A 54572-nucleotide genomic window follows, 5' to 3' on the forward strand; every position below is an offset into this window, starting at 1 on the left:
CCTATCTGCCGACCGCCTTTTCCTCGCTCACCCTGCTGCTTCAGCCGGTTGTTGCGGCAATCCTGGGCGTGGTTCTTCTTCATGAACCGCTCGGCTGGAATGGCGTGCTCGGCGGAGCGGGGGTGCTGGCCGGCATCCTGATCGCCCGCAAGGCCGCCTGATCGCTGTCAGGGCTTCAGCCGCCGTTCACCAGGTCGAGAACCAGTTTCTCGATGGTGCCGCCCGGCGCCATCTCCTCGCGGTCGAAGGCGTTGCTCGCTGCCTGCTGCTCGCGGGAGATCTCGCCCAGACGCTTTTCCATCACGGAATAGATCTTCCGGCATCCGGGATCGTTTTCGAGGGTGAAGCCCACCGTCTCGGCCTCGATCTTCCGGGTCATTGCCTCGATCAGGTCGCCATGGACCCGCTCGTGGGCGGCAATGCCCTCCCGGAAGATCTTCCAGCGCTGGGCAAGCGGCTCGGGCAGCCGGGACGCGGGCTCGGGCAGCGTGTAGGTGATGACGAGGCGCGGCACTGCCGAGACGAGGACGCAGGCGGTGCCGCGCGTCCGGTAATCCCGCTTCCAGGTCAGCCGGAAATTCGTATGGGCAATGGCCCTGACGTCCTTTCCGACGATCGGGCCCCGGTGCCCGATGGAGCGGTAAAGCTCGATCCCGCTTTTGCCCTCGACCCGGTAGGTGGCAATCTTCTCGATGGGTTTCCAGTCGGCCGCAAGAGCCGGGACGCCACCGGCAACGGCGGCAAGAAAAATGGCTGCGGCGGTCGCAAAACGCATGCTGTCCTCAAAGCGTGATGATCCGGACCTCGGGGACGACCGTCCGGGCGATCTCGCAAAGGTGCCGGTGATGGGTGAGATAGATGACCTGTCCGATCCTCGCCATCTCGCCGAACAGACGGAACACCTCTTCGGAACGAGGCTCGTCGAAGGTTTCCATGATGTCGTCGGCAATGAAGGGCACGGGCGGGCGGACGGCGGCGAATTCTTCGTAGCCGGCCACACGGAGGGCGAGATAGAGCTGGTAGCGCGTGCCGGTCGACATCGCGTCCGTCAGGCGCGATCCGCCCTCGCGGGTCAGGCCGATCAGGGTTTCGCGGTCGCGGTCGGCCCGGGCGGTAAGTCCGGTATAATCGCCGCGGGTGATCTGGCGGAAGGCTTCCGAGGCGCGGCGCATCATCGAGCTGCGGTGCTTCTCGCGGTAGAGATCGAGCGCGCTTCCGGCGGCGAGCGCACCGGTCTTGAGCTTCAGGTAGCGCCAGGCAAGATCCTCGATGGTGAGCAGGAGCGTCGCGCGCTCGGCTTCCAATGCTGCCACCGCGCCATCGCCGCCGACGGCATCCAGCCGGTTGCGGGCCAGCATCCATTCGCCATAGAGATCGCGGCTGTGCGCCGACAGCAGGTCGATCCGATCGGCAAGCTGGCGCTGTTCTCGGCGGGTGGCCTCCTCGTCGATCCCGGCAAGCGCCTCGAGGGCGGCATCGGCGGTGTTCGTGCCGAGAGCCTGAAGGAGCTGTTCTTCCAGCGATTGCAGGCGGCTTTCGAGATTGTCGCGGCCAAGCATCAGCTCGCGGCGCTGGCCGGCCTCTTCCAGATCGTCGCATCCGAAGGCTTGAAGGAGTTTCTCGCGGCTTGCGGCATGGAGCGCCTGCTCGTCGCGCAGGCGGGCGCGCTCCTCCTCGAGCTCCGCGAGGTCGCGGGCAATCCGGGCTGCCGCTTCTGCCTGACGGCGGGCCTCCGCGTGGTGGGAGAGGAGCGCCTGATCCGCCGTGGCCGTGCCTCCTTCCGGCAAGGCCATGCCTGCCAGATCGTGCAGCGCGCTGAGTTCGGACGCGAAATTCTGCTGGTCCTCCTCCATCGTCTGGATCCGCTGGCGCAGCGTGTCGCGTTCTCTCAGGCGACCCGGCAGATCGGCAAGGGCATCGATCAGCGCCCGCACCTCCTCCGGTCCGAGGCCGGGTTCGAACCAGGTGCGCTCGAGCGCTGTCGCCCAGGCCTCCGTCCAGGCGCTTGCGGCCCGCTCCGCCTCCTGATGGTCGCGCTGCCGTTCGGCAATCTCGGCGCGCAGTTCGCTCTCGCGCCGGGCCGCCTGCGTCCGTTCGGCCTCCCGCCGGCGGCTTCGTTCGATCGCGGCGCCGGCAAGGCTTCGCAGCATGGAGGGAGATGCGTCCTGCGGAACGCGTTCGCCACAGGCGGACAGCGCTTCGGCAAGTTCGCGGCAGGCGGTGGCGCGCAGGTTTCCGGTTCTTTCCAGCCTCTCGCGGGCCTCGCCGAGGGCGGCCGCGGTCATGCGGGCTTCGCTTGCCCGCTCGGCAAGGCTGGCTGCAAGTGCAAGACCCTCCGCAAGCGGCAGGTCGGTTCTGAGAAGACCCTTCGGCGACAGGGCGGCGATCCGCTCCGAAAGCGCGGTTTCCTCGGCGTCGATGGCCGCAAGAGCCTGCTCCTCCCGAGCGAGGGCAGCCCGGTCCAGCGTCGCCGTCCTGCTGATCTCGCGCAGGCGGGCGAGATCGCCTGCCTTCTCCAGCCGCGTCTCCGAGGCGCGGTCGAAGTCCTGAAGGGCGCGCTCGAAGAGGAGGGCGCTTTCCCGGTCGAGCCTGTCCAGATGGGCCTGCCAGAGCCGGTCGCGCGCTACCCGGAGCGCCGCAGCCGTCTCGTCGTCGGCGACATGTCCCGTCGTGACGATGCTTCTCGCCTGTTCGTCCCCATCGGCGATGCGGGCCTTGAGCGAGCGGACCGCTTCCAGGTGCTGATTGCGGCGGGAAAGGAGCGCCGATGCCGCCTCGCGCCAGCTGTCGAGCTGGCGGCGGTCGGGAAAGACGGTGCCGTTGAGCGTCGTCGCATCGAGACCGAGCGGCTTCAGCGCCGCAAGGATCTCCGAAAGCTCTCGCGCCAGGCGCTCGGCATGTCTTTCCTCGGCTTCCAGGCCTTGCTGTGTCTCCACCCGGGCGAGCGCTTCCAGCAGGCCGGAAAGATGGGGAACCAGCTCCGCACCCGGCACGGCGTCCGGCTGGCCCGCCTCGGCCTCCAGCGCTGCAAGGCTCGCGGTTGCCCGTTCCAGTTCGCGCGCGGTGCTGCGAAGGGCGGTATCGATGCCGGACTTGCGGGCGATCAGATCGCGGATGCGCCCGACGAGCGGTGCTTCGAGAATAAGGCTTGCCGGGTCCGGATGGTGCTCGTGGCCAAGGGCCCGCAAAGCCATGGAGAGGGCAGCCTCCTCCGCGACAAGCGCCTGACGGCGGCGCGGCAGATCGGTCTCTGCCGTCCGGAAGCGGGCGCGCGCCTCGTCCAGAAGCCCGATGCGCGCATCGAGCGCCAGCACCTTCTCGTCTGGTGCCAGCTGATCTCGTTCCTTCCGGAGCGCGGCGATCCGGCTTTCGATGGACGACAACGCCGTTTCCAGCCGGGTTTCGTCCTTGAGGAGAGACGGAAGACGATCGGCCACCGCCTGCGGCGGGCGCGGCAGCCCGGCGAGGGGCAGGAGCGCCTGGCGGGTCCTCGTCACGTCGCGGGCGAGCGGCAGCGCGTTGAGAAGCCGGGTGAGGGCGCTCTCGCGGCCGCGTACCTCCGTCAGTTCGTCCTCGGCCGCGCGGCAGGTGGTTTCTGCCTGTGCCGCTGCCGAGACGAGGCGGGAGAAGGCGGCGGCCTGAACATCGATTTCCGCCCGCTTCTCCCTGAGGCCATCGAGCTCCCGTTTCAGCCGGGCGAGCTCGGTCTTCTGGCCGCGATGCCGGTGGATCTGCTCCGCTTCCTGCTCCATCGCCCCGAGTGCGCGGCCGAGATCGGCAAGGCCGGCGCTGGCGGAGAAGAGCAGGGCACCCAGATCGCCCTCGCTCTGCAGGATCGATTTGCCGCCTTCCCGGAGAGACTGGTCGTCGAGGGAGAACATGGTGCGATAGGCATCGCGCCCGATGCCGCCCAGCGCGGGTTGCAGGAGCGCCTCGTTGACCGGCGCCGCCTGGGCGTCGATCAGCGACTGGGTGCGCTTCTTGATGCGCGCAAGCTCGTGGGCGGCACCGTCGAATTCCAGCACGCCCCCCACCTGCAGGGCACTGTAGGCATGCAGGAAATCGTAGCCGCTGCGTTCGGGAATGCCGAAGAGGAAATCGAGATAGGCGGAGAAGGCCGTGGATTTCCCGGCCTCGTTGAGGCCGTAGACGATGGTCAGATCCGGCGAGCCCGGTTTCGCCTCGCCGAAATCCAGCGAGACATCGGTGAACTTGCCGTAGCGCGTGAGATCGAGACGCCGGAGCCTCATGCCGCCTCTCCGGCCGAAGATTTCAGCCGCGCCAGCACGTCCTCGCCGCTCTCCTCCAGCAGACGGTCGAGAAAGGCCTCGAAGGCTTCCTCCGTCTCGCCGGCAAAGCGGCGGCTTTCGGCCGGCAGATCGTCGAGCAGGTCCCGGACCATCTCGCGGATGTCATCCCGGAAGGCGGGCCGGGCGACGACCTCGTCCCGCATCAGGGCGCCGAGCTCCACCACCGGGTCCGCCCGATCGGCGGTCGCCGCATCCAGGCGCTCGACCGCAAGCTCGATGCGGTCGATCCATGTTTGGCCGAGGCCCTCGGCGCGGTGTTCCATTTCGGCCAGGAAAAGGTCCGCATCGCGTCGAAGCGCGAAGGAAAGGTCGCTTTGTCCGGTCAGTTTCAGGCGCACCACCGCGTGGCGCGAGCGGGTTGCGGCACGGGCCTCCTCCAGCCCGGATGCGACGAGGTCCGCGAGATGGCGCCAGTCGCGCGCGGCGGTGATATCGACCGTTGCGCGGCTGAATTCCGCAAGGCTCGTCAGGCGCTCCTCGACCGTCACCCGGCCATCGTCGGCAACGGTCACGAGGCTGACGGTCTTGGGGCCGGCCTCGTTGATATCGCGGCCCTGCGGCATGCCGGGCATGATGACCGTAGAGGCCCCGGCATGGGCGCGCCGCTGATGGATGTGGCCGAGACCCCAATAGGCAAAGCCCGTGCGGTTGAGATCGGGCAGGGCGCAGGGCGCGTAGGGGTCGTGACCCGCAGCGCCGTCGAGGCTGGTGTGCATCAGGCCGATATTGACCGCACCCGCCACCGCCGGCCGGTATTTCCCGAGCAGGCTTTCGGGCGCATGGGGCTTCGAGAAGCTGAGGCCGTGAATGGCAAGGGTGAGCCCGCCGGCGCCGATTTCCACTGCCTCCGCGCGCCCGCCGAAAACCTTCACCGATGGCGGCAGCACCAGTTCCTGGGTGATGCGGGAGAGCGCATCGTGATTGCCGCGGATCTTGAAGGTGCGGATGCCGGCCTCGTGAAGCCTGCCCATCTGCGCGGCGAGGAACCGGGCCGTCTTCATCGACGTCTGGTCGCCGTCGTAGAGATCGCCCGCGATCATCAGCGCATCCACCTGCTCCTCGAGGCAGAGATCGACGATGCCGATCAGCGCCTGCCGGGTGGCGTCGCCGATCAGCGCCGCGAGATCGGGATTGCGCAGCGACAGCGACTTCAGGGGCGAGTCGAGATGAAGGTCGGCGGTGTGGACAAATCGGAAAGCCATGCAACCTAGTTAAGGACATACCGGCGAGGCTGCAAGCACAAGCGCTTCTGCTCCGCCCCTCGCGATACCCGTTGACACCCGGTGCCCGGTGCGCTGAGCTTGCATCCGGAACCGAGCGAGCCAGGAGAAAGCCGTGACCTCACCCGACAAGCTGAAAGCCCTACGCGAGCGCTATGCCAATGCCTCCGGCGGCGACATCTTCGACCCCCATTTCAAGGACGTCGCCCAGGCCCAGTTCAAGGGCACCGACCGCCGCAAATGGCCCTTTGCCGGCATTCCGACCTTCCTCGATGCCCCGCCGCGCCCCGATGCGCAGGACCTGCCCGATTTCGGCGGCCTCGACATCGCGCTCGTCGGCGTGCCGATGGACCTTGGCGTGACCAACCGGAACGGCAGCCGCTTCGGCCCGCGGGCGGTGCGCTCCATCGAGCGCGTCGGGCCCTACGACCACGTGCTGAAGATCGCTCCCTTCTCGCGGGCGAAGATTGCCGATATCGGCGATGTACCGATGCAGAGCCGCTACGATCTGGCGGGGTGTCATGCGGATATCGAGGCGTTCTACAAGCGTCTCGTGGCAGCCGGCGTGCGTCCGCTTTCCGTCGGCGGCGATCATTCGATCAGTTCCTCCATCCTGAAGGCGGTCGGCGAAAAGCGGCCCGTCGGCATGATCCACATCGACGCCCATTGCGATACGGCCGGCCCCTACGAGGGCACCAAGTTCCAGCATGGCGGTCCCTTCCGGCTCGCCGTGCTCGACGGCGTTCTCGATCCCGAGCGCACGATCCAGATCGGCATTCGGGGCGGCGCCGAATATCTCTGGGAGTTTTCCTACGAGAGCGGCATGACGGTGGTGCATGCCGAGGAACTGCCTGGGATCGGCATTCCCGCGCTCATCGAAAGGGCGCGGGCGGTGGTGGGCGAGGGCCCGACCTATCTCTCCTTCGACATCGACAGCGTCGATCCGGGTTTCGCACCGGGCACCGGCACCCCGGAGGTGGGAGGCCTGACGCCCCGCGAAGTGCTGGAGCTGCTGCGCGGCCTCAAGGGTCTGGATATTGTCGGCGGTGACGTGGTGGAGGTCGCGCCCCAGTACGATTCGACAACAAACACGGCCCATATCGCCGCGCAGGTGCTCTTCACCATCCTCTGCCTGATGGTGGCTCGGGACTGACACCCGAGCGGAAACCGCCCGGGACGCGCATGAGAAAGGCCGCCTGTCCTGCGACGGGCGGCCTTCCTTTTTTCCTGATGTCGTGCTGAACGGGCAGAAAACAGGAATCAGCGGTTGGTTGCGGTCTTCAGCTCGGTTTCGAGATTGTTGAAGGTGCTGCCGATCTGGTTGCCGAGAAGACCGGCGCCGGCGATCAGCGCCACGGAGATCAGGGCTGCGATCAGGCCGTATTCGATGGCGGTTGCGCCGGACTCGTCTTTCAGGAAGCGAGCGAGGAACTGGTTCATTTTTCTCTCCTTTTTTCGTTGAGCATCATGCTGTGGCATGCACCGCGCATCTCCTTGCGGTTGAGCCCAATCTCGCGGTCAACCCTTGCTGATTTCTTACTCGATACAACGCAAGATTTAGCGGCGGCACGGAATGGTGAGCAGAGCCTTAATAAAGTCGGGAAAGCTGTAGCGACCGGCGTTAACGAATGCCTAGCGGATTTTCGGGAGGCAGAGAAAATAGGTATTTTCAGTCAGTTATTTAGGTCTGGTGACTCTGTGAATTCGGAAGTGGTTTATTAACACCTGTGCTTCGAGGCGTCTCCAGCGGATTTTCCAGGGCGTCATCCAACTGGCATGAAATCTACCGCTGGTTTATATTGCGGCGGCGCCCGATCGCAGGCCCGCCGATCCCGGAATCCTTACCTTTGGTTGATTCGGTCGAGCGAAACGGGCGAAAGCGCTGGTGGGGATGCAGGAGAGGGCCTCGCCCGGCCCGATCCGCCATGGGCGTGACCGGACATGCGCACGACGGTATTCCGCAGGTGCGGGCAAACGGGTCGTTCAGTCCTTGATCGGCGGGGAGATTTGAAAAAGATGGCGCACCCGACAGGAATGCAACAAGCATTCCAAATCAAGGGGTTACAGCTACTAACCCCCTCGAAACGCCTCATTGTTTCTCCATGCGTTTTCGGAATTTCTCCTAACCATGGAGACCGTGCAGAAAAGAATAAAGCCGCCGCGACGGCAATCGCGAACGGCTTTGGTATTCATCAGCATCATCGTTATAGCGTGTCGGACTCCTCGGTTCAAGAGGTGGCCGCATGAACATCGCAGAAACAGTTTGCAAAGCCTTGCGTGGCGACATGCAGGGCAAGGACGCTTGCCTTGTTCCCGGTCCCGGTCATGGCAAAGATGATCGATCCCTCTCGGTAAAGAACGACAGTAACAATCCTGACGGGTTCGTCGTCAATTCGTTCGCAGGCGATGACGCTGCTGAGTGCCGCGACCATGTGCGCCGCGCTGCCGGTCTGCCGGAATGGAAGCCGACGCCTCGCGCCGAGCGCCCTACGGATCCGCAATTCGTCTATCGTGACCAGCATGGCCAACCCTATCTGCGCGTGACGAAGGTTCATAAGCCGACCGGCAAGAGCTTCTATCAGCACAGCTGGAACGGGCGGGAATGGATGAAGGGCGCACAGCAGGTCCGCATCCCGTATCGCCTGCCGGAAGTCATCGCGGCCGAAACCGTCTACATCTGCGAAGGTGAGAAGGATTGCGACCGGCTGGCCGACCTTGGCCTCGTGGCAACCACGGCACCGGAAGGCGCGGGAAAGTGGCGGTCGGAACTGAACCAGTGGTTCACTGGCAAGCAGGTGATCATCCTTGCCGATAACGACAAGCCAGGCCGCGAACATGCGGATCAAGTTGAGGGGGCCTTGCGGGGGATTGCCGCTTCCGTTCGATCGGTCCATTTCCCGATGCTTGCCGACAAGGGCGACGTGTCCGACTATCTGGACACCGGCAAGAGCAAGGCCGATCTGCTGGCACACATTGCCGGCCAGATGGTCAAGGCCGATCCGAAGCGTCCTGTCATCGGGACCGCTGCCGCGCTCAAGAAGATGACCTTCGCGCCGATCCGGTACATTGTGCCGGGGTATATCGCCGAAGGCTGCACGCTGCTGGCAGGCCGACCGAAGCTCGGCAAGTCTTGGATGGTCATGGAGATGGCGCTTGCCGTTGCTCGTGGCGGAACCTGCCTCGGCGGTATCCAGTGTGAGCAGGGCGAGGTGTTGATGCTCGCGTTGGAAGATAATCAGCGCCGCCTGCATTCCCGCATCAAGAAGCTGATGCCGCCGCTGGTCCCGACCGCATGGCCGGAATCGTTCCACTACTCGACTGAATGGCCACGAGCGAACGATGGCGGGCTTGCCTACATCAATGAATGGCTGGACCAGCATCAGAACGCCCGCATGATCATTGTGGACGTCCTAGCGCAGTTCCGCCCGATCCGCAGCGGCAAGGACCAGTTGTATGATGGAGACTATCGCGCAATCAAGGATCTGCAAGAGATCGCCTCCAAGCGCAACGTCGCAATCGTCATCGTGCATCACACGCGCAAGTCCCAGTCCGAAAGCGGCGATCCCTTCGAAACGGTCTCCGGTTCGCTCGGCCTGTCTGGCGCTGCCGACACTACGCTCGTGCTCGACCGCAACAGTAACGGCTGCACCCTGTATGGCCGTGGCCGCGATATCGAGGAAATTGAGAGCGCCGTGACATTCGACAAGACGACTGCGAAGTGGATCGTGCAGGGCAATGTTACCGAAGTTCGCCGATCTGATGAGCGCGGTAACATCTTGGATGCGCTCCGCCATGCGGGTGAAGCCATGTCCCCGAATGATCTCGTGGTTGTTACCGGTATGAAGAGCGGTAACATTCGGCGGCTGCTTTTGAAGATGGTCGAGGCCGGGGAAGTCCAGAAATCAGGGCGTGGCAGCTACATCCATCCCGATTTCGTTGTTACCGACGCTCACCCCCCTACCACCGGTAACAACGGTAACAAGGTAACAATGGACTATGAAGGGCAGGAAGAGACTGAGGATGATGATGGTGTTGTTACCGTTGTTACCGATGTTACCGCCCCCCTGCACCATGAGCCGGTAACAACCCCTCTCACCAATATGTATCAGCAGATGAAAGATGGTGAGGATGATGACTTCGAGCCGCCTGCCTTCCTTCGTCGCGGAGGTGCAGCATGACGGCTTGGCCATACGGTACACCGCAGTGGCGCGCTCTCCGCGTTGCTAAGCTCTCCGCTAACCCTCTTTGCGAAGCGTGTATTCGCAGAGAGGTGGTGACGATCGCGGACGTGGTCGACCACGTGGTTGCCATCAACAAGGGAGGCGATCCTTTCCCGCCTCTCTCCGGTCTAATGAGCATGTGTGAACCATGCCATAACATCAAGACCAATGCGAAGGATCACCCCAATGCAAGCGGCTTTCGGCGTGCGCTGAAGGGCTTTGACGTCGATGGCAACCCGCTGGACGGCGAAGGCTGGGAGGCTGCCATTGGCCCTCCTCGTGGCCATGACGATGCATCTGAACCGGCGGCCTTCCGATCACCAGGATCGATCGGCGCGGAACCGGCGATGGGCACGAACAAAGACTTAGTTTTGATTTTGCCTAACCAGGAGGCCGAACAATGGGTCTAAGGGGACCAGGCGCAAAGCCGAAAAGCAAGGGCATTATGAGCGGCCCGAAGCTGCGCGAAGAGCTTCCATGGGAAGCTGAAGGCCTTGACCGGCTGGAGCGTGTCGTCGCGTTCATGGAGGATATGCCGGTCACCCAGGGCAAGCTTGCGGGAACCAAGATGCATCTGCGGCCGTGGCAGATCGAACAGTTCCTCGAGCCGATCTTCACGGTTGATGACGAAGGAAAGCGGCGCGTCCGGACGGCTGCCCTGTCCATGGGCCGCAAGAACGGGAAAACCGGGATCTCTGCCGCATTGGCACTCTGCTTCCTCGTGGGACCAGAAGCCGAAGAACGCGGTGAAATCTACTTCTGCGCAATGGACAAGGCGCAGGCGGCGAAGGCGTGGGCGGAATGCAAAGCCATGCTGGAGGCGCATCCGGAACTATCGCAGCGTGTCAATATCATCCGGTTTTCGAAGGAAATCGAAGTGCTGGAGGGTCAGGGCAAGGGGTCCGTCCTGAAGGCCCTGTCTGCCGACGCTGACAGCAAGTTGGGCCTCTCGCCCTCGTTCGTCCTCTGTGACGAAATCGGGTACTGGCCGAAACGTGACTTGTTCGACGCGATGGACTCCGCCCTCGGCGCTCGCGACGAGCCGCTGATCGTTGCCATCAGCACGCAGGCGAAGGATGACACGCATTTCTTCTCCGAGATGATCGACTACGGCCTCAAGATCAAGGAGGGCGAGGTCGAGGACGAATCCTTCCATCTGGCCATGTTCTCGGCCGGCGTGGATGATGATCCATGGAGCCCGGAAACATGGGCGAAGGCAAACCCGGCGCTCGGCGACTTCCTGTCATATGAACAGGTGGAGCGCATGGCGATGCAGGCGCAGCGCATCCCGTCGAAGGAAGCCGATTTCCGCAACAAGGTCTTGAACCAGCGGATTGACGGCACCGTCCGCTTCATCGCTGCAAGGGAGTGGAACGACTGCAATCTGGCGCCGATCGATGAGACGGCACTGGAGGGTCGCGAATGCTTCGGGGCTTTGGACCTATCGGCCGCGCGCGATCTGACCTGCTTCCTGCTCGTGTTCCCGGAAGAGGACGGACGATACACTGTCTTGCCGCGGTTCTTCCTGCCGGAGTTCGATATCGAGGGGAAGAGCGACACCGACCGCGTTCCTTATAATGTATGGGCGAAGCAACCGGATGCCAGGCTGACGCTGCTGCCGGGAAAGGTGATCGATCCCGCCCTCGTGGCCGAACACATTGCAGACGAGGCAACGCGGTTCAACATCCTGGCTATCGCCTATGACCGCTGGCGCATCGAGGATCTGAAGCGCGAACTGGATAAGCTGTCCGTCGAGTTACCACTTGTCCCGTTCGGGCAGGGCTACAAGGACATGTCGCCGGCCGTGGATGTTCTGGAGGTCACGGTCGCTCAACAGAAGGTCAATCACGCCGGCAACCCCCTGATGAGGATGTGCGCGGCGAATGCGGTTGTAACGGTCGATCCGGCCGGAGCCCGCAAGCTTGACAAAGGCAAGGCCAGCGGGCGCATTGATGGAATCGTGGCGCTCGCCATGGCTCTGAAAACCGCTCAAGGCCACGAGGAAGAAGGACTGCCGGCGTGTCTGCTGGCGGCATAACAGGAGAAGAGAATGTTCGAAGTCGGGAAGAAATACAGGGTCGTCACGCTGGAGACCGGCCAAGACGATGACGGAAAATCGATAACGTATGAAAGTTCTATCGTCTGTGAAGTGGGAGCCGTCGACGGTACCCTCGTCAAGTTCCTAGGACATGACTATTCCAAGCCGAGCCCGTTTGATCAATTCGATGATGATATCGACCGGAATAGGCCAAGAGACGAGACCATTATTAACACTGCTGGCCTGTTCTTCGTGAGGGCGGAACTTCAGCACGATAGCGAAGAGTAGCGCGCTATCGCTGTTTGAGCTTTACGCCGGTTCCGTCGATGAACTCGACGCCTGCCGCCTCTAGCGCGGTCTGGATCTTCGATAGGGTTGTGCCCGTTGCCGCAAGCAGCGGGCCATCCATTTTTTCAAGCCTCTTGATCGTCTCGACGGACACTCCGGCTTCGGCCGCGAGCTTAGACTGATCCCACCGGACAAGCGCTCTTGCCGCTCTAACCTGTTCTGAACTGATCAAAATACACCCCAGGTGCAATAGAATGCACTTTTTATGTTGACGCCCCAAATGCAATCCGTTACCTCTAGGGTGTAACGGGGAGCACCTCAACGGGATCGGGGCACATGACTATCAACGTGGTTACCGAAAGGTTCACGAGCAGAATGCTTGCGCTGCATTCTGAACTCAATCGCATAGCTCGCCAGTTCGAGCCGATGCCGGATGACGCTATGGATTCCATCTGCGAGGCAATCAGCGTAGTCGGTAGGGCTATCATCGATGCGCCGATCACAGCTGAGCAGGATATCGCTAACAAGTTCCGGTTTGCCGCAGTCCTGATCGAATACGATGCTGGAGATCATGCGGACGAACCGGCTGCTCTGAGCAGCGCCATTTCCGACCTCGTGGCATTCCGCAATGATATCTGGAACGCTGAGATCGGCGGAAAGCATCCCTTTTACGCTGAGGCAATCTAACAGTTTCGCCCTTGTACCGTCGCAGGCCTTCTATCCTGACAGACGTAACGGATGATGCGAGTTCGAATCTCGCCAAGGGCTCCAAGTCACCATAGGCCAGCGCGATCACCACCCTCTCCAACACTGAGGCGCGCTGGCCGGTGATTATTTTTTCATTTAGCCCTTGGCGTTTTCGCCACCATAAGACTATATATACGATGGATGCGGGCGCTTATCACATTTTTGCGGAAAGTCAACAGCCTTCCTTAAAAAAGCCTTGTTTATATCGTATCCTATTGTCAGATCAGAAATTGCTCTGATTCGTAGCAGCGGAAAAACCGCTAAATCTGCCGGAGACGGCAAAGGGGAAATGCGCAAAAAGCGCACAATGAGGGAAGGCGCCGGTTTGGCAGCTACCTGTACGGGGAATACAATCTGAGAGTTTCTGCCTGGCACCGACTGGTGGCCGGGGCTTTTGGCATTTCCGCATTCAGCGGAGATAAAACCTCGACCGATCGGCGAGGAAATCAACGGGGAAGGCGACCGCCTGAGAAACGAAACCATCCCCATCAACATGTCTTTCGAAAGGACACAATTTTGAATCTGCATCATCTTAACGAAACACGCGCCGCGAAAATCGCAGAAATGAAGGGCGTTGTCAACAACCCTGAAGCTTTCGACAAACTGGAGTCGGAAATTCGGGCGCTCGACAAGGAAATCAAGAGGGCTGCTACCCTTGCCGAATTCGAACGTCAGGCAGATGGCCAGCCCGACGCATCGCAGGAACGCGAACTGCGCAGCTATTCGGTTTCCAAGGCGATCCGCGAAGCCGCTGCCGGCACTCTTACCGGCCTTGAGCGCGAGCAGCACGATGAGCTTTCCCGCAATCGTGAAGTCCGGGGCGTCATGATCCCGACATCGATGATCCTCGGCGAACAGCGCGCCCAGACCGTCGGTACGGCGAACAAGGGCGGCTATACGGTTGCTACTGACCTCGGCGGCCTGATTGACCGGCTGCGCCCGGTGCTGGCAGTACAGGGCCTTGGCGCGACCGTCATCTCTGGCCTCGTGGGCAACCTCGACCTTCCCCGCCTGACATCCGGCCCGACCGCGACGTGGGTTGCAGAAGACGGTAGCTCTACCGCATCCGACGCGACCTTCGATAAGGTCTCCATGGCTCCGAAGACCGTCACGGGCGAGATGTACATGTCCCGTCGCCTGACCCTTCAGAACGGCGTGGCGCTGGAAAACGTGCTTCGCAATGACCTGGCCTTCGTCCTGGCACAGGCGCTTGACGCTGCTGCGATCAAGGGCGGTGGCACGAATGAGCCCAGCGGCATCCTGACCCGCATCACTGAGCTTGCCGGTACCTACACCGAACTGAGCAATGTTGCGGCTGACCTGATCGCCGATCTGGAGCTCGATGACGTGACCGGCACCACCGGCTTCCTGACCAATCCCACGGTCATGAATTCGGCCCGCAAGTTCAAGGATGCTGACGGACGCCTGATCCCGGCAGCTGAGAACTTCCATGGCGAGCCTGTCGTCACCACGAACCAGGTCAAGGTCATCACGGGTACTCCGGACAAGAACCCCCTGATCTTTGGCGCATGGTCGAACCTGATCATTGGCTATTGGTCCGGCGTGGACATCCTCGCCAACCCGTACAGCGACGCATCGAAGGGCGGTCTTCGCCTGCATGCCTTCCTTGACGCGGACATCGCTGTTCGCGAGCCGAAGGCCTTCTCTTGGAAGGGTGTGCCGGTTGCCTAACGTCTCCCTCGCCGATGCCAAGGCGCATCTCCGCATCACCTTCGCTGCGGACGACGCGTACATCACCGGGATCATCGAGGCGGCGGAAGACTATATCGCACGGACGGGGGTGGAGTTTTCCACCCCCCTACCTCCGGCGATCCGTCACGCTGTCCTGCTGACTGTATCCCACTTCTATAACAACCGCGAGGCGGTGACCGCTGAGACCGTCAATGCCATGCCCTTCGGCGTGAACGCATTGCTTCAGCCCTACCGGGAGCAAGGCCTATGACCATCGAAAAACGTATCGCAACTGAGGTTCGGGCAGAAGGCCGTAAGCTGTCGGGCTATGCTGCGACTTTCAATCAAGAGACCCGCATTGCGGATTTCCAAGAGCGGATCGCACCGGGTGCTTTCGCCGCTTCGCTCCGGTCCAGCCCTGACATTCTCGCCCTCGTGGACCATGATCCTTCGCGGGTACTGGCGAGGACGAAGAGCGGCACCCTCCGCCTGTCTGAAGACGACCGGGGCCTGAAATTCGAAATCGACGTTCCCGACACAAGCGCCGGTCGCGACGTTCTGGCATTGGCCACGAGGGGAGACTTGGGCGGGATGAGCTTCGGCTTCACCGTTCCCGATGGCGGCGATAGTTGGACAGGTGACAAGCGCGAACTGCGCAGTGTCGTCCTGCATGAGATCAGCGTCGTCCAGTCCTTCCCGGCATACGGCGGTACTACCGTGCAGGCCCGGTCGCGTAAGCAGCGCACGGATGCAGATCGGCGCATTGCGCTTCTGGAACTGGAGGGCATCCGATAATGTGGCCTTTCTCGAAACAAGAGAAGCGGATCGCGTCCAGCGATCCATACCTCGGCGAGTTCCTTGGCGCACGTTGGCAGGGCCGCGCTGACATCGAGAAGGCGAGCGGACACGCTGTCGCGCATCGCTGCATTTCGGTCATCAGCGAGAACCTGGCCTCGGTCGGCCTGTCGGTCTACCGGCGCACCGAAGATGGCGGGCGTGAGAAGGCGACGGATCATCCGCTCTATGCCGTCTTGCATGATCAGGCGTCACCGACCCTGACCGCGTTCGAGGCAAGGGAGTGGTTGCTGTCGTCGGCTCTGATGTATGGCAACGGCTTCGCCAAGATCGAGCGTAACGGGCGCAGCCAGGTCACCGGCCTTACCCCTCTCGTGGCCGGATCGGTCACGGTAGAGAAGCTGTCGAGCGGCCGGCTCCGGTACAAGCACGCGAAGTCCGATGGCGGCACTGAGGTGCTTCTGCAGGATGAAGTGCTGCATATCCGGTATCGGACCAAGGACGGCATTCTCGGTCTTTCTCCTATTCAGATCGCAAACGCTGCTTTCGGCCTTGCCCTCGCTCAACAGGATCAGGCTGGCGCAGCTGCGGAAAATGCTTTCCGTCCTGCCGGCGCTCTGATCTTCCCTGACAAGCTCGGCGCAGGTGACCGGACGGTTGCGGGCAGCAAGGAAAGCGTCATCGCCAAGTTCAAGGAACGCTTCATCGGCCAGATGAAGGCCAATGAGGTAATCGTCTTGGACGGCGGTGCGAAGTTCGAGACGTTCCAGTTCTCGGCGAAGGACTCCGAATTCCTTGAAAGCCGGAAACTCTCCAATCTGGATATCTGCCGGATTTGGGGCGTCCCTCCATCTGTCGCCGGGATCACCGACAACAGCACCTATAGCAACGTCGAGCAGGAAAGCCGGGCTCTGGTCACGCGCTGCCTAGCACCATGGGCGAAGCGGGTAGAGATGGCGATGACGATCCAGCTGCTTTCGCCGGAGGCGCGCAAGACCCTCTATGTCGAGCATGATCTGTCGGCACTTCTGCGCGGCGATCTGGTCAGCCGGTACAACGCATATCGCGTCGGCCGCGAAGGCGGATGGCTTTCAGCTGATGATATTCGCGGCTTCGAGAACATGTCGAAGATCCCCGGCGGCGAGACCTACGTCCAGCCGTTGAACATGGGAATCGTCGGGGCCAACGATAACAGAAGCAAGGTGGATGACGCTGCATGACCGGAGCTGGAAACCTTCGCGAAGTCATCGAAATGCAGACGCGAGAGGAAGGGGATGACGGGTATGGAAACCCCGTCAGCGGTGATTGGGCAACCTTCTGGTCTGCGCCGGCGCGCATCCAAATCCTCCGGGGAACAGAGACGGTCATGGCTGGCCGTCTCGGCGGCACCCAGACCGTCGCGATCACTATGAGGTGGCAACCAGAGTTCGCCACCATGAACAGCGCCTGGCGGGCGAAGAACGGCCGCACAGGGGAAGTCTATAACATTCGCAGCATTGAGCCTGATGAGCGCAGGGCGTTCGTCAACATCCTCACAGAGACGGGAGTTGCATCATGACCTTCAAGATTGAAATCCGCGGTATGTCGTTCTTCTATTCGGACGATGGCACCCGAAAGTACCGGACACTGGCGATGGCGGAAGTCTACCTTCCTGACCTCGCCCTGACGCTCCGCGATGTACGCCTTGCATGGTCACCCGACCGTGGCTTTGTGGCGCATGCTCCGACCTCGCCGAAGACAGCGCCGTCTCCAATGATCCAGTGGTATCACCGGGGCGAGTTCGCCCAACAGCTGGCGCAGGAACTGCGGACCATGTACGAGCGCATGGGCGGCAAGATGCCGGTCGATCTGAGCGTGAAGGAGCAGCGCGCCGGCGCTGCCGCACGGCGGATCATCGAGAAGGCCACGTCTCGCCGAGATCACGTGACGGGCAAGGTTATCGGCGCTGATCCGTTTGATGATGCACCGATCGAGTACATGACGGTTCCGGCAACTTTCCATGTCCATGAGGACGCAAGCGACACCGAAGCCGTGGAAGGCCTTGCCCGCACCCTGAGCGTCGAGCATCAGGAGGCTGCCCGTGTCCTCGGCTGATTTCGTCCCTCGTGGTCTCCGTCGCGAAGACGCAGCCCGCTACATCGGGATCAGTCCGACGCTGTTCGACCGCAAGCGGAAGGAGGGTGCAATCCCTCCGCCGCGCGACATGTTCGGGGTAATGATCTGGGATCGACATGACCTCGATTCCCTTTTCGCGAAGCCGGTCTATACTGCGGCTAACGACAACAATTCCAGCTATTGGGACAAGGTGTGCGGCTTCGAAAACCAAAGTACGTGAACGTCTATCAGGACCGCCACGAAAAACAGCGTATCTACTATAGAGAGCCGGGAAAGCCACAGGTGGCTTTGCCTGGCCCTTTGTATTCCGAAGAGTTCTGGATCGCGTACCACAAGGCCCAGAAAGCCGAACCGGTATCGGCCGGGAAGGCTCCGGCTGCCGGATCAATGGGCGCTGCCATCCAAGGCTACTACCGTAGTGCCGAGTTCGTGCAGCTGGCAGACTCGAGCAAGCAGGTCTATCGCCGCATCCTCGATGCCTTCGCGAAGGAACATGGTCATGCTCCGGTCGCCGGTATCCAGACGAAGCACGTCAACGTGCTGATCGACGGGAAGGCGGAGACGCCGGCCGCTGCGAACATTCTTCGGAAGAGGCTGTCATCAGTTTTCGAATATGCCAAGTCGGTCGGAATGATCCAGGTCAACCCGGCAAAGGAGGCGAAGCGGATCAAGACGAAGTCCAAGGGCTATCGCAGCTGGACCGAGTCCGACATCGCCGCATATCGCCAGAAGTGGAAAGAAGGGCAGCCGGAGCGGATCGCCATGGAGGTGCTTCTGCATACCGGCTTGCGCCGATCCGATGCCGTCCGCCTTGGATGGCAGCATATCGTCGACGACGCATTCGTCATCTCGACTAAGAAGTCACAGGATATTGTGGAGCTTCATATCCCGCTGCACAGCGACCTAGCTTTCCTGTTCGATCTGCCACGAGGGAGAGAGACCTTCATTTCGACGGTCTACGGCTCCGCCAGATCGGAGAAGGCTTTCACCAACTGGCTTCGGGAAGCGGCCCATGCTGCGGGCCTGCCCTCGAATTCTTCCCCTCATGGGCTCCGAAAAGCTGCCTGCCGTCGCCTTGCCGAATCGGGATGCACGGCCTTGGAGATCATGTCCATCACCGGACACAGGGATATCAAAGAGATCGAAAGGTACACAAAAGCAGCCGAAATGAAGCGATTGTCACGTGCCGCTATGGCCAAATCGGAGCAATCGTTTATCATCAAATTGCCTAACCCCGATCAAGGGTTAGTGGAATCCTAGTCCTAAAGCCTTGATTTCATGGAAGGAAATCTGAAAATGGCGCACCCGACAGGATTCGAACCTGTGACCTTTGGAATCGGAATCCAACACTCTATCCAGCTGAGCTACGGGTGCCCGAAAGACGCGGAACAGGTCCTCGTCTCGTGACCCGGTACTTAGCCCAGCTTGCTTCCGCTATCAATCCGTTTTTTGAAAAATCCGGTTCAACCGCTGGCGTCTTTCCTCGGGAAACAGAATCAGGGAAGAGATCGGTCCGTTAACGATCAAATACATCTTATTATTGTGCGCGATGATTTCAGGTAGAATAACGCAGGCAAAAATTGCAAAACCAATGATATTTCTAATAACTGTTATCTTTCACACGATATAAATAATAAGAATTTTCCGGTTAAAATTAGCATATCCGTTAGTTTTTTAGCTATATATATAATACGTTCATGACAAGCGGCGCCGGAATGGTTCGTCTCGTTTTGCTGCCAACGGTTCGCTTGGACGCGCAGAATTTTAAACGCCTATATTGATAGAGATGGGGATACGAACATGAATATTTCCGTGGACTTTACAGCGACCAATGTCGAAGAGGGGATCGGTTACTGGCTTCGCCGCGCGCAGCAGACCGTTCTTCATGACTTCAGCGAGACCTTTGTTCCCTACGACCTGCGTCCGGCGGAATTTTCCCTTCTGATGCTGCTGGCCAACCATCCCGGGATCAAGCAGTCCGATGCCGCGGAGATACTCGGCATCCAGCGCGCCAACTTCGTGGCGCTTGTGGATGCCCTTCAGCAGCGCGGGCTCGCAGAGCGGCGCAAGCCCGAAAGCGACCGGCGCGTGCAGTCGCTCTTCCTCACCCGCCAGGGAACGGATTTCGTGGTCGAGACGAGCGGCAAGTGGCGCCAGCACGAGTCGCGCATGATCGCCCGGCTGGGCGGCATCGAGGAGCGCGACCAGCTCGTGGAGCTTCTGACCCGGCTCGCCTGCTGACGAGCACCGCATCGTCTTGGGGTGCCTATCCTGCGCCCGTCTTCAGGCCCCTTCGGGGGCCTTTATTTTTGCCTCGGGGCGCGATGCCGGAAAGCAGAAAGGCCGCACCCGGTGGGTGCGGCCTTTCCCGATCGGAGATCCCTTCAGTGCCGGTCAGAGACGGGCGGCACCCGGTCCCGGTACGGCGCCCGGCGGGCACTTGCCCAGGATGATCATGCCAAGCACTTCATCCTTGGTGACATCGGTGGTGCGGGCGCTGCCGACGACCTGGCCGTTCTTCATCACGGTCACGCGGTCCGCGAGGTCGAAGACGTCGTGGATATCGTGGCTGATGAGGAAGATGCCGATGCCGTCCTTCTTGAGTTCCTTGATCAGTTCGCCGACCTGGGCCGTTTCCTGCGGGCCAAGGGCGGCCGTCGGCTCGTCCATGATCAGGATGCGGGCGTTGAACAGGATCGCGCGGGCGATCGCAACCGATTGCCGCTGACCGCCGGAAAGCGCCTTCACCGGTTCCTTGAAGCGGCGGAAGTTGGGGTTGAGCCGCCCCATCACCTTGCGGGCTGCCGCTTCCATGGCGGCATCGTCGAGCGTGCCCCAGGGGGTCAGGAGCTCGCGACCGAGGAAGAGATTGGCGGCGGCATCGACGTTGTCCGCCAGAGCCAGCGTCTGGTAGATCGTCTCGATGCCGTAGGACTTGGCGTCGCGCGGGTTGTTGATGTTGGCTTCCTCGCCATTGATCATGATGGACCCGCCATCGCGCGGATAGGCGCCGGAGAGGATCTTGATCAGGGTGGACTTGCCCGCCCCGTTATGGCCGAGAAGCCCCACGACCTCACCCGGATAGAGCGAGACCGATGCGTGATCCACGGCCTTGATGCCGCCGAAGGCGATCGAGATGTCCCTCATCTCGACGAGAGGGGTCCGGGTTTCGGTCTGGATGTTTTCAGCTGTCGCGTTCATCGACGGGCCTCCTTACTTCACACGGCGCTGGTAGATCGTGTCGAGCCAGACAGCCACGACAAGGACGCCACCGACGACCATTTGCTGCACGGCCGAGTCGAAGCCGACCAGCACCATCCCGGATTGCAGCGATTGCATGACAACAGCGCCGAGCATGGCGCCGTAGATGGTGCCCATGCCGCCGGCAAGCGAAGTGCCGCCGATGACGGTAGCGGCGATGACATAGAGTTCGTCGAACTGGCCGAGCGCGTTGGTGGCCGAGTTCAGGCGGGCCGACGAGATCGTCGCGGAAATGCCGACGAGGAAGCCCATCAGCGCGAAGATCAGCATCGTCATGCGCTTGGTGTTGATGCCGGCCAGTTCCGCAGCCTCGGGGTTGCCGCCGATGGCGAAGACATAGCGGCCAAAGCGGGTGCGGGTCGCGAGGAAGGTCATCGCGATGCAGACGAAAGCGGCGATCAGAACCGGGATGGCGAAGCCGTGCGAGATGTTCAGCCCGCCTTCGGGGATGGTGATGTTGTTGGCGGCGGCATATTGCTTCACGATGCCGACGGGCCAGAAATATTCATTGGCGATGAAGGCCGCACCGACGATGAGCGCTGCGGAGATCGCGGCCAGGAACACTTCCGCCCAGACGGGACGCAGCGGGAAGCCGAAGCGTGCGCGCTGGCGACGGCCGGATGCGAGCATGAGCACCACGGCGACGCAGCCGAGCAGCGCCACGAACCAGGTGCCCCAGTAGCCGATCGAGCCATAGGGCCCGCCACCGATCAGCGCGAAATTGGCGTCGACGGGAGAGATGGTCTCGCCACGCGCGACCCACCATGCCGCGCCGCGCCACACGAGCAGGCCGCCGAGCGTCACGATGAAGGACGGGATCTGCAGATAGGCGATGAGGACACCGTGGAAGGCGCCGATCAGCGTGCCGACGGCAAGCCCGAAAAGCACCGTCAGAACCCAGATCATCGGATGGCCGAGGCCGAGATATTGCGGCAGGACCCAGACCTGGAACACGCCCATCAGCATGGCCGTGATGCCCAGCACCGAGCCCACGGAGAGGTCGATGTGGCGCGTCACGATGATCAGCACCATGCCGGTCGCCATGACCGCGATGGAGGATGTCTGGACCGAGAGGTTCCAGAGGTTGCGGTAGGTGAGGAAGGCGCCATTGCCGTTATAGACGATGCCGTAGATCTGGAAGCCCATCCAGATGAGGATGAGCGCGCCAAACATGCCGAGCATGCGGGTATCGATTTCCGTCGCCCGCAGAAAGCGCCGGACGGCCCCTTCTTCGACCAGGCCCGGCCCGGCGCTGGTTTGAGAAATTTGGTTCATGGGTACTTCTCCCTTGTGCCCCTGTTTTCAGGATACGCGCTCGCCTCCAGTCACCACCGGTCCGCGTCCTGCCTCACATTGGGGAATATACATCACTCCCGGGTCCTGGCCCTGGAAGTTTTCACACGGCACTTGCGGTTTCCCATCGCAAAACGGGGCGCCCGCGCCCGCCGCACGTGAATCCGGCCTTAAAAAACCGCGCCGCTTGTTCGGCGGCGCGGTCTTCAGTCGGCAATCATCGGCCCTGAGGCCAAGTCCTTACTTGCAAACTGCTACCGCGTTGGCGTCAACACCGGCGCAGAGCGTTGCCTTGTCGATCCAGCCGGCATCCAGAACCAGGTTCAGCTTGTCCTTGGTGATGGCTTCCGGGGTCAGCAGCACGGCGTTCATTTCGACGCCCTTCGCACCGTCCTTGAACTTGCCGACATTCGGGATGTCGGTCATGGACTTGCCGTCGGCCAGCATCAGGGCCGCATTGGCAGCCACTTCGCCGAGCTTGCGGCTGTCCTTCCAGATGGAAACGAGCTGGGTGCCGAGGGCAACGCGGTTCAGTGCGGCCTTGTCGCCGTCCTGACCGGTAACCGGTACGGTGCCGGCCAGACCCTGGGCAGCCAGAGCCGCAACCACGCCACCGGCCATGCCATCGTTCTCGGAGAGAACGGCGTCAACCGCGTTGTTGTTGGCGGTCAGGATCTGCTCCATGTTCTTCTGGGCGTTTTCCGGCTTCCAGCCGTCGGTCGAGGCTTCGCCGACGATCTTGATGTCGCCGGAGTCGAGCTTCGCCTTCAGCACTTCCTTCATGCCGCGGTTCAGGAACGAGGCATTCGGGTCGCCCTTGTCGCCGTTGATGATGGCGAAGTTGCCCTTGTCCTTCACCTTCAGCATTTCTTCCGCCATCAGGCGGCCGACGCCGACGTTGTCGAAGGTCATGTAGAGCACGTTCGGGTCTTCGATCTGAACGTCATAGGCGATGACCGGGATGCCTTCCGAGGTGGCCTTCTGGACGGCCGGCAGGATGGCTTCGGAGTCGTAGGGCACGATCAGCAGAACATTCGCGCCCTGGGAGATCAGCGACTCGACGTCGGTCAGCTGCTTGGCGGCGGAGCCCTGTGCATCGGCGGAAATGTACTTGTCGCCATTGGCTTCGACGATCTTCTTGATGACGGCTTCGTCCGTCTTCCAGCGCTCTTCCTGGAAGATCTTCCAGGACACGCCGATGACCTTGTCCTTGGCCAGCGCATGGCCGGCTACAGACATGGCGAATACTGCGCTGGTCAGCGCAAGAGTCAGTTTCTTCATTTGGGTCCTCCCAGGTGGTTGCCGTGATTGCGGCCTCCCCACAACGCCCGGCATTCTTGGTTCCTGCCGGAAAAAATGTTTTTCTCGACAGTCGAGAAAATAAATGTCAGAGTTTTCGCACCCTGTCAACAAGCCCCTCCGGGTTCGCCTGTTGACATCGGGCGGGTGCTGTTCGAGGTGGCATCGCCCGGGGGTCTGACGAGGGAGAGAGGCCAGAGAATGCTGGCGAAATCGAGTACGGAAATCGTGCGCCAGCAGAACAGCGGGCTGGTGCTCGCACAGCTGCGCCGCCACGGCCCGCTCTCCCACACGGAGCTTTCCGATCGCACCGGTCTTTCCTCCGCAACCGTCTCGGCGATCACGGCGGAACTGGAACGGCATCAGGTCATCGAGCGCCAGGAACAGGCGCCGCCGGCGGGCAGGGGGCGCCCGCGCGTATCCTTCACCCAGCGTCGGGAATGCGGCTATCTGATTGCGGTGCGGATTTCCTCCGATCAGCTCGAATACTCGCTCGTCGATTATGGCGGCACGCTGATCGACCGGCTGGAGGAAACGAGACGCGGCCAGGACGAGGCGCGCAGCTTTGCCAGCGCGCTGCGCAACACCATCGAGAGGCTGTGCGAGCGCTCGTCCCTGTCGCTCGGCGAGATCAGGGTGGTGTCGATCTCGAGCAAGGGGCTCGTCGACCCGCTGCAGCCGGTGCTTCTCTGGTCGCCCGTCTTCGGGGATGTCTCCGTGGATTTCAGCGCCATCCGGGGCGGGGGGCTGGAGCCGGACATCCTGCTCAGCAACGAAACCAGGCTGGTCGCGGGCGCGCTGGCCCGCATCGTCGAGCGCCAGGCCGACGAGCGGGGCACCCTGCCGCCCCGGGCGCTCTGCGCTCTCTCGCTGGGGCATGGCATCGGTCTCGGTATCGCCCATCTCGATCCGTCCGGCGAATATCAGGTCGCAGCACCGGATTTCGGCCACATGCTGCATCTTGCCAATGGCGGCCTCTGTCGGTGCGGATCGATCGGTTGCATCGAGGCGACGGCGGGCTTCTATGGCATTCTTCGAACCGCATTCGAGGTGCCCTCCGACACCATCCCCGCGCGCTTCGTCCCGATCATCGAGATGGAGAAGCTCGCCGCCAATGCGCGCCGCGGCGACCGGCAGGCGCAATTCGCCTTCCGTCAGGCGGGGCTGGCACTGGGGCAGGGCCTTGGCCGCATGCAGAGCCTCAACGAGAAAATGCCGGTCTACTTCACCGGCCCGGGCGTCCGCTTCTACGATCTCATGGAGCGCGGCCTGATGGAGGGGCTCGGGCAGTCCCGTGCGATCCGCCGCGAGGGCATGCCGGAACTCCACATCATCCTGGATGAAACGGCGCTGGTCTTTGCCGGCCACCTCGATCTCGCCCTCGGCCACATGGACCGGACGGCCATTTCGGCCAGCCAGGAATGAGAAAAGCCGGGCGGATGCCCGGCTTCTCCAGTATCCTGCGGCGCATGCCTCAGCCGACCGAGACGCGGCGGCCTTCCTTGACGGACCTGACGGCGGCATCGGCCAGGATGAGGGCCTTCAGCCCATCCTCCCCATCGGGGGTGATGGTCGCGCCCTTCTCGATCGCGGCGATGAAGCTTTCGATTTCGGCGGCATAGGCTTCCGTGTAGCGGGTCATGAAGAAGTCGTGCAGCGGAGGACGGGTATAGCCATCCGCATTGGCAACCTCGATGGAGACGGCGCGCTGGTTCTCGGCCGCCGCCATGCCCTTCGATCCATGCACCTCGATGCGCTGGTCGTAGCCATAGGTGGCACGGCGCGAGTTGGAAATCACGCACTGCTTGCCGGAGGCGGTTTCGAGGATGACGGAGACGCTGTCCCAGTCGCCGGCTTCGCCGATGGCCTTGTCGACCAGAACGGCGGCATGGGCCGTCACCGTCACCGGCTCCTCGCCGAGCAGGAAACGGGCCATGTCGAAGTCATGGATGGTCATGTCGCGGAAGATGCCGCCGGACCGCTTGATGTAGTCCACCGGGGGGGCACCGGGATCGCGCGAGGTGATCGTCACCATTTCGACCTCGCCGATGCGGCCGTCGTCGATGGCCTTGCGCACGGCGGCGAAATGCGGGTCGAAGCGGCGGTTGAAGCCGACCATCAGCTTGGCATTGGTTTCCTTCACCACCTTCAGGCAGGCGCGCACGCGCTCCGCATCGAGATCCACCGGCTTCTCGCAGAAGATCGCCTTGCCGGCGCGGGCAAAGCGCTCGATCAGGTCCGCATGGGTATCGGTCGGGGTGCAGATCACCACCGCATCGATGTCCTTTGCCGCCTCGATGGCCTCGATGGTGCGAACCTCGCAGCCATAGGCGGAGGCAATCGCTTCCGCCGCCGCCGGGAAGGCATCGGCGACCGCCACGAGCCGGGCATCGGAATTGCCGCTGACGGCCTTTGCATGCACCTTGCCGATACGTCCGGCACCCAGAAGACCAAATCTTACCGTCATTGTCTCGTCTTTCTCCGAAATGCGAACATCGCCCTCCACCGGGCGGCCGCGAAAGGGTTGCCATGAGGCTTCGCAAACAGCAAGGTGCAGCGTAGCGTCTCGAACAAGATGGAACAAACGGGCCGTTTTAATCTTGTTTCGGAATAAATATTCCATATCAATGGAGCGCGTCAAGCGAGGAAAGCATGCAGATCATCGATCCCAAACACCCTTTTTACCGGCCGCTCTGGGTGCGGCTGCTGGTCGTCGCCATCTGCGCCGTCTGGTTCGTGGTGGAACTGGTGATCGGCTCGCCCTTCTTCATGGTCATCATGGGCGCGCTGACGGTCTATACCGCCTGGGTTCTGGTGATCCGTTTTCCCAGGGATGGAGAGGCGTCCGCCGCCGACAAGCCTGCCGGCGGCGGCGAATAGCTCAGGCGCCCAGCGAGTCGAAAAATGCGTCGGGACCTTCCACTTCCGTGAGCTTCCGGCCGCTGATCAGCCAGAAGCGGTTTGCGGCGGCGCGCACGAAGGCCCGATCGTGAGACACGACGAAGGCGGCCCGGCCTTCCTCCGCGAGTTCCTGCGACAGCGCTTCCTGTCCCTCGATGTCCAGATGGTTCGTCGGTTCGTCGAGCAGCAGGAAATTCGCCTCCGTCAGCCGCAGCATCAGGAGTGCCAGGCGCGCCCGCTGTCCGCCGGAGAGGCGATCGAGCGGTTTCTCCTGTTTTTCGATGGCAATGCCGGCCCCTGCAAGCAGGCTCCGCGCCCGCTGCTCGCCGAGCGGGATACGGGCGGCAAGCGCGCCGAGCGGCGTGCGGGCCGTCTTCAGCATGGCCAGGGCCTGATCCATGTAGCCGGGCTTCAGCGATGGTGTCGGCTGGATGGCGGGATCGGCCGCACCTTCCGCCGCAATGGCCCTTTGCAATCGCTCCATCAGGCGGCTCTTGCCGGCACCGTTTTCTCCAAGCAGCACGATCCTGTCGCCCCGGCAGACGAACAGCGGACCGGAGCGGAAGAGCAGGCTGCCGTCGGGCAGGCGCTCCTCGAATGGGGCGATGCGGATCAGCACACGGGCCTGTGCCTCCGCCCCTCCAAGCGCCACAAGACCCGCGGATCGTTCGCGGTGCGCGGCTTCCGCCTCGCTTTCGATCCGCTCGGCGCGCTCCTTCAGCTGTTTCGTTTTCACGGTCAGCAGATCGCTGCCCGAGTTGACGGCGATGTTGTTGAGCTTCGCTGCCTGACGGCGCAGCTGGTCCACCATCTTCATGTCCTTGTCGAACTTGCGTCCGCGGGCCAGATCCTCTTCCTCCAGCGCCCGGCGCGCCTGCGAATAGGGCAGGGCATAGAGGCGGCTTTCCTGCAGCCGCAGAAAAAGCGTACGGCCCGTGACCCGATCCAGAAAGGCGCGGTCATGGCTTGCGATCACCACCGCCTTGCCTGCGGGAAGGGCATTCAGCCAGCGCTCGAGCAGAACGATCTTGGCAAGGTCCAGATGGTTGGTTGGCTCGTCGAGGAGCATCAGGTCGGCATCGGCAAGGGCGAGACGGGCGATCATGGCCAGCCGCTGCCAGCCGCCGCTCTGGTGCTGCATCGGCCGGTCGCGCAGGGCTTCCGGAACGCCGATCTCGTCGAGAACGATTTCGGCCCGCCAGCTTTCGTAGTCGCGGATGTCAGGGGCGAGCGCCTCGGCCACCGCTTCGCGGAGGGACAGGTTCATCAGATGGGGCGGTGGATCCTGCTCCATGTAGGAAAGTGTCAGCGAGCGGGCGCGGGTGATGGCGCCTTCGCCCGGCTCCAGCTTTCCGGCGAGGATGTTGAGGAGCGTGGATTTGCCACGGCCATTGGCGGCGACGATTGCCAGTCGGTCGCCAGGCGAAATGGTGAGGTCGAGCTTCTGGAACAGGGGCGCCCCGAGCGTGACGCCGAGGGAATTGAGAGTGACGAGAGACATGGGGTCATGACCTGAAAGGGCCGCGCCTGCTTCCGTTGCAGGCCGTGCGGCAATCAAGGAATCCGTGCACGGTGAAGGCGTTCACCCGCGCGGCGGCATTCAGGCTGACCGGTTCTTGATGAGCAGCGTTGTCTCTGGTCAGCCCTGCAAACGCATCTGCAGGGCAAGATCAGGGCCAAAGCTGGTGCTCCTGTTGTAGAAAAACAGCGTCACGATGGGCTCCCTTGATGCAGGATGGATACCAAGTCTGCGGGCGCGTTGCAATCCCCGGTTACAGGAGGCCCAGCTTCCGGCTGGCGATCAGGCGCGAAATCGCCTGATCGACCAGAAGGTTGGCCGTCGTCATCCGTGCGTTTGCCGCTTCCCGATGGGCGGGATGGACAAGGTCGGGGTGGTTGTTGCGGGCGAAGACGCGGCGCTTTTCGGCAAGCGTTTCCAGGCTGTCATCCTGCGCGAGGCCGAGATCGGCGGCGATCTCCGCAGGCAGCTGGCGGGAGAGATGGTCGGGAAGCGGGGGCGGCGCGGCATCCTGCGCATCGGCCTCGCCGTTCTCGGGAACGATATCGGAAACAGGGTCTTCGGCGAGATCGAGATAGGCGCCGTCGATCCGGTGCAGGCTGACGGAAATCCCTTCCATGGCCGGCGCCACGAAGCCCGAGGTAAAGCCGCGAATGCGCGGGGCCTCCGTACCCGCCTCTTCCTCCGGCGGGTTTTCCTCCTCCATCCGGACAAGCACGGATTCGAACAGCGATCGGCCGAACAGCATGGGCGGCGCCTCTCCAGTTTCGGGGCCGGCAGCATGACGCCTTCTGCTTGTGCCGGGCTTTACGCCGCCATCACTGGCTTTGCGACTGGCTCTGGGCCCGGTCCTCGACCGTCAGCGATACCTTGAGATGTTCGCTCGCCGAGCCGAGCCGCAGGCCCGATACGGGAGCCGCGCCCTGATAATCGAGGCCACAGGCGAGGCGAACATAGCGATCGTCCGGGCATATCCGGTTTGCCGCATCGAAGCCGACCCAGCCGAGGCCGGGCACATGCGCCTCCGCCCAGGCATGACTTGCCGTCTGCTGCTCGATGCCGTCCATGAATAGATAGCCGGAGACATAGCGCGCCGGCACGTCCAGAAGCCGCGCGGCGGACAGAAAGGCATGGGCATGGTCCTGGCAGACGCCGACGCCGTTGGCGAGCGCTTCCTCCGCGGTCGTCTCGGCATGGGTTTCGCCCGGCCGGTAGGCAATCGCGGAATGGATCGCGCCCATCAGCCGGTGCATGCGGTCGAGCACGTCGCCGCCGCTGCCGATGTCTGCCGCGAGCGCGCGCAGGCGTTCGCCGGGCGCGGTCAGCGGCGTTTCCCGCTGGAACAGCCAGAGCGGGCAGAAGCCCTGGTGCGGGCCGAAGACGCCCGCCTTGTCCTCCGTCTCGATCTCGCCTTCGGCGACGATCACCGTCTCCTTCGGCTCCTCCATGGTGGACCAAAGCTCGGTGCGGTTGCCGAACTGGTCCTGGAAGCTCACCTGCCTTGCGGCATTGTCCATGCGCACGGTCCAGGAGAGCACGCGCTGGCCGGGGCCGGTGAGCGGGGTAAGCCGAAGCCGCTGGAGCGCGTAATGGACCGGAATGTCGTAATGGTAGCCGGTGCTGTGGGAAATCTTCAGATGCATGGTCTTCTTCTCCGCCGGCTGGCGTCCTGCCGCGGCATGGCGTGCGCTCGCTGATGCTCAGGTGTAGAACCGGTATCCTTCACTGATCTCGATGCCCAGCTGGTTGTTGTGCCGGATGAAATCCTCCAGGAACTCGTGCAGGCCCTGATCGATGATGTCGCGGATGTTGCGGCTGCGCAGGGTGGCATAGATGGCCTCTGCCGTCTCGTGGCACTTCAGCCGCTGGCCATAATCCGCCGCGAGATGGTTGAGGTCGCCGACGATCTTCTCATAGCAATGGGCGAGCGAACGCGGCATCTGCACGTTGAGGATCAGGAAGTCGGCGATGTTCGCGGCGCGGTAGCCGCCGTCATAGACCCAGCCATAGGAGCGGTGCGCGGAGACCGAGCGCAGGATCGATTCCCACTGCACATTGTCGAGCGACGTGCCGACGGAGGAGACGGAGGGCAGCAGGACGTAATATTTCACGTCCAGAATGCGGCTCGTATTGTCGGCGCGCTCCGTGTAGGTGCCGATGCTGGCGAAGTGGTAGATCTCGTTGCGCAGCATCGATCCGTGGAAGGCGCCGCGGATGAGGCCGGTGCACTGCTTGATCGCGTGGATGATTTCAGGCAGTTCCTTGGCCTTCAGCGGCTTCGAAAGGGCGGCCTTCAGCTCGATCCAGCATTCGTTCGTGGCTTCCCAGGTGTCGCGGGTCAGCGCCGTGCGCACCATGCGGGCATTGTTGCGGCCCGCCTCGATGCAGGAGAGCACGCTCGAGGGGTTGGCGGTATCGCGCAGAAGGAAATCCACCGCATCGGCGGATGTCAGTCTTTCATGGCGGGCGCCGTAGGCCGAGCGGACGCCGGCGCTTTGCAGCACGCCATCCCAGTCGTCGTCGGTCGCGCCGCTGCGGGTGAGCGCCACGCGGAGCCCCGCATCGACCAGTCTTGCAATGTTTTCCGCCCGCTCGATGTAGCGGAACATCCAGTAAAGCCCGTCGGCTGTTCTTCCGAGCATGTCAGTCCTCCAGCACCCAGGTGTCCTTCGTGCCGCCGCCCTGGCTGGAATTCACCACCAGGGAGCCTTCCTTCAGCGCCACGCGGGTCAAGCCGCCGGGGATGATCTTCACCTTGTCGCCGACGAGCACATAGGGACGCAGGTCCACATGGCGGGGGGCGATGCCGTTTTCCACGAGAACGGGCACGGTCGAAAGCGCCAGCGTCGGCTGGGCGATGTAGTTGTCCGGACGGGCGCGCAGCTTCGCTTCGAAGGCTTCGAGTTCGGCTTTCGAAGCGGCAGGGCCCACCAGCATGCCATAGCCGCCGGAGCCGTGGACTTCCTTCACCACCAGCTCGGCCAGATGCTCGAGCACATAGGCGAGGCTCTCTTCTTCCGAGCAGCGCCAGGTCGGCACGTTTTCCAGGAGGGCCTTCCGGCCGGTGTAGAATTCGACGATCTCCGGCATGTAGGAATAGATCGCCTTGTCGTCGGAAATGCCGGTGCCGGGTGCATTGGCGATGGTGATGTTGCCGGCCCGGTAGACATCCATGATGCCGGGCACGCCGAGCGCGCTTTCCGGATTGAAGGTGAGGGGATCGAGGTAATCGTCATCGACGCGGCGATAGAGAACGTCGATTGCCTGATAACCGCGGGTGGTGCGCATCTTCACCTTGCCGTCGATGACGCGCAGGTCCGATCCTTCCACCAGTTCCACGCCCATCATGTCGGCCAGGAAGGAATGTTCGTAATAGGCGGAGTTGTAGATGCCGGGCGTGAGGATCGCGACCCTCGGCGTGCCGTCGCAGCCCGGAGGCGCCAGCGATTGCAGGCTCTGGCGCAGAAGCGAGGGATAATCCTCCACCCGCTGCACCTTGTTGCGGTGGAAAAGCTCCGGAAACATCTGCAGCATGGTTTCTCGGTTTTCCAGCATGTAGCTGACGCCGGACGGCGTGCGGGCATTGTCTTCCAGCACGTAGAACTGGTTTTCGCCGGTGCGCACGATATCCGTGCCGACGATATGGGTGTAGACGCCCCCCGGCGGCCGCACCCCGATCATTTCCGGCAGGAAGGCGGCGTTGTTCGAGATCAGCTGGCGCGGAATGCGGCCGGCCCGGATGATTTCCTGCTTGTGATAGATGTCGTAGAGGAAGGCGTTCAGTGCCACCACGCGTTGCTCGATGCCCTGGGCAAGCCTTCGCCATTCCTTGCCGGAGATGATGCGCGGCACGATGTCGAAGGGGATCAGCTTTTCGGCGCTTTCCGAATGGCCGTAGACATTGAAGGTGATGCCGGTCTTGCGGAAGATGTGCTCCGCTTCCTTCGACTTGGCGGCGAGCAGGGCCGGATCCTGTTGCGCGTACCAGTCGTGATAATCAACATATGGTTGTCGCGGACGGCCGTCCGCATCCATCATTTCATCGAATGCCAACGCTTCATTTCCCCTCTTTTTGGCCATCAAATGCCATTGTTTCGGGCAATGCAAGCGCCTTCTTTAAAATGCTCCGGCGATAGTCCGCGAGGCGGGGCTTTCGCCACCCGCAGTTGCTTAAAGGATAATCACAGCTGCTTCAATTTTATGCGCGGCCTGCCTTTTTACAGGCTTTGACTCGGGGAATGGCCGCGCCTAGAAAAGGAGCGCCCCGATGCCTGAGGGCGCTCAATCCCCTCCCGCCTATCGGAGATCGTCATGCTCGACCGGTTTGCCCCGGTGATATTCGTCCTTCTCTGGTCCTCGGGCTGGATCGTGGCGAAATATGCCGCCTTTCATGCGGATGCCCTGTTCTTCCTGTTCATCCGCTTCGGACTGTCGGTGGTCGCCTTTGGCGTCTTCTGCGCGGCGACGGGTGCCCGCTTCCCGCGGGAGCCCCGGCTCGTGCTGCATGCGGTGCTGTCGGGGGTCTTCCTGCACGGCCTCTATCTCGGCCCGCTCTGGTGGGCGATCGAAATGGGCGTGCCTGCCGGCCTTTCCGGCATCATCGCCGGTCTTCAGCCGCTGCTGACGGCCATTGCCGCGGCCATGCTGCTGGGCGAGCGCCTTGCCCCCATCCAGCGGCTCGGCCTGCTGCTCGGCTTCATCGGGATCGGGATCGCCATTTCGCCGAAGCTTGCCACCTTCAGCATGGACATGCTGCATGAGCAGGCCCTGCCGCTCGTCGTCAACCTGCTGGGGATGGTGTCCGTGACCGCGGGTACGCTCTATCAGAAACGGCACCTGCAATCCGGCGATATCCGCTGGATCGCCACGCTCCAGTATGTGGGCGCGACGCTCGTTCTGCTGCCGGCATCGCTCGTCATCGGCACGTGGCATTACGATTTCAGCCTGACGGCCAATCTGTCGCTCGCCTGGTCGGTGCTCGGTCTTTCCATGGGGGCGATCGGTCTGCTGCTCCGCCTCATTCGCCAGGGTCAGGTGTCCCGGGCCGCCTCGCTGGTCTATCTCATGCCGCCGCTGGTGGCGCTGGAGGCCGCGCTGTTTTTCGGCGAACCGCTGACGCCCGCAATCGTTGCGGGCGCGCTGATCGTCGTCATGGGTGTCTACCTGACGAACCGGAAGGGGCGGGAGAGCAGGTAGCGAGCAGCGAACAGCGCGTAGAGGGCTCTGAAAAAAGAAACCGGCGGAAGTGTCTTCCGCCGGTTTTTTCTGTCCTTATGCCATTTCGCGCTGGCGATTGCCGCCGCCGCCGTGGCTGCGCTGGCCCTGGCCGGGGCGCTTGCCCTGGGGCCGGGGGCCGCGGTGATGCGGCTTGCCGGCGGGACGGCCATGACCTGCCGGGCGTTCGCCGGCGCGATGTTCGCTGCGCTGGCCTTCGCCCGAGGCGCCGCGATGCGGCTTGCGGGCGCGGCCTTCGCCGGCATCGGCGGACCGTTCGGCCTGACCGCCGACGAAGCTCGCCGGGCGTTCGCGCCGTTCGCCGCCACGACCGGCTGCGTGAGGCTGACCGTTGCCGCCACGGCCGCGATGACCGCGACCGCCGCCCTTCTTCGGGCCATCCTTGATCGACGGGCCATGGCCTTCCGGCGGCGTGCCGCCGGCGACGGTGATGGAAATGCCCATCAGCTTCTCGATGTCACGGAGCAGGCGATACTCGTCCGGCGCGCAGAAGGCGATGGCCAGACCGTCGCGACCGTTGCGGGCGGTACGGCCGATGCGGTGCACATAGGCATCCGGCACTTCCGGCAGGTCGTAGTTGAAGACATGGCTGACGGCCGGGATGTCGATGCCGCGGGCTGCCACGTCGGTCGCGACCAGCACCTTCACTTCACCGTCCTTGAAGGCCTTCAGTGCGCGCTCGCGCTGGCCCTGGCTCTTGTTGCCGTGGATGGATGCCGCCTTGTAGCCGACGCTGTCGAGATGCTTCATCAGCTTCTCGGCACCGTGCTTTGTACGCAGGAAGACGATGGCGCGGCCATCGGGATTGGCGTTCAGCTGCTCCTTCAGGAGCGTGGTCTTGTCGTTCTTGCCGGCCACGAAATAGACCGACTGGTCGATCTTGTCGGCAGCCTTGCCGGCCGGCGAGACTTCCACGCGCTTCGGGTCGGTGAGGTAGGAATGGGCAAGATCGGCAATTGCCTTCGGCATGGTGGCCGAGAAGAGCAGGGTCTGGCGCTTGGCCGGAACCATCTTCGAAATCTTGCGCAGATCGTGGATGAAGCCGAGGTCGAGCATCTGGTCGGCTTCGTCGAGGACGAGATGCGTGACCTTGCCGAGCGAAATGGCGTTGCGGGCAATGAGATCAAGCAGGCGGCCCGGCGTGGAGACGAGGATGTCGACGCCACGGGTCAGCTGTTCCTGCTGCTTGTTGATGGATACGCCACCGACGACGATGCCGATCTTCAGCGGCGAGCGGCGCACGAAGACCTTGAGGTTGGCAGCGATCTGGTTCACCAGCTCGCGGGTCGGGGCAAGAATCAGCGTCCGGCAGGTGCGGTGGTCGACGCGGATGTTTTCCGCCAGCAGCATTTCGATGATCGGCAGGCCGAAGGCGGCCGTCTTGCCGGTGCCCGTCTGGGCGAGGCCGATGAGGTCGTGGCGGGCGAGAACGAGCGGGATCGCCTGTTCCTGAATGGGAGTGGGCTTTACGAAGCCGTTATGGGTAAGCGTGTCTACGATCTGGCTGGAAAGGCCAAGCGAAGAAAAATCGGTCAAGTCAATACCTTTCGGGGCGCCAAGACGAACCCCCGCCTGAGCGGGATTGCCCGGGCGGTGCGCATGGCGTCAAGAACCCCGCGTGATCTGGGAACTTGTAAGTTGGATTTCGGCTTTCGGTGCCTGTCGTTCGAGTCCGGCGGGTAAGCCCCATGGCTTCATTCGGCCGCCGGCCGGCACCTCTTACCCCGTTGCGATGGTCAATCCGTTATCGCGCGGCACGCTCACGCGGCGGCCAAGGGGTTGTAAGCACGGGTTGCATGTGGCCTTTCGCGCTCCGAAAGTCAAGGACCAAATCGCCGGCGAGGCGAAAGGAGGCGGTTCATGCCGGAAAATCCAGCCGAACCAGGAGGCCGCTGCCCGCTTCGTTGCGCAGAGTGAAGCCAATGCCGTAGACATCGGCGATTTCCCGCACGATCGACAGACCGAGGCCGGAGCCCGGCTTGGCGCTGTCGAGGCGCCATCCGCGACGCGTGAGATTGCCGATTTCCGCTTCCGGTACCCCGGGGCCGTCATCCAGTACGGTGAGCCATGCCTTGCCGCTTTCGCTTCCCCAGCGGATCACGATGCGCGCCCTGGCCCATTTGACCGCATTCTCGATCAGGTTGCCGGCGAGTTCGCGAAAATCGCCGGGATCGACAGGAATGGACAGGTCCGAAGGGCCTTCCTCGACGAGATCTATGGCTTCGCCGCCAGGCGTTCGCCTCAGCGTCCGGGTGATTTCCGAAACGATCCCTGCAACATTGCTGTCACCGCGCCGGAGATCGGGCCGGGCGGCAATGCGGGAGAGGGCGAGCTCGCGCTCTACATGGGTGCGCATGGTGCCGGCCAGATGCTCCAGCTCGTCGGCAAGCGCCGTTTCGCCCTTTTCGCGCAGGTTGAGGGCGTCATTGGCAAGAACCGTCAAGGGCGTGCGCAGCCCATGGGCGAGATCCGCCGCCCGGCTGCGCGCCTTCTCGATCATCGCGCCCTGCGTTTCGAGAAGCTGGTTCACCGCGTTGACCGTGCTCCGGAATTCGGCAGGATAGGTGCCGGAAAGCCGCGTGTCGCGCCTTTCGCGAATCCGGTCTATTCCCTCGCTTAAGCTCGAAAGGGGACGCAGGCCGAAGGCAAGCTGGGCCAGCGAGGCACCGACCAGGAAAAGGCCCAGCCCCCCGATCGCAGGCAGGATGTCCCGAATGAAGCCGGCACGCGCCTCGTCCAGCGTATCCTGGTCGATTGCGACCGCAATCCGCAGCGCCCGCTCGCCCTCGGGCGCGGCAACCCGCACCAGGCGTTCGAGAACGATGAGCGAAGTCCCCTCCGGACCGGGCAGCACATAGCGATGGATGGTGCCGTCCGTGTGCCTGTCCGCCGGCAGATCGAGTGCGGTGTCGAAGAGCGAGGTGGAGCGGATGGTCTGTCCGGTGCTGTCATCGACGATCTGCCAGTAAAGACCGCCATAGGGAATGGTGAAGCGCTGATCCACGGGCCCCTTCGGCCGTTCCAGCTGCCCCGTGGGGCCGAAGCTCAAGGCGCCTGCCAGCGTGTTGACATGGCTGGTCAGCTCCGCATCGATCCGCTTGCGGATATTGCTGGAGAAGAGCGACACCAGCAGCGCTGCCGTCAGCGCCAGCGCAAGCCCGACGGTGAGGGCCGAGAGCACCAGGAAACGTCCGCGGATCGAGGAAAGCCAGGTCATGGCGCGGCAATCCGGTAACCGAAGCCGCGCCGGGTCTCGATCAGGTCCTTGCCGAGCTTGCGCCTCAGGCGGCCGATCAGGACCTCGACGGAATTGCTTTCCCGTTCGAAATCCTGCGCGTAGAGCTGCTCCGTGAGCTCCAGTTGCGTCACATGCCTGTCGCGGTTCTGCAGGAGGTGATGAAGGCATCGATATTCGAGCGGTGTGAGATCCACCGGCATCCCGGCAAGCGTCACGGCCTTGGTGCGCGGGTCGAGTTTCAGCTCCCCCGCCGCAAGAACGGGGCTGGCCTGGCCGGCGGATCGCCTTAGGATAGCCCGCAGGCGGGCCAGCACCTCCGCCACCTGGAAGGGTTTGGCAAGGTAATCGTCCGCACCGGCATCGATCCCCTCGACCCGTTCTTCCCAGTTTCCGCGGGCGGTCAGGATGAGGACCGGAAAGTCGCGGCCCGCCTTGCGCCACCGCTTCAGCACGGTCATCCCATCCATGGAAGGCAGGCCGAGATCGAGAATGGCGGCGGCGAAGTCCTCGCTGTCGCCGGCATACCACCCGGATTCGCCGTCTCTCTCATGGGCGACGATATAGCCGGCGCGCTCCAGGTGCGCGATGAGGTCGCGCGCAATCAGGGGATCGTCTTCGACGAGCAGGATGCGCATCATTCGTTCTCTGTCTCGAGGATGCGGCCGGTGGCGGCATCCATCTCGATTTCCACCAGCCGGCCGTCGGGCTGCAGGACCTTGAACTCGTAGGCGAAGGTGCCGTGCTTGCGGTGGGGCGAAATGCGGACGATGTCGCCGGGGAAACGGGCCTTGATGATCTTCTTGAGTTCCGGAAGCGGCTTCAGCACGCCCTTTTCCACGGCTTCGTGAACGGCATCGAGCGTTTCCGCATCGTCGCCATCGCCGTCGTCGTCCGCGCGCACGGTGGCGGTCGCGAAGGCGACGAGCAGGAGCGGGATCATCAGGGAGGAGACGTAGCGGCGCATTCCGGAACGCTATCATGCCGGAGCTGAAATTTCCCTGACATTTTCCGTCAGCCATCGCTCAGCGCACTGCGGCTAGGGTGCATTCAACGGTCGGGCACAGGGCCCGGTCCGGTCCCAGCAAGGAGCATGTCCCATGAAGAAAATCGTACTCGCCGCAGCTCTCCTCTCCGCTTTCGCCGCCACCGCCGCGCGGGCTGAGGACGAAGGCAAGGCCTGCGATGTTCCGAAGGAAAAGTGGATGACCGAGGACGCCATGAAGGAAAAGGCCAAGGCCCTTGGCCTCGATGTCCGCCAGGTCAAGGTCGAGAACGGCTGCTACGAGGTCTATGCCATCGATGCCAAGGGCAACAAGGTGGAGCAGATCTTCAATCCGGAAACCGGCGAGCAGGTCGGCTCCGAAGGGGAAGAATGATGACCCATGTCACCGTCGATGGCCGGGATGCTCCCGGCCAGCGCGGCCGGGTCAAGGTGTGGGATCCGCTCGTGCGGATCTTCCACTGGTCCCTGGTCGGGCTCTTCGCCTTTTCCTTCCTCACCGGTGACGAGTGGAAAAAGGCGCATATCCTTTCCGGCTATACGATTGCCGGGCTCATCGCCTTCCGCATCCTGTGGGGCCTTGTGGGGACGCATCACGCGCGCTTTTCGAGTTTCATCTACGCGCCGTCCACCATCCTCGCCTTCCTGCGGGACAGCCTGACCTTCAGGGCGAAGCGCTACCTCGGGCACAATCCGGCCGGCGGCGCCATGGTGATCCTGCTTCTCCTGATGATCGCCGGCATCGCCACCACCGGCTACATGATGACGACGGATGCCTACTGGGGGATCGAGTGGGTGGAGGAAACCCACGAGACGCTGGTCTATGCCACCATCGGCCTGATCGTGCTGCATGTGGCGGGCGTCGTTCTCGCCAGCGTCGAACATCGGGAAAATCTGGTCCGTGCCATGGTCACGGGCTGGAAGCGCGCCGAATAGCCAATGCCGGTTGCGGGCGTTCCGCGCGCCATCACGGCCAGTCCTCTACCCCTCATCCGGGGCTGACCGTGAGGGAGACCCGGACCGGGTCTCCCGCCACCAGTCCTTCACTGCGCCTCACATCCGCCTTCACCGGCAACAGGTAGGATCCGCTCTTCGCATCCGGAAACAGGCTCGTGCGAAACCGTTTCCGGCCGATGACGGCCATGACGGGCAGCTGCCCGAAACCTGCCCGCGGACCCGAAAGCACCCGGATTGCCACACCGATTTCCTCCGGCAGAGTGACGAAATGCCATCCGCCCTTGCCCGGATAGAGCCAGAGGAGGGCTTCGAAATCGAAGGAAAGGTCGGGCTCCATCGTCGCTCCTGGGCTCCCCCGCCACAGCACTGCAAGCCCGTGCGCATGGCTCACGCTGCTGGCACGGCGCTGCTCTTTTGAATTCGATGGAGGGAGACTGATCCGAAACGGAAAACTCAGTCCCGCCTCCCGGCAGGCCTTTCGGTCGGGGGCTGCTGCTAGAAGTCGGTCGCGACCCCGCCTTCTTCCTTGCGTTTCGCCACGAAGGCTGCAAGCTCCTCCGCCACGGCCGGATCGATCGGCGGGGCTTCGTATCGGTCCAGGACCTCCTTGAAGATGCGGTTGGCATGATCGTAGGTGGTGGGCCGTCCGGCTTCCGTCCATGTCTCGAAGTTCCGCCAGTCCGAAAGTATCGGCGAGTAGAAGGCGGTCTCGTAGCGCTCCAGCGTGTGCGGCGTTCCGAAGTAATGGCCGCCGGGGCCAACATCCCGGATGGCATCCAGGCCGAGCGCGGCCTCGCTGACATCGAGCGGCTTCAGGAACTCCGCCACCATCTGCAGCAGATCGACGTCGAGGACGAACTTCTCGAAGGATGCGGTCAGTCCGCCCTCGCTCCATCCGGCGGCATGCATGACGAAATTGCCGCCGCCTTGGGTGACTGCCCACAGCGACATCGCGGATTCGTATGCGGCCTGCGCGTCAAGCGTGTTGGCGGCGTTGACGTTCGAGGTGCGATAGGGAACGCCATAGCGCCGTGCCAGCTGGCCGCCGGCAATCACCGCCTTCATGTATTCCGGCGTGCCGAAGGCCGGAGCGCCGGTCTTCATGTCCACGTTCGAGGTGAAGCCGCCATAGATGACAGGTGCACCCTTGCGCACCATCTGCGCGAAGGACAGGCCGCAAAGGGCTTCGGCATTCTGCTGGACGAGCGCACCCGCGACCGTCACCGGAGCCATGGCACCGGCGAGCGTGAAGGGTGTGAGAACAACCACCTGATTGCGCGATGCCATCTCGATGATGCCCTGGAGCATCGGGATGTCGAGCCGCAGCGGCGAGTTGGAATTGATGATGGTGAAGAGCGAGGGTTCGCTGTCCATCTGCTCGGCCGTGATGCCGCGCGCGATGCGGGCAATCTCGAGCGCATCGATGTTCCGCTGCTTCCCGAGCGAATAGGCATGGAATGGCTTGTCCGTCAGCGTCACGATGTCGGACAGGCATTCGAGGTGGCGCACCGAGGCGTGGATGTCGATGGGTTCGACCGGATAGCCGCCGTTCACATGCACCACGTCATAGCTCTGCATGAGCTTCAGCAGCTTGCGGAAATCGGTCTGGTTGCCAGCCCGGCGCCCGCCTTCCCGATCGGCGACGAAGGGCGCGCTGGCGATCTGCGCGAAGACGAGATTGTTGCCGCCCATCCGCACGTTGCGCAGCGGATTGCGGGCATGGAGGGTGAATTCTCCCGGGGCATGGGCCATGTATTCCATGATCAGGCCACGGTCGAAGCGTACGCGTTCGGAACCGGGCGTCACCATCGCTCCGGCGGCCTTCATGATGTCACGCGCTTCGGGAAGCATCACGTCGACGCCGATTTCTTCCAGCACCTGCAGCGAGGCGTTGTGGATATCCTCCAGCGCTTCGGGCGTCAGGATTTCTGTCCGTGCAAGCGTGTTCCGGATGTTCAGATAGGTGGCTGCGGGTGCCTTGCGGGTCCTGTCGGCGCCCCGTCCGCCGCCGCGGCGCGCGCGGCCGGAAGCGGCAGGAGCCTCAGTTGCGGTGGTCGAAACTGTCGCCAAAATGTCGCTCATGGATAACTCGCTGTAATTTCCTCGACACGATTAGTGACAGAATTCAAAACGGCTCGTCCTTGCCATTTGCGACAGGTTCCTGACTTCTTTGGAATAGTGAATGTTCCCTTCGCGACCTTCCTGCCCGCTTCGCTTGAAAGAGATGCTTTCAAGGTTAACGGAATGTTCAAGGGCGCGTGCTATTGCCGGTAGACGAGGGGGAGGTTCGCACCTCAGGAGCATGCGAAATTGACACAGGCACCGGCCGATCTGCTGGGGTTGGCCTGCGACCGGATCCGGAATCTGGACAGGCCGGCCTTCATAAAGGACCACATGCTGCGCTATGTGGCGGCAAACGACGCCTATCTTTCGCTCCATGGAATTCACCCCGGACGCTCCGGCATCTTTCCCACCTACCGTGACCGTATCCGCGAAGGGCGTGAGCGCCAGACGCTGGCGACGGGAGCGGAGGCGCAGGTCACGGTGACGGCACGGGACGGAGCGCCGCTCGGCACGGCCGAAATCGAGCGCTTCGTGACCGATGACGGGTCTTCCTATCTCTTCGGCCAGATGTCTGCCGGCGCCATCGACGATCCGGCGGCCGATCTCGATCACATTCGACAGACCCTCGAGCTTGTGGCGCAGCCCATCCGTATCCTGTCTCCGGATGGACGGCTGCTGGTGGAGAATGCCGCCGCGCGTGCCGGGCTTGCCGCTGATGCGGTCGTCCGGCCCGCCGATGCCACCGTGAAGCGCTCCGTGGAAAACGCGCTGGAGATGCTCGACGTCGGGGTGGCCGTGTTCGACGGGGAGGGGCGCCTCATCTACCGGAATGCCCGGATGGAAAGCCTCTACGGGCCGGTCATCGGGCAGATGCCCATCGGACTGTCGATCGACGATTATTTCGGGGGCATCTACGATTATGGCATGTCGCTCGATCCCTCCACGCCCGAGAAACTGGGATCGCGCGACGACTGGTTGCGCAACCGCCATGCGCTCTTCGAAAACAATTACTCGGAAACGACCGAGCTCGCCTGCGACGGGCGCTGGCTGCGATGCCTGAACCGCCGTCTCGAAAACGGCATGCGCATCCTTGTCCGGCTGGATGTTTCGGATCTCAAGCAACAGGAAATTCTTCTCCGCGAACATGTGGAGCGCAACGAGCTCTATCATTCGATCATCGAGGAGCTGCCCGTCGCCGTCTTCGCGCGCAACAGCGATCATCGCATGGTCTTCGCCAACGCGGCCTTCTGCACCCTATTCGGGCACAGCAGGGAGGAACTGATCGGCCGAACCGAGCTGGAGAGCTACGGCCCCGAGGGCCGCTCCATCCATGAGAACAACGACCGCGTCCTGCGCGAGGACATCACCTCCGCACTCGAGGAAACGCTGTCCCATTCCTCCGGCCGCATCTTCAGTGCCATGTCGCGCACCAGCCGGGTGGATACCGAGAACGGGGACTCCTACGTCGTCGGCTCCGTTGTCGACATCACCGACATCAAGATCCGCGAAGTGGCCCTGCGCGAGGCGCAGGAGCGGGCGGAGAGCCTGAGCCGTGACCTCAGCGGCATCTTGAGCGGTCTTCCGGCCGGCGTGCTCGTATTCGATGAGCATCTGCGCGTGGAATATGCCAACGGGGCCTTCTATGCCGTCTGCGGATTGCCCGCCGACGGGGAAATCCGGGGCTGCTCGGTGCACCATGCCATCGAGCAGATCTATTTCCATGCCATGCCCGATGCGGCGGGTGCCGAACTCCTGCCGGAAAAGCTGTCGCTGGTCTTTGAACGGGGAAGCGAGGCCTCCACCGAATTCTCCACCCGCGAAGGCCGCGCCGTCATGGCGGTTTCGCGAAACCTCACGGGCGGCAAGACGCTGGTGACCTTTGCCGATATCTCCGAGCTGCGCCAGCAGGAGCGGGAAATCACCCAGCAGCAGCGCCGCCTGGAAACCATCGGCCAGATCATGCGCGATACGGCGCGGGTGATGTCGCAAGGGTTGTTCGTCGTCGAGGACGGCATCATCACGCTGTCCAATGCGGCGGCGGCGGAGATGATGTGCCTGCCCCTCGAGCTGGTCGAACCGGGAAGGCACTGGCAGGACAGCTTCCGCCACTGCATGGGCAGAGGCGACTTCGGTACGGAAGAGGAGGCGCTTCGCATCGCGGCCGAGTGGCGGGAAGCCATGCAGAAGACGGGCGCGATAACGGCTTCCTTCATGGCGGATGGCCGGCGGTGGGTGCAGTTCGTGGCGACGCTCAGCGCCCGCGGGCAGGTGATGGTCGTCTTCAACGACCTCTCGGAAATGAAGAACCGGCAGCAGGAGCTCGAGCGCCTGCTGGCCAGAAGCGAGGCGGCAGACAAGGCCAAGAGCGAGTTCCTGGCCAACATGAGCCATGAAATCCGCACCCCCATCAACGGCGTGCTCGGCATGGCGGAGTTGCTGGCCAAGACGGATCTGGACGCGCGCCAGCGCACCTTTACCGAAATCATCAGCAAGTCCGCCAACACCCTTTTGACGATCTTCAACGACATCATCGACTTCTCCAAGATCGATTCCGGCGAGATGGAGCTCAAGCCGCAGCCCTTCGATCCGCTGGAGGCGCTGGAGGATGTCGCGGCCCTGCACAGCGCATCGGCGGCGGAGAAGAATCTCGGCATTCTCATCCGCGCCCCGGCAGACGTGCCGCGCCGGGTCATGGGGGATGCGGGGCGCTTCCGCCAGATCGTCGCGAATTTCCTCAGCAATGCCATTCGCCATACGGAACAGGGCCATGTGCTGATCGCCATGCAGTCCGAAGCCATGCCAGACCGGCGGGTCATGCTGACCGTCCGGGTGGAGGATACAGGGGTGGGCATCGAGCCTGTGCGCCTCAAGACGATCTTCGGCAAGTTTGCCCAGGGCGGCGCATCCGAACAGCGGCATGGCGAGGGGACGGGCCTGGGTTTGGCGATCACGGCCGGGCTGGTGGAACTCTTCGGCGGCACCATCGAGGCGGAAAGCGAACCGGGTGCCGGATCGGCCTTCACCGTGCGCCTGCCGTTGCCGGCGATCGATATCGCGGATACCAAGCGGCCGGTTCCGGTGAATGTCCGTGGCGCTCGTGTTCTCGTCGTGGATGACAATGCGCTCAGCCGGGACATCCTGCTCGACCAGCTTGCCGGCTGGGGCTTCGATTGCTGCGCGGCGGAGGATGCAGCCTCGGCCCGGGCCATCCTCGAAGCGGCCGGAGAAATGGGCGTCCCCGTCGACGCGGTGCTGGTGGATTATCATCTGGTTGGAAGCGAGGCGGCACGGCTTTGCCGCGAGATCAGAACCTGCCGGAAGTTTTCGGATACGGCGCTCGTCCTGCTCGCTTCGATGGATACGGCCGATCACGCGCTGATCGAAGGGCTTCATGTGCAGGCTCACGTGACGAAGCCGGTCCGCGCCAATATTCTTCGCAATACCATGATCGAGGTCCTGCGCATGCGGCAGCTGCGCCGCCCGCACGAGGACCCCAGCGAGCGAACCGGCATCCGGACGGGCGAGGGAACGGCTGCGGCAGGCGGCGAGCTTTCATCCTCCGGCCCGCAAGCCGGGGACAATCGGCCGGTCCGGATTCTCGTTGCGGAAGACAATGACGTGAACGCCTTCGTCTTCCGCCAGATCCTTACCGCAGCGGGCCATCCCTTCGTGCTGGCGGCCAATGGCGAGGAGGCGGTGAAGCTGTGGACCGAGCACCGTCCCGATGTCATTCTCATGGATGTTTCCATGCCCGTGATGGACGGCCTGGAAGCCACGCGGCGCATCCGGCACATGGAGCGTGTGGCCGACATGCCGCCTGCCGTCATTATCGCCGTCACGGCCCACGACACCGAATCCGGCAGGGAGCTCTGTCTCTCGCACGGCATGGATGATTATCTCGCCAAGCCGATCAGCCCGGAAATTCTCGAGGAGAAACTGGAGCGCTGGCTCAAGGCGCCGCACCGGGAAGAGCTTCCGGCGGAGTGATCAAACAGGTCTGATGCCGCAGAGCATCTCGCGTTTCCCGGCAAAGCCTTTCCGTTTTTCCACCTGGAATCCGGCTGCAAGCAGATTGCGCCGCACGAAGCCCGCGGCCGCATAGGTGCCGAAGGTGCCGCCGGGGCGTGTATGGGCGAAAACCTCGGCCATCAGCTCCGCAGACCACATTTCCGCGTTCCGCGCAGGGGCGAAGCCATCCAGATACCAGGCGTCGAAGAGGCGGGTTTCTGCCCTCACACCGTCAAGCGCCTTGCCGCAGACGACGCGCAGGCGGGTCTGTGCATCGAGGTCCAGCGAGACGATGCCCTTCGGCCGGTCGGGCCAGACTTCTGTGAGTGCCCGTCGCTCCCCGTCGATCTCCGGCCAGCGCGCGAGCGCCCGGTCGATATCGCTGCGCTGCATCGGGAAGAGCTCGAAGGATGTGAAGGTCAGATGTCCGCCCTTCGCGCGCGTTTCCTTCCACTGGCGCCATGTCTCGCAGAAATTCAGCGCCGTCCCGAAGCCGAGTTCGCCGATCTCGAAGGCGCCGGCAGTCTGCCAGCGGCCGGGCAGGGCATTTCCGGCAAGGAAAACGTGGCCGCATTCCAGGCGCCCGTCGGTCTGGCAATAAAAGTGATCGCCAAAGGCTTCGCTATAGGGCATATCGCCCTCGCGCCACTCGAGGCGCTCTTCTTCCATTCCGGCAGGGGTCTCGCTCATGGGCACAGGCGATAATCCGGCGGCGGCGATGCGTCAATCGCCGTCTGGCACAAGGGCGGATCTTCTCGTCGTCGGCGGCGGCATCATGGGCCTCTGGGCGGCCGTTCACGCGCGCAGGTCCGGCCTTTCGGTGCTGCTGGTGGAGGAGGGGCGGATCGGCGGCGGCGCCAGCGGCGGTCTGCTGGGCGCGCTGATGCCCCACACGCCGGACCGGTGGAATGCGAAGAAACAGTTCCAGTTCGACGCCCTTCTGGCCCTGGAGGCGGAAGTGGCGCGCCTGGAGGCGGAAACCGGCCATTCCACCGGCTATTGCCGTGCCGGGCGGCTGATACCGCTTCCGAAACCTCATCTGCGCGACATGGCGCGCCAGCACGAAGCCGACGCTGCCCGCCACTGGCTGGCAGACGGGCGCCGCTTCCATTGGCATGTCCGCGAGGCGAGCGAGGCGGGGGAGCGCCTCTCGGGCGGCGATCTCGCCTGTGGTTTTGTCGAGGATACCTTCGCGGCCCGGATCGATCCGCGACGCTTTGCGGGCGCGCTCCGCGCCCTGCTCGAAAGAGATAACGAGGTCTCGCTTCTGGAAGGCAGGGGTGTTTCGGCGCTCGATCCCTCTCTGGGAACTGCCCGGCTTTCCTGCGGTCTCCAGGTGGCCTTCGGCCATGCGGTCATCGCTGCCGGTCATCTGTCCGGGCGCCTCGTCGAGCCTCTGGTCGGCCCCTTCCGCAAGCCGCTCGTGGTGCCGGTCAAGGGGCAGTCGGCGCTCCTCGCCGCCGATCTCGGTGCTGATGCGCCGGTTATCTACCGCGACGGGCTCTATGTGGTACCGCACGAGGGCGGGCGCGTAGCGATCGGCAGCACCAGCGAGAACCGCTTCGACGAACCGTTCGCCACCGATGCTCAGCTCGACGCGCTGATCGATGCCGCGCGGGCGCTGGTTCCGCAGCTTCGGTCCGCCGCGGTGATGGAGCGCTGGGCCGGTCTCAGGCCGAAGGCGACCGGGCGCGATCCTCTCGCGGGGCCACTTCCCGGGATCGACCGCGTCAGCATGCTGACCGGCGGTTTCAAGGTCAGCTTCGGCATCGCGCATGCGGTGGCCGAGGCGGTGGTGGCAACGATGGTGGCTTCCGCAAGCGAGACGGGTCTGCCGGAGAGTTTTTCACCCGCAAGCCATCTGCGGGAGGCAGGTTCTCCCGCATATCCAGCCGGTTGAGCCCCGATTGTCCCCGGTTTCGTTCGGGGTCCGCTCTCGACAATCGGCTTCGGAATGATACCGTCAGGGCATCGATATTCAGAAGGTGCCCTATGGATTTTTCTAACTATCCCCGCGATATGCGCGGCTATGGCCGGGACATGCCCGACGCGAAATGGCCGGGCGGCGCCCGCGTGGCCGTGCAGTTCGTCGTCAACTACGAGGAAGGCGGCGAAAACAACATCATCCACGGCGATGCGGCTTCGGAAGCCTTTCTTTCGGAGATCGTCGGTGCCCAGCCCTGGCCCGGCCAGCGGCATTTCAACATGGAATCGATCTACGAATACGGGTCGCGCGCCGGCTTCTGGCGCCTGTGGCGGCTGTTTCAGGAAAAGCAGATTCCGGCCACCGTCTATGCGGTTGCGACCGCCATTGCCCGCAGCCCCGATGCCATCGAGGGCATGAAGGAGGCCGGCTGGGAAATCGCCTCGCACGGCTACAAGTGGATCGACTACAAGGATTACACTTACGAGGCGGAGAAGGAGCATTTCCGCCTGGCCATGGAGCTGCACGAAAAGGTGACGGGGGAGCGCCCGCTCGGCTGGTATACGGGCCGCGCCTCCATGCATACGGAGCGCCTGGCCATGGAAGACGGCGGGCTTCTCTATTCCTCCGACAGCTATGCGGACGACCTGCCCTACTGGATCAAGGGGAAGACGCCCGACAAGCCGCACCTCATCATTCCCTACACGCTCGATGCCAATGACATGCGATTTGCGACCGCGCAGGGCTTCAATACCGGATCGCATTTCGAGGACTACCTCAAGGACAGCTTCGATGCGCTCTATCAGGAGGGTGTCGAAGGCAAGCCCAAGATGATGTCGATCGGCCTCCATTGCCGGCTCGTGGGCCGTCCGGGCCGCATCCAGGGCCTGCGCCGCTTCATCGACTACATCCAGAGCCACGAGAAGGTGTGGATTCCCCGCCGCGTCGACATCGCCCGCCACTGGCACGCCCATCACAAGCCGGAGACGCTGTAATGATCGGTCGCAAGGAGTTCGTGGATCGCTTCGGCGGCATCGTCGAGCATTCTCCCTTCATCGCGGAACGCGCCTTCGATGCCGGGACGGTCACCGAACCGCTGACGGCGGCCAGCGTTCATGCGGCACTTGTCGGGGCGTTCCGGGCTGCAAGCCACGAGGAACGCCTCGGCGTGCTGCGCGCCCATCCCGACCTTGCCGGACGCCTGGCGATTGCCGGCGAATTGACCGAGGACTCGAAGAAGGAACAGGCCGGTGCCGGCCTCGACCGGCTGACGCCCGAGGAGCACCGTCGCTTCACCGAACTCAACGATGCCTATCAGGCGCGCTTCGGCTTTCCCTTCATCATCGCGGTCAAGGGTCTCGATCGCCACGACATTCTCACGGCCTTCGAAAAGCGGGTCGGCAACACGCAGGAAGAGGAATTCGCCACCGCCTGCGCGCAGGTGGAGCGGATCGTCCGGCTGCGCCTGGACGCTCTTCTGCCGGAGGCATGATGAGCGAGCGGCTTGCGATCGAACCCCTGACCCGCGAGGCATTCGCGCCCTTCGGCGACGTCATCGAATGCCGTGCCGACAGCATCCGCATGATCAACGGCGGCACGACGGAACGTCACCATGCGCTGGCGCGGCCGGAGGTGGTCGGCGAAGGCGCTTCGGTGATCCTCAACATCTTCCGGGGACAGCCGCGCCGCTTTCCCTACAGCCTCGACATGATGGAGCGGCATCCGCTCGGCAGCCAGAGCTTTTCCCCGCTCTCCGGCAGGCCCTATCTCGTGGTCGTCTCGCCTGACGAGGATGGACGTCCCGGACGTCCCCGGGTGTTCCTGGCCGGCGCGCATCAGGGCGTGAACTATCACCGCAATGTCTGGCACCATCCGCTGATGGCGCTCGGGACGGTCTGCGACTTCCTGATTGCGGACCGCGAAGGCCCCGGCAACAATCTCGAAGAGTTCTTCTTCGACAACCCCTATGAAATCGAGGAGCCGACCCCATGACCGGCCTGACCACCCATGTGCTCGACACCGCGCTCGGCAAGCCTGCCGAGGGACTGGAGATCGATCTCTACCGGCTGCACGGCGACCAGCGCGAGAAGATCCGCACCGTCGCCACCAATTCCGACGGCCGCGTCGATGGGGGTCCGATCCTGATCGGTGACAGCTTCCTCGTCGGCGAATACGAGCTTGTGTTCAAGGCAGGAGACTATCTCCGCCGGCTGGGAACGCGGCTCACCGATCCGCCATTCCTCGACGTGATCCCCATCCGTTTCGGAATCTCGGACACGACGGCCCACTACCACGTGCCCCTGCTGCTCTCGCCCTATGGGTATTCCACCTACAGGGGGAGCTGACGGCTTGAAGAGTGGTTACTTGTACGATATGTTGTACAGGTTAAATGGAGGTATCCATGCAGTCGGTCAATTTTTCAAAGGCACGGGAAGAACTGGCGAGCCTTCTGGATACGGTGACGCGTGACCGCGTGCCGGTCGAGATCACCCGACGCGACAAGTCCTCCGTCATCATGGTCGACAAGGATGAATATGAAGGCATGCTGGAAACGCTCCACCTGCTTTCGTCTCCCGCCAATGCCCGGCACCTGCTGGATGCGGTTGCCGATATCGCTGCCAATCGCAATCTCGTCAGCCACGATCCTGTTGAGTAAACGGGATGAAGCTGCAGTGGGCTCCCACGGTTTGGGAAGACTATGTCTATTGGCAGCAGACAGACATGAAGGTGGTTGCCCGCATCAATGAACTGTTGCGCGATGCGATGCGCCATCCCTTCGAGGGCATCGGCAAGCCTGAGCCGCTCAAAGGCCAATTGCGCGGCTTCTGGTCACGACGGATCACGCAGGAGCATAGGCTGGTTTATACGGTTCGCGGCACGGGCGCAGACGCCGTGCTGATTGTCGCCCAGTGCCGCTACCATTATTGAATGCGAACAGGAGCGTGTCATCGGTCCGATGACCGGCCTCCGCGCCCGGCGTTCAGCCGGCAATGCCGATTGTCGATTTCGAAGCCTTTCCTGCCACATAGGTTTCCACCACCGAACGGTCGTCGCCGAGTGTCTGGAGCAGGAAGAGCTCTTCCGAGAGCGTGGAGACCGCCTCCATCTTCAGCGCCATGGCAGGTGTGGCTGCGGCATTGAGGACGACGAGGTCGGCGTCCGTGCCCGGTTCCAGCGTGCCGATCCGGTCGGAGAGGGAGAGGGCCTCCGCATTGCCGAGGGTCGCGAAGTAGAAGCTTTCGAAGGGGTTGAGGCGCTCGCCCAGCAGCTGCTGGATCTTGTAGGCCTCGTCCAGCGTGCGCAGCATGGAATAGCTGGTGCCGCCGCCGATATCGGTTGCAAAGGCGACGCGCACCGGCTTTTCGCGCTGCGTCAGGCGGCGGAGGGGAAAGAGGCCGGAGCCGAGGAAAAGGTTCGACGTCGGGCAGTGAACGGCGACCGAACCGCTCTCGCTCATCACGTCCGCCTCCCGGTCGGAGAGATGGATGCAGTGGCCGAAAAGGCTCTTCGGCCCCAGCAGGCCATAGCGGTCGTAGATATCGGTGTAGTCCTTCGCGTCGGGATAGAGCGAGCAGGTGAACTCGATCTCTTCGCGGTTCTCGGAAAGATGGGTCTGGACGTGGAGGTCCGGATATTCGCGGGCAAGCGCGCCCGAAGCCTCCATCTGCTCCGGCGTGGACGTGATGGCAAAGCGCGGCGTGATCGCCACATGGTTGCGACCCTTGCCGTGCCAGTCCGAGATCACCTGCTTCGTGTCGTCGTAGCCGGATCGGGCGGTATCGCGCAGGGCCTCGGGCGCGTTGCGGTCCATCATCACCTTGCCGGCGATCATCCGCATGTTGCGCTTCAGGCTCTCGGCGAAGAAGGCATCGGCGGAGGCCTTGTGCACCGAGCAATTGGCAACCGCCGTCGTCGTGCCATGCCGCAGCATCTCGTCGAAGAAACGCACCGCAATGCGCGCGCCATGGGCGGGATCGGCGAAGCGCTGCTCCTCGATGAAGGTATAGGTGTTCAGCCATTCCAGCAGGTTGGCGGCATAGGAGCCGATCACCTGCATTTGCGGAAAATGAAGATGGGTGTCGATGAAGCCGGGCAGGATCAGGTGCGGGCGGTGATCCACCTCCGGCACGCCGTCTTCCGCTTCCTCGATCACCTCGCCATAGCTGCCGGATGCCCGGATCGTGCCGTCGACGACGAGAACCGCCCCGTCAGGCTCGTAAGAGTAGCTCGCCGCATCGTCCCGCGAGAGCGGCGCCCGCTTGAAGGAGAGAAGGCGCCCACGGATCAGCAGCGAGGTCATTGGGTCTTCTCCCCGGAAACGGCGGTTTCGTACCAGGCGACGATCAGCCGGCGCTCCTCGGGGGTCAGGTCGGTGACGTTGCCCGGCGGCATGGCGTGGCTGCGGCCGGCCTGAAGATAGATTTCGCGGGCATGGGAGGCGATCTCCGCCTCGCTCTCGAGCTTGACCTGCTTCGGCGGTCGGGCAAGCCCTTCCCATACGGGCTCTGCCGCATGGCACATGGAGCAGCGGGCCGAGACGGTTTCGACCACGGCGCCGAAATGCTGGTTGGAGGCAAAGCGCTGGAAGACAGGAGCGGCTGCGGCATTCTCCTCACCGCCGGTCAGGGCCTTCGGCACGGTCGAAAGCCACATGATGACGATGAAGATCAGAAGCGTCACGATCCATGTCCAGGTGGGGCGCCCCTTGCGGGCATGGGTGGTGTTGAACCAGTGCCGGATCGTCACGCCCATCAGGAAGACGAGCGCGGCGATCACCCAGTTGAACTCCGTGGCAAATGCCAGCGGATAGTGGTTCGACAGCATGAAGAAGATGACCGGCAGGGTCAGGTAGTTGTTGTGCAGCGAGCGCTGTTTGGCAATCACGCCATATTTCGGGTCTGGCGTGCGCCCGGCGATCAGGTCCGCCACGACGATCTTCTGGTTGGGGATGATGATGAAGAACACGTTGGCGGACATGATCGTCGCGGTAAATGCGCCAAGATGCAGGAAGGCGGCGCGACCGGTGAAGACCTGCGTATAGCCCCAGGCCATGGCGACGAGCGCCACATAGAGAACGGCCATCAGGCCCCAGATGTTCTTGCCGAGAGGCGACTTGCAGAGCTGGTCATAGATGATCCAGCCGATGGCGAGCGAGGCCATGGAAAGGCCGATGGCCTGCCACTGGGTAAGATCCAGAACGTGCCGGTCGATGAGGAACAGGTCCGCCCCGCCGTAATAGACCACGGCCAGCATGGCGAAGCCGGAAAGCCAGGTCATGTAGCTTTCCCACTTGAACCACGTCAGGTGCTCCGGCATCTGCGCGGGCGCCACCAGATATTTCTGGATGTGATAGAAACCGCCCCCGTGAACCTGCCACTCCTCGCCATAGGCCCCCACGGGCAGATGATCCCGCTTCACGAGACCGAGATCCAGCGCGATGAAATAGAAGGATGAGCCGATCCAGGCGATAGCGGTCACGACATGGAGCCAGCGCACCGCAAAGGCAAGCCATTCCCACGCTATGGCATATTCGTACATCCGGTCCCCCTGCATTCGCTGTTTTCGCTTCAAACTGCGCAAAAAGCAGCCGAAAGGGAAGGGGGAAGCATGGGAAACATGGGGATGGCAGCCCCGGGGGCGCTGGCTCTGCCTCTAAATTCAATCGTGGCAGGGCCGTTTCTAGAGATAGAGCGTCCGCGTGCCGAACGGCGCTTGCGCATCGAATCCCTCGCTGGAGGGCGCAAGAAGCCGTGCCTGTTCCTCGGCGGCCCTCGCCTGCGCGTTGCCGTCTCCGGATGCATCCCGCCTGGTCTTCAGCTCCTCGATCTGCCTTTCCAGCATGTCAATCTCGGCCTGGAGTGCGGCTTTCTCCGGTTCCGACCTCGCCCTGGCGAGGGCGCTGCGCTTGGCTGACAGCGCGGACTGCAGATCGGCAAGCCGGCTGCCTTCCGAAGAGGATACGCCGGCCCCGGACGCGGAAAGGGAAACGGCGGTGGCACCTGTAACACTGCTCATGAAATTCCCCTTAAAATATCTAAATTAGGAAATCATATTTTACCGCCATGAACAAAAGGTAAATGCAACGGGCCGTTCGCGCGACTGTTGCACCTGTTCAGGTAAAGTCGCGGGCGACTTCGGACAGGATCCAGTCCCGAAAGAGGCGTATCTTGCGAGCGCCTGCGCGTGCCTTCGGATAGGCCAGCCAGTGCGCGGAGCGATCGCTGGAGAGCTGCGGAAAGGGGGTGACCAACAGGCCGGCCGCAATTTCCGCGCGGTAGAAGCCGGGCGTGAGGATGGCGACACCCTGTCCGGCCATGGCGGCGTTGGCTTCCAGCATCTGCGCGCCGAACTGGTTTGGCGGCTGATCCTTCAGGTCCGGCTCGGGCACGCCCGCCTCCCGGAACCAGTGCAGCCACCAGGGGTCGCGCGGGTCGAGAATGGGCAGGCGCAGCAGGTCGGCCGGATGGTCGAGCGGCCCCGCTTTTGCAAGCAGTGCCGGCGAGAGCATGGGCGTAAAGTCGGTCTGGAAGAGCTTGTGCGCCTCCAGTCCCGGCCAGTTGCCATCCCCGACACGAATGGCGATGTCGATAGGGTCGCTGTCGAAATAGCACATGCGGTGGGTGGAGAAGAGCTGCAGCGCCATGCCAGGATTTCGCTGGTGGAAGGACACAAGATGCCGCGTCAGCCACTGGGCGGTAAAGGTGGGGGTCGCGGTCAGCACGATGGTTCCGTCATCGTCGCGGGTGAAACTGCCGATGGCCTTTCTCAGCATCGTGAAGGCCTCGGAAACTTCGGGCAGGAGGCGCTCGCCCGCGGGCGTCAGGGCGATCTGCCGGGGTTTCCGGACGAAAAGCGGTCTTCCGAGCTGCTCTTCGAGGAGCCGGATCTGGTAGCTCACGGCCGCCTGCGTCAGGCCGAGTTCTTCTCCGGCCTTGGTGAAGCTCATCAGGCGGGCTGTGGCTTCAAAGGCGCGCAGGGCGTTGAGAGGAAGTTGCTTTGGCGTGGTCATGCATAAGGCAGTTTAATCCATAGCCGAAATCATTCAATTGGATTTTCAGCGTTTTCAGGGCCAGACTGTCATCATGGATCAAGAAAAGGAGATATGCCATGACGACGGCAGCACGCCGGCGCACGCTCGTGATGCGCCTTGCAGACCGTATTTCCTCGCTGGCCGGCTTCGGAACAGGGGAGACGCTCCCGCGTCTTGACCGGGACGACATGCCGGACTGGCAGCAGCGCGACCTGGGCTTCCGGGACGGGAACCCCAGCATCCGCGACGATATCCTGATGCGCTAGGCGCGGAGGGTCATCCTGTGAATGGCCATGCCGAGGAACATGGCGCCGAGAAACAGGAAGACGCCTGTCTGTCCGCTGATCGTCGCGACGAGGGCAGGACCCGGGCAGAAGCCGGCAATGCCCCAGCCGATGCCGAAGATCACGGCGCCGCCGATCAGGCGGCGATCGATCCGGTTTCCTTCCGGCAGATGGTAGCCTTCGTCGAAGACCGGCCTGCTTCGCTGGCGCGAGAGCCAGTAGGCGAGGGCCGAGACCGGCAGGGCGCCGGCGAAAACGAAGGCCGCAGAGGGATCCCACGTGCCGAAGAGATCCAGAAACCCGAGCACCCGGCTGGGGTTGATCATGTCGGAGACGGTGAGGCCGATGCCGAACAACAGGCCGCAGAGCAGGGTCGCGACGTAACGCATCAGAAGCCTCCCAGACCGTGGCGCACGATGAAAACGGTCACCATCGCCGTGGCCATGAAGGTGAGCGTCGCAACGATGGAGCGCTTCGAAAGACGCGCCATGCCGCACACGCCATGCCCGCTCGTGCAACCGGAGCCCAGCCGGGAGCCGAACCCCACCAGCAGGCCGGCGACTGCCAGTGGAAGCGCCGGGACGGGCAGCACCACCTCCGGCATCCGCACGAAATGTGCGGCGAGCCAGGCCCCGCCTATCAGCCCGAGAACGAAAATCGCAGCCTGCGGACGGAAGCCGCGCCGCGAAAGGCCGGTCGCACCCGCCGCCAGCTCGGAAATTCCGGCGACCCGCCCGGCGAGCAGCAGGTAGAGCCCGGCCGAAAGGCCGATCAGTGCACCGCCCGCAAGCGGCCAGAGGGGGTGAAGAGGCTCCATGCGTCTATCTCCGTCCTGAACCGACGGGGAGGTAGGCGCTCTTGTGTGTCAGTGCAAATAGTTTTTTATGAAAACTAGTTCGCAGCCGGCGTTCCCTTGCTCCGGTCTGCTCTGATGATTCGTGCTTTCCGCAGCTGTGCTCGGGCCGATGTCAATTACGGGTAATCTTCCGCTTTCTCGCATTGTGAGCGCCGCCTTGCCTGCGATAGACCGTTAACAAATGGTAAACTGCTTCGGCCATGAAAAGCCGCAGCCACTTTGGAACGGACAGCCGCCATGACCAGCGTGACCCCGACTTCTCCCGTCGTCGTTCAGAA

The 54572-nt window shown here is 63.0% G+C and carries 59 protein-coding genes and 2 tRNA genes (2 of these 61 running past the window's edge); 33 read left to right on the forward strand and 28 right to left on the reverse strand.

All coding sequences use genetic code 11. From position 1 onward, the window contains the following. Window positions 1-161 carry the 3' end of a DMT family transporter gene (locus GGR23_RS02070; protein WP_183364453.1) on the forward strand. Its footprint begins 730 nt before the window's first position, so the window shows 161 of its 891 coding nt (coding positions 731-891); its start codon lies beyond the left edge, outside the window; its stop codon occupies window positions 159-161. 14 nt (window positions 162-175) lie between these two features. Here GGR23_RS02070 and GGR23_RS02075 read toward each other — a convergent pair whose 3' ends face one another. The 3 genes from GGR23_RS02075 to GGR23_RS02085 are packed head-to-tail and all read right to left on the reverse strand — an operon-like array spanning window position 176 to window position 5512. Next, window positions 176-775 (reverse strand): DUF922 domain-containing Zn-dependent protease, encoded by a 600-nt coding sequence (locus GGR23_RS02075; RefSeq protein WP_183364454.1) that lies wholly within the window; start codon window positions 773-775, stop codon window positions 176-178. A gap of 7 nt (window positions 776-782) precedes the next feature. Then, entirely contained in the window at window positions 783-4250 is a 3468-nt protein-coding gene (locus GGR23_RS02080) for an ATP-binding protein (protein ID WP_183364455.1), read from the reverse strand. Next, window positions 4247-5512, reverse strand: a complete 1266-nt coding sequence (locus tag GGR23_RS02085) for a metallophosphoesterase family protein (RefSeq protein WP_183364456.1) — start codon at window positions 5510-5512, stop codon at window positions 4247-4249. Before GGR23_RS02085 ends, GGR23_RS02080 begins: the two co-directional genes overlap by 4 nt. Before the next feature lie 133 nt (window positions 5513-5645). Between GGR23_RS02085 and speB the strand changes: the two genes are divergently transcribed. Then, entirely contained in the window at window positions 5646-6683 is a 1038-nt protein-coding gene (gene speB, locus GGR23_RS02090; RefSeq protein ID WP_183364457.1) for an agmatinase, read from the forward strand. Between the two features lie 107 nt (window positions 6684-6790). Here the strand turns inward: speB and GGR23_RS02095 are convergent, their stop codons facing one another. After that, on the reverse strand, window positions 6791-6970 hold the full coding sequence (locus GGR23_RS02095) for a Flp family type IVb pilin (protein ID WP_183364458.1): 180 nt from the start codon (window positions 6968-6970) through the stop codon (window positions 6791-6793). A 501-nt stretch (window positions 6971-7471) separates the two neighbouring features. Here GGR23_RS02095 and GGR23_RS02100 point away from each other — a divergent pair. The 5 genes from GGR23_RS02100 (at window position 7472) to GGR23_RS02120 (ending at window position 12076) form a co-directional block, all read left to right on the forward strand. Next, complete coding sequence (locus tag GGR23_RS02100; protein WP_183364459.1) at window positions 7472-7777, forward strand: hypothetical protein; 306 nt, start codon at window positions 7472-7474, stop codon at window positions 7775-7777. Beyond that, window positions 7774-9708, forward strand: coding sequence for an AAA family ATPase (locus GGR23_RS02105; RefSeq protein WP_183364460.1), 1935 nt, complete (start codon window positions 7774-7776; stop codon window positions 9706-9708). The genes GGR23_RS02100 and GGR23_RS02105 overlap by 4 nt, the downstream gene beginning before the upstream one ends. 95 nt (window positions 9709-9803) lie before the next feature. Then, complete coding sequence (locus GGR23_RS02110) at window positions 9804-10160, forward strand: hypothetical protein (protein ID WP_210296807.1); 357 nt, start codon at window positions 9804-9806, stop codon at window positions 10158-10160. Window positions 10161-10195: 35 nt separating this feature from the next. Further along, complete coding sequence (locus GGR23_RS02115; RefSeq protein WP_183364462.1) at window positions 10196-11788, forward strand: terminase large subunit; 1593 nt, start codon at window positions 10196-10198, stop codon at window positions 11786-11788. A 12-nt stretch (window positions 11789-11800) separates the two neighbouring features. After that, entirely contained in the window at window positions 11801-12076 is a 276-nt protein-coding gene (locus GGR23_RS02120) for a hypothetical protein (RefSeq protein ID WP_183364463.1), read from the forward strand. A 4-nt stretch (window positions 12077-12080) separates the two neighbouring features. Here the strand turns inward: GGR23_RS02120 and GGR23_RS22990 are convergent, their stop codons facing one another. Further along, the gene (locus tag GGR23_RS22990; protein ID WP_210296808.1) at window positions 12081-12308 is read right to left on the reverse strand and encodes a helix-turn-helix domain-containing protein; all 228 of its coding nucleotides are present in this window, start codon (window positions 12306-12308) and stop codon (window positions 12081-12083) included. Between the two features lie 104 nt (window positions 12309-12412). On the opposite strand from GGR23_RS22990, the gene GGR23_RS02125 reads away from it, so the two are divergent. From GGR23_RS02125 to GGR23_RS23505, 10 genes are all read left to right on the forward strand, one after another. Then, complete coding sequence (locus GGR23_RS02125) at window positions 12413-12763, forward strand: hypothetical protein (protein ID WP_183364464.1); 351 nt, start codon at window positions 12413-12415, stop codon at window positions 12761-12763. A 7-nt stretch (window positions 12764-12770) separates the two neighbouring features. Beyond that, window positions 12771-12847: transfer RNA gene (locus GGR23_RS02130), tRNA-OTHER, on the forward strand. 540 nt (window positions 12848-13387) lie between these two features. After that, window positions 13388-14515, forward strand: coding sequence for a phage major capsid protein (locus GGR23_RS02135; RefSeq protein ID WP_183364465.1), 1128 nt, complete (start codon window positions 13388-13390; stop codon window positions 14513-14515). Next, window positions 14508-14786 (forward strand): head-tail connector protein, encoded by a 279-nt coding sequence (locus GGR23_RS02140; RefSeq protein ID WP_183364466.1) that lies wholly within the window; start codon window positions 14508-14510, stop codon window positions 14784-14786. The genes GGR23_RS02135 and GGR23_RS02140 overlap by 8 nt, the downstream gene beginning before the upstream one ends. Further along, window positions 14783-15310: an HK97 family phage prohead protease gene (locus tag GGR23_RS02145; protein WP_183364467.1), complete on the forward strand. Its 528-nt coding sequence runs from the start codon at window positions 14783-14785 to the stop codon at window positions 15308-15310. The genes GGR23_RS02140 and GGR23_RS02145 overlap by 4 nt, the downstream gene beginning before the upstream one ends. Further along, window positions 15310-16530, forward strand: a complete 1221-nt coding sequence (locus GGR23_RS02150; RefSeq protein ID WP_183364468.1) for a phage portal protein — start codon at window positions 15310-15312, stop codon at window positions 16528-16530. The genes GGR23_RS02145 and GGR23_RS02150 overlap by 1 nt, the downstream gene beginning before the upstream one ends. Further along, on the forward strand, window positions 16527-16868 hold the full coding sequence (locus GGR23_RS02155) for a phage head closure protein (RefSeq protein WP_112720845.1): 342 nt from the start codon (window positions 16527-16529) through the stop codon (window positions 16866-16868). The genes GGR23_RS02150 and GGR23_RS02155 overlap by 4 nt, the downstream gene beginning before the upstream one ends. Next, window positions 16865-17404: a hypothetical protein gene (locus GGR23_RS02160; protein ID WP_183364469.1), complete on the forward strand. Its 540-nt coding sequence runs from the start codon at window positions 16865-16867 to the stop codon at window positions 17402-17404. Before GGR23_RS02155 ends, GGR23_RS02160 begins: the two co-directional genes overlap by 4 nt. Continuing rightward, window positions 17391-17645, forward strand: a complete 255-nt coding sequence (locus GGR23_RS02165) for a helix-turn-helix transcriptional regulator (RefSeq protein ID WP_183364470.1) — start codon at window positions 17391-17393, stop codon at window positions 17643-17645. Before GGR23_RS02160 ends, GGR23_RS02165 begins: the two co-directional genes overlap by 14 nt. Then, a complete protein-coding gene (locus tag GGR23_RS23505) occupies window positions 17642-18685 on the forward strand; it encodes a tyrosine-type recombinase/integrase (protein WP_183364471.1) in 1044 nt (347 codons plus the stop codon). The genes GGR23_RS02165 and GGR23_RS23505 overlap by 4 nt, the downstream gene beginning before the upstream one ends. A gap of 37 nt (window positions 18686-18722) precedes the next feature. Here the strand turns inward: GGR23_RS23505 and GGR23_RS02175 are convergent. Continuing rightward, window positions 18723-18799 (reverse strand) — tRNA-Arg (locus GGR23_RS02175). Between the two features lie 426 nt (window positions 18800-19225). On the opposite strand from GGR23_RS02175, the gene GGR23_RS02180 reads away from it, so the two are divergent. Continuing rightward, entirely contained in the window at window positions 19226-19666 is a 441-nt protein-coding gene (locus tag GGR23_RS02180; RefSeq protein WP_183364472.1) for a MarR family winged helix-turn-helix transcriptional regulator, read from the forward strand. A gap of 153 nt (window positions 19667-19819) precedes the next feature. On the opposite strand, the gene GGR23_RS02185 is transcribed toward GGR23_RS02180, so the two are convergent. The 3 genes from GGR23_RS02185 to GGR23_RS02195 form a co-directional block, all read right to left on the reverse strand. Beyond that, window positions 19820-20626 (reverse strand): ATP-binding cassette domain-containing protein, encoded by an 807-nt coding sequence (locus GGR23_RS02185; RefSeq protein ID WP_183364473.1) that lies wholly within the window; start codon window positions 20624-20626, stop codon window positions 19820-19822. Between the two features lie 12 nt (window positions 20627-20638). Next, window positions 20639-21961 carry a sugar ABC transporter permease gene (locus tag GGR23_RS02190; RefSeq protein WP_183364474.1) on the reverse strand — a complete coding sequence of 441 codons (1323 nt, stop codon included), beginning with the start codon at window positions 21959-21961 and terminating at the stop codon, window positions 20639-20641. Window positions 21962-22219: 258 nt separating this feature from the next. Beyond that, window positions 22220-23260, reverse strand: a complete 1041-nt coding sequence (locus GGR23_RS02195; protein ID WP_183364475.1) for a substrate-binding domain-containing protein — start codon at window positions 23258-23260, stop codon at window positions 22220-22222. A gap of 219 nt (window positions 23261-23479) precedes the next feature. Between GGR23_RS02195 and GGR23_RS02200 the strand changes: the two genes are divergently transcribed. Further along, window positions 23480-24703, forward strand: a complete 1224-nt coding sequence (locus GGR23_RS02200; protein WP_183364476.1) for an ROK family transcriptional regulator — start codon at window positions 23480-23482, stop codon at window positions 24701-24703. Window positions 24704-24752: 49 nt separating this feature from the next. On the opposite strand, the gene iolG is transcribed toward GGR23_RS02200, so the two are convergent. Further along, on the reverse strand, window positions 24753-25745 hold the full coding sequence (iolG, locus tag GGR23_RS02205) for an inositol 2-dehydrogenase (protein WP_183364477.1): 993 nt from the start codon (window positions 25743-25745) through the stop codon (window positions 24753-24755). A gap of 185 nt (window positions 25746-25930) precedes the next feature. On the opposite strand from iolG, the gene GGR23_RS02210 reads away from it, so the two are divergent. After that, window positions 25931-26158, forward strand: a complete 228-nt coding sequence (locus GGR23_RS02210; protein WP_183364478.1) for a DUF3329 domain-containing protein — start codon at window positions 25931-25933, stop codon at window positions 26156-26158. Window position 26159: 1 nt separating this feature from the next. On the opposite strand, the gene GGR23_RS02215 is transcribed toward GGR23_RS02210, so the two are convergent. The 5 genes from GGR23_RS02215 to GGR23_RS02235 form a co-directional block, all read right to left on the reverse strand. Beyond that, window positions 26160-27680 carry an ABC-F family ATP-binding cassette domain-containing protein gene (locus GGR23_RS02215; RefSeq protein ID WP_183364479.1) on the reverse strand — a complete coding sequence of 507 codons (1521 nt, stop codon included), beginning with the start codon at window positions 27678-27680 and terminating at the stop codon, window positions 26160-26162. Between the two features lie 271 nt (window positions 27681-27951). Further along, window positions 27952-28446 (reverse strand): hypothetical protein, encoded by a 495-nt coding sequence (locus GGR23_RS02220; RefSeq protein WP_183364480.1) that lies wholly within the window; start codon window positions 28444-28446, stop codon window positions 27952-27954. Window positions 28447-28516: 70 nt separating this feature from the next. Next, on the reverse strand, window positions 28517-29341 hold the full coding sequence (locus tag GGR23_RS02225) for a transglutaminase family protein (RefSeq protein ID WP_183364481.1): 825 nt from the start codon (window positions 29339-29341) through the stop codon (window positions 28517-28519). A 57-nt stretch (window positions 29342-29398) separates the two neighbouring features. Further along, complete coding sequence (locus GGR23_RS02230) at window positions 29399-30340, reverse strand: alpha-E domain-containing protein (RefSeq protein ID WP_183364482.1); 942 nt, start codon at window positions 30338-30340, stop codon at window positions 29399-29401. Window position 30341: 1 nt separating this feature from the next. Then, window positions 30342-31736, reverse strand: a complete 1395-nt coding sequence (locus tag GGR23_RS02235; protein WP_382340790.1) for a circularly permuted type 2 ATP-grasp protein — start codon at window positions 31734-31736, stop codon at window positions 30342-30344. A gap of 273 nt (window positions 31737-32009) precedes the next feature. Between GGR23_RS02235 and GGR23_RS02240 the strand changes: the two genes are divergently transcribed. Next, entirely contained in the window at window positions 32010-32894 is an 885-nt protein-coding gene (locus GGR23_RS02240; RefSeq protein WP_183364484.1) for a DMT family transporter, read from the forward strand. Between the two features lie 75 nt (window positions 32895-32969). Here the strand turns inward: GGR23_RS02240 and GGR23_RS02245 are convergent, their stop codons facing one another. The 4 genes from GGR23_RS02245 to GGR23_RS02260 form a co-directional block, all read right to left on the reverse strand. Continuing rightward, on the reverse strand, window positions 32970-34469 hold the full coding sequence (locus GGR23_RS02245) for a DEAD/DEAH box helicase (RefSeq protein ID WP_183364485.1): 1500 nt from the start codon (window positions 34467-34469) through the stop codon (window positions 32970-32972). 322 nt (window positions 34470-34791) lie between these two features. Beyond that, window positions 34792-36150, reverse strand: a complete 1359-nt coding sequence (locus GGR23_RS02250) for a sensor histidine kinase (protein ID WP_183364486.1) — start codon at window positions 36148-36150, stop codon at window positions 34792-34794. After that, the gene (locus GGR23_RS02255; RefSeq protein ID WP_183364909.1) at window positions 36147-36806 is read right to left on the reverse strand and encodes a response regulator; all 660 of its coding nucleotides are present in this window, start codon (window positions 36804-36806) and stop codon (window positions 36147-36149) included. Before GGR23_RS02255 ends, GGR23_RS02250 begins: the two co-directional genes overlap by 4 nt. Next, the gene (locus GGR23_RS02260; protein WP_183364487.1) at window positions 36806-37135 is read right to left on the reverse strand and encodes a PepSY domain-containing protein; all 330 of its coding nucleotides are present in this window, start codon (window positions 37133-37135) and stop codon (window positions 36806-36808) included. The genes GGR23_RS02255 and GGR23_RS02260 overlap by 1 nt, the downstream gene beginning before the upstream one ends. A 133-nt stretch (window positions 37136-37268) precedes the next feature. Between GGR23_RS02260 and GGR23_RS02265 the strand changes: the two genes are divergently transcribed. After that, window positions 37269-37547 carry a PepSY domain-containing protein gene (locus tag GGR23_RS02265; RefSeq protein ID WP_183364488.1) on the forward strand — a complete coding sequence of 93 codons (279 nt, stop codon included), beginning with the start codon at window positions 37269-37271 and terminating at the stop codon, window positions 37545-37547. After that, the gene (locus GGR23_RS02270; protein WP_246364848.1) at window positions 37547-38107 is read left to right on the forward strand and encodes a cytochrome b/b6 domain-containing protein; all 561 of its coding nucleotides are present in this window, start codon (window positions 37547-37549) and stop codon (window positions 38105-38107) included. Before GGR23_RS02265 ends, GGR23_RS02270 begins: the two co-directional genes overlap by 1 nt. Before the next feature lie 52 nt (window positions 38108-38159). On the opposite strand, the gene GGR23_RS02275 is transcribed toward GGR23_RS02270, so the two are convergent. Then, entirely contained in the window at window positions 38160-38465 is a 306-nt protein-coding gene (locus GGR23_RS02275) for a DUF1905 domain-containing protein (RefSeq protein WP_183364490.1), read from the reverse strand. A gap of 158 nt (window positions 38466-38623) precedes the next feature. Further along, the gene (locus GGR23_RS02280; RefSeq protein ID WP_183364491.1) at window positions 38624-40210 is read right to left on the reverse strand and encodes a trimethylamine methyltransferase family protein; all 1587 of its coding nucleotides are present in this window, start codon (window positions 40208-40210) and stop codon (window positions 38624-38626) included. Between the two features lie 228 nt (window positions 40211-40438). On the opposite strand from GGR23_RS02280, the gene GGR23_RS02285 reads away from it, so the two are divergent. Continuing rightward, window positions 40439-44179 carry a response regulator gene (locus tag GGR23_RS02285; RefSeq protein WP_183364492.1) on the forward strand — a complete coding sequence of 1247 codons (3741 nt, stop codon included), beginning with the start codon at window positions 40439-40441 and terminating at the stop codon, window positions 44177-44179. On the opposite strand, the gene mnmC2 is transcribed toward GGR23_RS02285, so the two are convergent. Beyond that, complete coding sequence (gene mnmC2 / locus GGR23_RS02290; protein ID WP_183364493.1) at window positions 44180-44890, reverse strand: tRNA (5-methylaminomethyl-2-thiouridine)(34)-methyltransferase MnmC2; 711 nt, start codon at window positions 44888-44890, stop codon at window positions 44180-44182. Between mnmC2 and GGR23_RS02295 the strand changes: the two genes are divergently transcribed. From GGR23_RS02295 to GGR23_RS02325, 7 genes are all read left to right on the forward strand, one after another. Beyond that, window positions 44889-46100: an NAD(P)/FAD-dependent oxidoreductase gene (locus GGR23_RS02295; protein ID WP_183364494.1), complete on the forward strand. Its 1212-nt coding sequence runs from the start codon at window positions 44889-44891 to the stop codon at window positions 46098-46100. The genes mnmC2 and GGR23_RS02295 overlap by 2 nt on opposite strands. A gap of 92 nt (window positions 46101-46192) precedes the next feature. After that, window positions 46193-47119, forward strand: coding sequence for an allantoinase PuuE (gene puuE, locus GGR23_RS02300; protein WP_183364495.1), 927 nt, complete (start codon window positions 46193-46195; stop codon window positions 47117-47119). Continuing rightward, on the forward strand, window positions 47119-47616 hold the full coding sequence (gene uraD / locus GGR23_RS02305; protein ID WP_183364496.1) for a 2-oxo-4-hydroxy-4-carboxy-5-ureidoimidazoline decarboxylase: 498 nt from the start codon (window positions 47119-47121) through the stop codon (window positions 47614-47616). Before puuE ends, uraD begins: the two co-directional genes overlap by 1 nt. Further along, window positions 47616-48116, forward strand: coding sequence for an ureidoglycolate lyase (locus tag GGR23_RS02310; RefSeq protein ID WP_183364497.1), 501 nt, complete (start codon window positions 47616-47618; stop codon window positions 48114-48116). The genes uraD and GGR23_RS02310 overlap by 1 nt, the downstream gene beginning before the upstream one ends. Next, a complete protein-coding gene (gene uraH, locus GGR23_RS02315) occupies window positions 48113-48469 on the forward strand; it encodes a hydroxyisourate hydrolase (protein WP_183364498.1) in 357 nt (118 codons plus the stop codon). Before GGR23_RS02310 ends, uraH begins: the two co-directional genes overlap by 4 nt. A 56-nt stretch (window positions 48470-48525) precedes the next feature. Then, complete coding sequence (locus GGR23_RS02320; protein WP_183364499.1) at window positions 48526-48780, forward strand: type II toxin-antitoxin system Phd/YefM family antitoxin; 255 nt, start codon at window positions 48526-48528, stop codon at window positions 48778-48780. 5 nt (window positions 48781-48785) lie between these two features. Next, entirely contained in the window at window positions 48786-49052 is a 267-nt protein-coding gene (locus GGR23_RS02325) for a Txe/YoeB family addiction module toxin (RefSeq protein ID WP_183364500.1), read from the forward strand. A gap of 52 nt (window positions 49053-49104) precedes the next feature. On the opposite strand, the gene guaD is transcribed toward GGR23_RS02325, so the two are convergent. The 4 genes from guaD to GGR23_RS02345 form a co-directional block, all read right to left on the reverse strand. Continuing rightward, on the reverse strand, window positions 49105-50424 hold the full coding sequence (gene guaD / locus GGR23_RS02330; RefSeq protein WP_183364501.1) for a guanine deaminase: 1320 nt from the start codon (window positions 50422-50424) through the stop codon (window positions 49105-49107). Next, window positions 50421-51662, reverse strand: a complete 1242-nt coding sequence (gene puuD, locus GGR23_RS02335) for a urate hydroxylase PuuD (RefSeq protein WP_183364502.1) — start codon at window positions 51660-51662, stop codon at window positions 50421-50423. The genes guaD and puuD overlap by 4 nt, the downstream gene beginning before the upstream one ends. A 141-nt stretch (window positions 51663-51803) precedes the next feature. Next, entirely contained in the window at window positions 51804-52139 is a 336-nt protein-coding gene (locus GGR23_RS02340; protein WP_183364503.1) for a hypothetical protein, read from the reverse strand. A 97-nt stretch (window positions 52140-52236) separates the two neighbouring features. Next, window positions 52237-53133, reverse strand: coding sequence for a LysR substrate-binding domain-containing protein (locus GGR23_RS02345; protein ID WP_183364504.1), 897 nt, complete (start codon window positions 53131-53133; stop codon window positions 52237-52239). A 98-nt stretch (window positions 53134-53231) separates the two neighbouring features. Here GGR23_RS02345 and GGR23_RS02350 point away from each other — a divergent pair, with 98 nt between their 5' ends. After that, on the forward strand, window positions 53232-53420 hold the full coding sequence (locus GGR23_RS02350; protein WP_183364505.1) for a hypothetical protein: 189 nt from the start codon (window positions 53232-53234) through the stop codon (window positions 53418-53420). Here GGR23_RS02350 and GGR23_RS02355 read toward each other — a convergent pair. Both GGR23_RS02355 and GGR23_RS02360 read right to left on the reverse strand, forming a co-directional pair. Continuing rightward, window positions 53417-53827: a DUF6691 family protein gene (locus GGR23_RS02355; RefSeq protein ID WP_183364506.1), complete on the reverse strand. Its 411-nt coding sequence runs from the start codon at window positions 53825-53827 to the stop codon at window positions 53417-53419. The two genes, GGR23_RS02350 and GGR23_RS02355, sit on opposite strands and share 4 nt — an antisense overlap. Continuing rightward, window positions 53827-54255, reverse strand: a complete 429-nt coding sequence (locus GGR23_RS02360) for a YeeE/YedE family protein (protein ID WP_183364507.1) — start codon at window positions 54253-54255, stop codon at window positions 53827-53829. The genes GGR23_RS02355 and GGR23_RS02360 overlap by 1 nt, the downstream gene beginning before the upstream one ends. 276 nt (window positions 54256-54531) lie before the next feature. Between GGR23_RS02360 and GGR23_RS02365 the strand changes: the two genes are divergently transcribed. After that, window positions 54532-54572 carry the start of a hypothetical protein gene (locus tag GGR23_RS02365; protein WP_183364508.1) on the forward strand. 388 nt of this gene lie beyond the right edge of the window, so only the first 41 of its 429 coding nucleotides appear in the window; it begins with the start codon at window positions 54532-54534; the stop codon falls past the right edge of the window.

This window comes from Gellertiella hungarica (genome assembly GCF_014197145.1).
Classification (GTDB): domain Bacteria; phylum Pseudomonadota; class Alphaproteobacteria; order Rhizobiales; family Rhizobiaceae; genus Gellertiella; species Gellertiella hungarica.

Bases quoted from the DNA above. Each gene is read 5' to 3' on its own strand.
- guaD (WP_183364501.1), bottom strand. From the start codon at position 50,424: ATGACCTCGCTGCTGATCCGTGGGCGCCTTCTCTCCTTCAAGCGGGCG.
- GGR23_RS02150 (WP_183364468.1), top strand. From the start codon at position 15,310: ATGTGGCCTTTCTCGAAACAAGAGAAGCGGATCGCGTCCAGCGATCCA.
- GGR23_RS02255 (WP_183364909.1), bottom strand. From the start codon at position 36,806: ATGCGCATCCTGCTCGTCGAAGACGATCCCCTGATTGCGCGCGACCTC.
- GGR23_RS02200 (WP_183364476.1), top strand. From the start codon at position 23,480: ATGCTGGCGAAATCGAGTACGGAAATCGTGCGCCAGCAGAACAGCGGG.
- GGR23_RS02265 (WP_183364488.1), top strand. From the start codon at position 37,269: ATGAAGAAAATCGTACTCGCCGCAGCTCTCCTCTCCGCTTTCGCCGCC.
- GGR23_RS02230 (WP_183364482.1), bottom strand. From the start codon at position 30,340: ATGCTCGGAAGAACAGCCGACGGGCTTTACTGGATGTTCCGCTACATC.
- GGR23_RS02320 (WP_183364499.1), top strand. From the start codon at position 48,526: ATGCAGTCGGTCAATTTTTCAAAGGCACGGGAAGAACTGGCGAGCCTT.
- GGR23_RS02080 (WP_183364455.1), bottom strand. From the start codon at position 4,250: ATGAGGCTCCGGCGTCTCGATCTCACGCGCTACGGCAAGTTCACCGAT.
- iolG (WP_183364477.1), bottom strand. From the start codon at position 25,745: ATGACGGTAAGATTTGGTCTTCTGGGTGCCGGACGTATCGGCAAGGTG.
- GGR23_RS02340 (WP_183364503.1), bottom strand. From the start codon at position 52,139: ATGAGCAGTGTTACAGGTGCCACCGCCGTTTCCCTTTCCGCGTCCGGG.
- GGR23_RS02350 (WP_183364505.1), top strand. From the start codon at position 53,232: ATGACGACGGCAGCACGCCGGCGCACGCTCGTGATGCGCCTTGCAGAC.
- GGR23_RS02235 (WP_382340790.1), bottom strand. From the start codon at position 31,736: ATGATGGATGCGGACGGCCGTCCGCGACAACCATATGTTGATTATCAC.
- GGR23_RS02180 (WP_183364472.1), top strand. From the start codon at position 19,226: ATGAATATTTCCGTGGACTTTACAGCGACCAATGTCGAAGAGGGGATC.
- GGR23_RS02195 (WP_183364475.1), bottom strand. From the start codon at position 23,260: ATGAAGAAACTGACTCTTGCGCTGACCAGCGCAGTATTCGCCATGTCT.
- GGR23_RS02105 (WP_183364460.1), top strand. From the start codon at position 7,774: ATGAACATCGCAGAAACAGTTTGCAAAGCCTTGCGTGGCGACATGCAG.
- GGR23_RS02135 (WP_183364465.1), top strand. From the start codon at position 13,388: ATGAAGGGCGTTGTCAACAACCCTGAAGCTTTCGACAAACTGGAGTCG.
- GGR23_RS02250 (WP_183364486.1), bottom strand. From the start codon at position 36,150: ATGACCTGGCTTTCCTCGATCCGCGGACGTTTCCTGGTGCTCTCGGCC.
- GGR23_RS02155 (WP_112720845.1), top strand. From the start codon at position 16,527: ATGACCGGAGCTGGAAACCTTCGCGAAGTCATCGAAATGCAGACGCGA.
- GGR23_RS02085 (WP_183364456.1), bottom strand. From the start codon at position 5,512: ATGGCTTTCCGATTTGTCCACACCGCCGACCTTCATCTCGACTCGCCC.
- mnmC2 (WP_183364493.1), bottom strand. From the start codon at position 44,890: ATGAGCGAGACCCCTGCCGGAATGGAAGAAGAGCGCCTCGAGTGGCGC.
- GGR23_RS02220 (WP_183364480.1), bottom strand. From the start codon at position 28,446: ATGCTGTTCGGCCGATCGCTGTTCGAATCCGTGCTTGTCCGGATGGAG.
- GGR23_RS02355 (WP_183364506.1), bottom strand. From the start codon at position 53,827: ATGCGTTACGTCGCGACCCTGCTCTGCGGCCTGTTGTTCGGCATCGGC.
- GGR23_RS02275 (WP_183364490.1), bottom strand. From the start codon at position 38,465: ATGGAGCCCGACCTTTCCTTCGATTTCGAAGCCCTCCTCTGGCTCTAT.
- GGR23_RS02100 (WP_183364459.1), top strand. From the start codon at position 7,472: ATGCGCACGACGGTATTCCGCAGGTGCGGGCAAACGGGTCGTTCAGTC.
- GGR23_RS02210 (WP_183364478.1), top strand. From the start codon at position 25,931: ATGCAGATCATCGATCCCAAACACCCTTTTTACCGGCCGCTCTGGGTG.
- GGR23_RS02295 (WP_183364494.1), top strand. From the start codon at position 44,889: ATGGGCACAGGCGATAATCCGGCGGCGGCGATGCGTCAATCGCCGTCT.
- GGR23_RS02345 (WP_183364504.1), bottom strand. From the start codon at position 53,133: ATGACCACGCCAAAGCAACTTCCTCTCAACGCCCTGCGCGCCTTTGAA.
- GGR23_RS02215 (WP_183364479.1), bottom strand. From the start codon at position 27,680: ATGTCTCTCGTCACTCTCAATTCCCTCGGCGTCACGCTCGGGGCGCCC.
- GGR23_RS02225 (WP_183364481.1), bottom strand. From the start codon at position 29,341: ATGCATCTGAAGATTTCCCACAGCACCGGCTACCATTACGACATTCCG.
- puuE (WP_183364495.1), top strand. From the start codon at position 46,193: ATGGATTTTTCTAACTATCCCCGCGATATGCGCGGCTATGGCCGGGAC.
- GGR23_RS02260 (WP_183364487.1), bottom strand. From the start codon at position 37,135: ATGCGCCGCTACGTCTCCTCCCTGATGATCCCGCTCCTGCTCGTCGCC.
- uraH (WP_183364498.1), top strand. From the start codon at position 48,113: ATGACCGGCCTGACCACCCATGTGCTCGACACCGCGCTCGGCAAGCCT.
- GGR23_RS02280 (WP_183364491.1), bottom strand. From the start codon at position 40,210: ATGAGCGACATTTTGGCGACAGTTTCGACCACCGCAACTGAGGCTCCT.
- GGR23_RS02115 (WP_183364462.1), top strand. From the start codon at position 10,196: ATGAGCGGCCCGAAGCTGCGCGAAGAGCTTCCATGGGAAGCTGAAGGC.
- GGR23_RS02240 (WP_183364484.1), top strand. From the start codon at position 32,010: ATGCTCGACCGGTTTGCCCCGGTGATATTCGTCCTTCTCTGGTCCTCG.
- GGR23_RS02190 (WP_183364474.1), bottom strand. From the start codon at position 21,961: ATGAACCAAATTTCTCAAACCAGCGCCGGGCCGGGCCTGGTCGAAGAA.
- uraD (WP_183364496.1), top strand. From the start codon at position 47,119: ATGATCGGTCGCAAGGAGTTCGTGGATCGCTTCGGCGGCATCGTCGAG.
- GGR23_RS02075 (WP_183364454.1), bottom strand. From the start codon at position 775: ATGCGTTTTGCGACCGCCGCAGCCATTTTTCTTGCCGCCGTTGCCGGT.
- GGR23_RS02310 (WP_183364497.1), top strand. From the start codon at position 47,616: ATGAGCGAGCGGCTTGCGATCGAACCCCTGACCCGCGAGGCATTCGCG.
- GGR23_RS02125 (WP_183364464.1), top strand. From the start codon at position 12,413: ATGACTATCAACGTGGTTACCGAAAGGTTCACGAGCAGAATGCTTGCG.
- GGR23_RS02360 (WP_183364507.1), bottom strand. From the start codon at position 54,255: ATGGAGCCTCTTCACCCCCTCTGGCCGCTTGCGGGCGGTGCACTGATC.
- GGR23_RS02160 (WP_183364469.1), top strand. From the start codon at position 16,865: ATGACCTTCAAGATTGAAATCCGCGGTATGTCGTTCTTCTATTCGGAC.
- GGR23_RS02270 (WP_246364848.1), top strand. From the start codon at position 37,547: ATGACCCATGTCACCGTCGATGGCCGGGATGCTCCCGGCCAGCGCGGC.
- GGR23_RS02120 (WP_183364463.1), top strand. From the start codon at position 11,801: ATGTTCGAAGTCGGGAAGAAATACAGGGTCGTCACGCTGGAGACCGGC.
- GGR23_RS02095 (WP_183364458.1), bottom strand. From the start codon at position 6,970: ATGAACCAGTTCCTCGCTCGCTTCCTGAAAGACGAGTCCGGCGCAACC.
- GGR23_RS02325 (WP_183364500.1), top strand. From the start codon at position 48,786: ATGAAGCTGCAGTGGGCTCCCACGGTTTGGGAAGACTATGTCTATTGG.
- puuD (WP_183364502.1), bottom strand. From the start codon at position 51,662: ATGTACGAATATGCCATAGCGTGGGAATGGCTTGCCTTTGCGGTGCGC.
- GGR23_RS02145 (WP_183364467.1), top strand. From the start codon at position 14,783: ATGACCATCGAAAAACGTATCGCAACTGAGGTTCGGGCAGAAGGCCGT.
- GGR23_RS02185 (WP_183364473.1), bottom strand. From the start codon at position 20,626: ATGAACGCGACAGCTGAAAACATCCAGACCGAAACCCGGACCCCTCTC.